Here is a 57,671-nt window from a genome sequence, read left to right on the forward strand (position 1 = left end):
CGCTCGGTGCTCAGCTTCACCGGCGACAACATCTGCACCGTGACCATGCACCGCTCGCTGGTACTTCTGCCCGAGCAACCCATGCGTCCCCGTATCTACGACCGTCGGGTGGGTTTCTTTTCGAGTACCAAAAACATCTACACGAGCGACAAGGACCGCATAGACCGCACGCAATACATCCACCGCTGGAGGCTCGAACCGAAGGACGAGGATCGCGAAGCCTACTTCAGAGGCGAGCTGGTTGAGCCCAAGCAGCCGATTGTCTTCTACGTCGACAGTGCCTTCCCCGAGAAGTGGCGCGACATCGTGAAGCAAGGTGTGGAGGACTGGAACACCGCCTTCGAGGCTGCCGGTTTCAAGAATGCCATCGTGGCCCGCGACTATCCCAAGAACGACCCCGACTTCGACCCCGACGACATGCGGTACAGCTGTGTGAAATATGCCGTCACCGATATTGCCAACGCCATGGGCCCGAGCTATGTCGACCCCCGCAGCGGCGAAATCCTCACGGCCGATGTCATCTGGTATCACAACGTCATCTCGCTGGTACACAACTGGCGGTTTGCCCAGACGGGAGCCGTAGACCCGCGGGTGAGACAGGAGACCTTCGACAACGACGTCATGCGCGAATCGCTGCGCTACGTCGCCTCGCACGAGATTGGTCACACGCTGGGCCTCATGCACAACATGGGAGCCAGCTACGCCTTCACCATCGACTCGCTGCGCAGCCCCTCGTTTACTCAAAAGTATGGTACTACGCCCAGTATCATGGACTATGCCCGCAACAACTTCGTGGCCCAGCCCGGCGACTATGAGCGCGGCGTGCGGCTCACCCCGCCCATCCTGGGAGTCTACGACATCTACGCCATCAACTGGGGTTACCGACTGATTGACGGTGCCGCCACTCCGCAAGACGAGGTGGCCACGCTCGACCGCTGGATAGCCGAGAAGAAGGCCGACCCCATGTACACCTTCGGAGCCCAGCAGTACCCCGATACCTACGACCCCACCGACCAGACCGAAGACCTGAGCAACGACCACTTCAAGGCAGGCGAGATGGCCATATCGAACCTCAAGATTATCGTGAAGAATTTCGAGAAATGGCTCTTCGACGAGGGGAAAGACTACCGTACAATACGCGACGAATACTCGGCACTCGTGCAACAGTACAACCGCCACCTGCGCCACGTGGTGCCCTACATCGGTGGTGTGCTCTATACCGAGGTGCGCCAGGGCGACGATACGCTGCCCTATGTCTACCTCGACAAGGCTACCCAGCGGAAGGCCCTGAAATGGGTGCTCAACCAGGCCCGTACCTATCGCGACTGGCTCACCCCGGCCGACCTGCTGCAGCGCATCGGAGCCAACGTCAACTACGCCAGCTCGATACACCGCACCCTCCCGGCCAGCCTCATCAAACCGGCTACCCTCTTCCGCATCCGTGAGGGTGGAGCCATCGACCCGGTGAAAAACTACACCGTCGAGAGCTATCTCAACGACGTGATTGCCGAGGTCTTCAAGGCCACCTACCAGGGTCGCAAGCTCAACGACGTGGAGCGCGACCTGCAAAGCGAGACCATCGAGCTGCTCATCCAGTACTCCGATTTGCAGGGAACTCCGGTGAAGGTGAATTTGGGGACCCTGACCGACGATGTTGACCTCGAGGGGATTCCCTTCCCCTGCAGCCACGTGTTGGCACACCAGGCCGAAGAGCAGTCGTTCACCCGCTTCACGCTGGGACCCTCGATGTCGGTAGCCGAAATGGCACCCTACATGAGCGGAGCCCTCAAAAAGGTACTCACGCTCTACAAGCAGAAACGGGCCGTCACCACCGATGCTGCCACCCGCGACTTTTACGATTACCAGATTGTCACGATTGAAAAACTGTTTAACAACTAAACAAAGACCCGGCGAAAAGCATTATGTGCATGGCAGGTCTTTGGAGCATAACGCATGAAAGAATTTATCTTAACCCAAGAAGAAACCGAACGCACCGTTCTGGTGGGGTTGATTACCAACACCCAGAACGAGGCGAAAGCTAACGAATACCTCGACGAACTGGCCTTCCTGGCCGAAACTGCCGGTGCCCAGCCCGTGAAGAAGTTTCTGCAACGGCTCGACACCCCCAACTCCCGCACATTCGTCGGTGCGGGCAAGTTGGCCGAAATCAAGAATTACATCGACGAGAACGAGATAGGCATGGTCATCTTCGACGACGACCTCTCGGCCAAGCAGGTGCAGAACATCGAGAAGGAGCTGCAAGTGAAGATTCTCGACCGCACCAGCCTCATTCTCGACATCTTTGCCAAACGGGCCCAGACGGCCAACGCCAAACGGCAGGTCGAGCTGGCGCAATACCAGTATCTGCTGCCGCGGCTTACCCGCTTGTGGACGCACCTCGAGCGGCAGCGGGGTGGTATCGGTATGCGTGGTCCCGGTGAGACCCAGATCGAGACCGACCGTCGTATCATCCTCGACAAGATTTCGCACCTGAAAGAGGAGCTGAAAAGCATCGACCGCCAGAAGAGCATCCAGCGCAAAAACCGCGGCAAACTGGTGCGCGTGGCGCTGGTGGGCTATACCAACGTGGGCAAGTCGACCCTGATGAACCTGCTGGCCAAGAGCGAGGTCTTTGCCGAGAACAAGCTCTTTGCCACCCTCGACACCACGGTGCGCAAGGTGATTGTCGACAATCTGCCTTTCCTCCTCTCCGATACCGTAGGGTTCATTCGCAAACTGCCCACCCACCTGGTCGACTCGTTCAAGTCGACCCTCGACGAGGTTCGCGAGGCCGACCTGCTGCTCCACGTCGTGGACATTTCGCACCCGGCTTTCGAGGAGCAGATCGAGGTGGTGAACAAGACCCTGCAAGAGGTGTGCGACTCGGCCGACAAGCCCATGATTCTGGTATTCAACAAAATCGATGCCTTCTCCTACGTCGAGAAGGCGGCCGACGACCTCACTCCGCGCACCCGCGAAAACATCTCGCTCGACGAGCTGAAAGAGACCTGGATGGCCAAGATGCACGACAACTGCATCTTCATCTCGGCCCGCAACAAGACCAACATCGACGAGCTGAAGTCGCTGCTCTACCAGCGTGTGAAGGAGATTCACACCACGCGTTTCCCCTACAACGACTTCCTCTTCCAGCACTACGACGAGATTGCCACCGACAACAACGACGACGAAGGCGCCTCCTGACCGGGGCGCCTCTCTGCCTGAATAATTCACCGGGCTACCTCCTCCGGCCTCTTAATCTTTGCCAGTATGACGAATTATCGTAAACTCAATGACTCAGAAATCAGCCGGCTCACAGCCCAGGGTTGCGTGGCCGACGACTGGAGCCAGGTGCTTGTAGCCGAAGGCTTCGTGCCCGAAACCGTTACTCATGTCCGTTTCTCGGGGCAGGTAAGGCTGGGGGTATTTGAAAAAAACTTCGCCTTGCCGGGCGGACTTACCCGACGTGCCGGGCTGCACCACGTCGCCCTGCACAACTGCACGGTGGGCAACAACACCTTCATCGAGGGGGTGGCCAACTACATCGCCAACTATCGCATAGGCGACGACTGCTACATCCAGAACGTGAACCTGCTGCTGACCGAGGGAGAGAGCTCCTTCGGCAACGGCACCGAGGTGTCGGTACTCAACGAGACGGGCGGCCGCGAGGTTCCCATCTACAACCGGCTCTCGGCACAGATGGCCTACCTCATGGCCATGTATCGCCACCGGCCCGACCTCATCGGGCGGCTCCGGCAGCTGGTGGCCGACTATACCGCCACCGTGACGAGCGACTGCGGCACCATAGGCCGCGGTGTGCATATCGTCAACACGGGGACGATACGCAATCTCTGCATCGGCGATGCCTGTCGCATCGACGGCGCCTCGCGTCTCGACAACGGCACCATCAACAGTTGCCCCGAGGCCCCCGTAACCATCGGGGCCAACGTCACCGCACAAGACTTCATCATCAGTTCGGGCGCCTGTGTGAGCGACGGCGCGGTGCTGTCGCGCTGCTTCGTGGGGCAAGCCTGCCACCTTTCGCACCTCTTCTCGGCCCACGACTCGCTCTTCTTCAGCAACTGCCAGGGCGAGAACGGCGAGGCCTGCGCCATCTTTGCCGGCCCCTACACGGTGACCATGCACAAGTCGAGTCTGCTCATTGCCGGCATGTTCTCGTTCCTGAACGCCGGCAGCGGGTCGAACCAGAGTAACCACATGTACAAACTGGGGCCCATCCACCAGGGTGTGGTCGAGCGCGGGTCGAAGACCACCAGCGACTCCTACATGCTGTGGCCCGCCAGGATAGGGGCCTTCTCGCTCATCATGGGGCGGCACGTCAACCACCCCGATACCTCGGGCATGCCCTTCTCCTACCTGATCGAGCACGGCAAGCACTCCTACCTCGTGCCGGGGGCTAACCTCAAGAGCGTGGGCACCATTCGCGATGCCCAGAAGTGGCCCAAGCGCGACCGCCGCACCGACCCCGACAAGCTCGACTGCATCAACTTCAACCTGCTCAGCCCCTATACCATCCAGAAGATGCTGCAAGGCATCGACACCCTGCAGGGGCTCAAGCAGACCTCGGGCGAAACCTCCGAGAGCTACTCGTTCCAGAGTACCACCATCCGGCACGGTTCGCTCGAGAAGGGGATACACCTCTACACGCTGGCCGTGCACAAGTTCATGGGCAACTCCATCATCAAGCGTCTCGAGGGGGCTCCCTTCGCCGACATCGCCGACCTGCACCGCAGGCTGCAACCTACCGACCCGCTGGGCTTGGGCGAGTGGGTGGATCTGGCGGGACTTATCCTGCCCAAACAGGCCGTCGAGGCCGAAATCGACCGCATCGTTGGTGACAACCGTTACACCCTCGAGCAGGCCGAAGCCGACTTCCGCGACCTGCACAGCCGCTACTACGACATGGAGTGGACCTGGGTGTGCTCGCAGATGAGCCGCTGGTATGGGAAGAGTGTCGACCGGTTCACCCCGCAGGACATTGTTACCATCGTGCGGCAGTGGAACGAGTCGGTGGTCGAGCTCGACCGTCTGCTTTACGACGATGCCCGCAAGGAGTTCTCTATGGTTTCGCGCATCGGCTTCGGTGTCGACGGTTCGGTCAGCCAGCGCGACGGCGACTTCGAGCAGGTGCGGGGCCAGTTCGAGAGTGACCCCTTCGTCCAGATGGTCTGCCGCCACATCGAGGAGAAAACCACCCTCGGCCACGAACTCATCGGCCGGCTTAACCGTCTGATTGATAAATTTCCCGGATGAGGGAAATAGCGCAATACTGGTATAGGATTGTATTTCGGTTCTAATACCCATCACCCGGCATAACACGGGTTACATGTTGCATCCCGTCAAGGGGCTGTATCGCCAACAGGCGATGCGGCCCCTTGTGGCATCCGTTGGGTTTTGTCGGTCGGGAAGGGGAGAGGGCGGCGATTACGGGCCGGAGAAGTCGGGGCGCGGGAAAATCACCCGGCCGATTTTCCGTTTCAACCCCCATTTTGGTCGGTTCACCGGCAAGTAGTCGGAGAAATAGGAGGGAGGCAGTAACTTTGTAACGATTATAAATTTAGTATCTATCACATATGTTTTCAAAGATCGTACACTTTTCAATCCGAAGGAAGCTGTTTGTGGCCCTGACCACCCTGTTGCTTCTGGCGGGCGGCATATACTCCATGCTGACGTTGCCCATCGATGCCGTGCCCGACATCACCAACAACCAGGTGCAGATTGTCACCGTGTCGCCCACGCTGGCCCCGCAAGAGGTGGAACAGCTCATTACTTTCCCCATCGAGATAGCCATGAGCAACGTGATGAATGTCGAGGAGATACGCTCGGTATCGCGTTTCGGGCTGTCGCTTGTGACGGTGGTTTTCAAGGAGGATGTGCCCACGCTGGATGCCCGCCAGTTGGTCAACGAACAGATTCAGATGGTATCGGGCGAAATCCCGCCGGAACTGGGAACTCCCGAGCTGATGCCTATCACCACCGGTCTGGGCGAGATATACCAGTATGTGCTCAAGGTGGCGCCGGGCTATGAAGACCGCTACGATGCCATGGAGCTGCGCACCATCCAGGACTGGATTGTGAAACGTCAGCTTTCGGGTATCCCCGGCATTGTCGAAATCAACAGCTTCGGCGGCTATCTGAAGCAGTACGAGGTGGCTGTCGACCCCGACGCTCTCTATTCGCTCAACATCACGATTGGCGAGGTGTTCGAGGCTTTGAGCCGGAACAACCAGAATACGGGCGGCAGCTATATCGAAAAGATAAACCGCGCCTACTACATACGCTCCGAGGGTATGATCAAAGACCTGCACGACGTGGAGCAGATTGTGGTGACCAACCGGGGCGGTATCCCCATACACATCGGCGATATAGGCCGTGTACAGTTCGGCGCTCCCAAACGCTTCGGTGCCATGACCAAGGATGGCGAGGGCGAGTGTGTGGGCGGTATCGCCATGATGCTCAAGGGTGCCAATGCCAACGTGGTAACCAAGGAGCTGGAGAAACGGGTGGCCAAGGTGCAGCAGATGTTGCCTGAGGGAGTGTCGGTCGAGCCCTACTTGAACCGCTCGGAGCTGGTGAACCGGAATATTTCGACCGTGATTCGCAACCTGGTCGAGGGTGCCATCATCGTATTTCTGGTGCTGATTATCTTCCTGGGCAATGTACGGGCCGGGTTGATTGTCGCATCGGTTATCCCGCTGGCCATGCTCTTTGCCTTTATCCTGATGCGCATCTTCAACGTCTCGGCCAACCTGATGAGCCTCGGTGCCATCGACTTCGGTATTGTGGTCGATGGGTCCATCGTCATTCTGGAGGGTATCCTGGCCCACCTCTACGGGCGGCAGTTGCGCGGTCGCACGCTGTCGCGTGAAGAGATGAACGACGAGGTCGAGAAGGGGGCCGGCCGTGTAGCCCGCAGTGCTACCTTTGCCGTGCTCATTATCCTGATTGTATTCTTCCCCATACTTACCTTGAGCGGCATCGAGGGCAAATACTTTACGCCGATGGCCAAGACGCTCGTCTTCTGTATTATCGGCGCCCTTATCCTGTCGCTTACCTATGTACCCATGATGGCGTCGCTCTGCCTGAAACGGACGATGACCGTGAAGCGGACCTTTGCCGACCGCTTCTTCGACTGGTTGAACCGCCTCTATCGACGCACGCTCCGCTTCAGCCAGGCCCATGTGTGGGGCACGGTGGCCGCTGCCTTCGTGGCTTTGGTGCTGTCGTTGCTGCTCTTCACCCGGTTGGGTGCCGAGTTTATCCCGACGCTCGACGAGGGCGATTTCGCCATGCAGATGACCCTCCCGGCCGGTAGCTCGCTGAGCCGGAGTATCGAGGTTTCGCTCGAGGCCGAGAAACGGCTCAAGGAGCGCTTCCCCGAAATCAAGCACGTAGTGGCCAAAATAGGTACGGCCGAGGTGCCTACCGACCCGATGGCCGTTGAGGATGCCGACGTGATGATTGTGATGAAACCTTTCAGCGAATGGACGTCGGCCTCGAGCCGGGCCGAGATGGTGGAGAAGATGAAGCAGTGCCTCGACTCGATCGACGGTGCCGAGTTCAACTTCAGCCAGCCTATTCAGCTGCGGTTCAACGAGCTGATGACCGGTGCCAAGGCCGATATTGCCATCAAGCTCTACGGCGAGGATATGGCCGAGCTGTACAGCAAGGCGCGCGAGGCGGCCCGCTATGTCGAGCAGGTGCCGGGTGCGGCCGACGTGCAGGTAGAGCAGGCCATGGGTCTGCCCCAGTTGCTCATTCACTTCGACCGGGCCAAGATTGCCCGCTACGGCATCGACATCGAAGAGCTGAATACCGTTATCCGCACCGCCTATGCGGGCGAGACGGCCGGGGTTGTCTTTGAGAACGAGCGCCGCTTCGACCTCGTGGTTCGCCTGGATAAGAACAAGGTGAGCGACCTGAACATCGACAAGCTCTTTGTCCGCACGAAAGACAACATACAGCTCCCCGTCAGCGAGGTGGCCAGCATCGAGCTGGAAAACGGCCCCCTGCAAATCAACCGCGACGCCACCAAGCGACGCGTGGTTATCGGTGTGAATGTGCGCGATGCCGATATTCAGCAGGTGGTGAACCAGATCAGAGAGTCGCTCGACAAGAACGTGAAACTCAAGCCCGGCTACTACTTCGAGTATGGCGGCCAGTTCGAGAACCTGCAAAATGCCATCAGCACCCTCACGGTGGTTATCCCCATCGCCCTGATGCTCATCTTGCTGTTGCTCTTCTTTGCCTTCCACAGCATCACCTATTCGCTGGTCGTATTCTCTACCGTGCCCCTCTCGCTCATCGGCGGTATCGTGGCCCTGTGGCTGCGCGGCCTCCCCTTCAGCATCTCGGCCGGTGTCGGGTTCATTGCCCTCTTCGGTGTGGCGGTGCTGAACGGTATCCTCATGATTAACCACTTCAACGACATACGCAAGCGTACCCGGTATCCCTTGACGACCAGCCGCATCATTGCCGAGGGCTGCCCGCACCTGTTGCGCCCGGTATTCCTTACCGGTCTGGTAGCTTCGCTGGGCTTCGTGCCGATGGCCATAGCCAAGTCGGCCGGTGCCGAGGTACAGCGCCCGTTGGCCACGGTAGTGATTGGTGGCTTGATTGTTTCGACCGCCCTGACGCTCATCATTATCCCCGCATTTTACCGTATCGTGAGCATCCTGGCCGCCAAACGGCTGCGCCGGAAGAGTCGCCGCTCTCTCCGTAAGGCTGCTTTGGGTCTGGCTTTGCTGATAGCCTTCGTGCCTGCCGCACAGGCCCAGCAGACCGTGACGATGGAGCAGGCCATCGAGATGGCCCAGAGCAACAACCCGCGGTTGAAGATGGCCGAGTCGGAAATCTCCCTGGCCCGCGTCACAAAGGGCGAGGCCTGGGACGGTGGCAGCACCTCGTTCAGCTACTCCTGGGGGCAACTGAACGGCGAGAGCAGCAAGGACAACGAACTGTCGATCGAGCAGTCGCTCGGCTCGCTGCTCACCCCCTTCTATAAAAATGCCCTGGCCAACGCGCAGATAAGCAAGGGCGAGAGCTACCGCGACATGGTGAAGAAAGAGATTACGGCCGAGGTGAAACGGGCATGGGCCTACTACCAGTATGCCTACCACGTCGACGCCCTCTATCGGGGGCAGAAGGAGCTGGCCGAGCAGTTGCGGAACAGCGGCGAGCAACGCTACCAGCAGGGCGACATCGACCTGGCCGAGCGCAACATGATTACGGCCCTGGCCACCGACCTGCACACCCGTTGGATGGAGGCTTCGGAAGAGTTGAACCTGGCCGAGCGCCGGTTTGCCTGGACCTGTTACAGCGACGAGGCCCTGTTGCCGGCCGATACCTCGCTGGCCGTGATGCAGATACAGACCGACGGCCTGTCGCTCTCGTCGCGTCATCTCGACTACTTCAGTGCCCAGGTACAGGAGAAGCGGGATATGCTGAAAATCGAGCGCAGCCGCTTCTTCCCCGAAATTTCGGTTGGTTATGTGCGCCAGAAGATAGCCCCCCTCTCGGGCCTGAACTCGTGGATGGTGGGCGTATCGTTCCCCATACTCTTCTTTCCGCAGCAAAGCCGGGCCAAGCAGGCCCGCATCAACCTGCAGATTGCCAACTGGCAGGCCGAGGACAATCGCCGCCAGCTCTCCAACCGGGTGAGCGAACTGCAGAACCAGTTGGTACGCCAGCGCGAGCGTCTGCTCTACTACCAGCAGGCTGCCGTCAAGGAGGCCGAGGCCCTGCAAAACAGTGCCGTCAAGAAATTCCAGGAGAACGAAACCGACATTAGCGAATTTATCCAGAGCTTGAATGCCGCCCGCGAAATACGCCGGGGCTACATCGAAACGGTATATGCCTACAACATCACCGTGCTCGAGCTCGAACTCTATACCGAGTGAGCCGCCGGTTCACCCCCTTTAATTACCCAACCTCAAAAACTCAAAGAACAATGAATAACAGAATGAACCTGATGAAACAACGAATGATTTACGTGGCCCTTGCCTTGCTGGCCGTATCGTGTTCAAATTCGTCGACTCCGTCGGCCGGGTCGGCTGCTCCGGCCGACACCGTGGCACAAGCCTCGGGCGACAGTGCCCAGACCCCTAAGGTCGATGGCGTGAGCGGAGCCACCAACGTCTCCAATCCGCCGTCGTTCAACGGCATTATCGTGATGCCGCCGCAAAATCACGTCACCGTCACGCTGAGCATGGGCGGTTCGGTGCAGGATATTCGGGTCTTGCCCGGCAAGTATGTGAGCAAGGGCGAGGTGATTCTTACGCTGGCCAATCCGGCCTATATCGAGCTCCAGCAATCCTATCTCGATGCCGCCGCTCAGGCCGAATATCTCAAGAAGGAGTATGAGCGTCAGCAACGTCTGGTATCGGGCGAATCGGCTTCGCTCAAGCGTCTGCAACAGAGCAAGGCCGACTACCTGTCGATGAAGAGCCGCATGGAAGCGGCCGCCGCACAACTTGCCCTGCTGGGTACCGACACGGCGTCGCTGAACCGGAAAGGCATACGCACCTATCTGGAGGTACGCTCTCCGCGCAACGGCTATGTGACCAACATGGACATCAACGCCGGCAAGTATTTTGCTGCAGGTGAGCCTGTTTGCGATGTTATCGACAAGAACAACCCCATGCTGCAGTTGACGGCCTACGAAAAAGACCTGAACAAACTGCAGCCGGGAACCCGCTTCACCTTCAAGGTCAACGGCATGCCCGATACCACCTTCTCGGCCGAGCTCGTTTCGGTAGACCAGATGGTCGACAACGTCAATCGTTCCATCAAGGTCTATGCCCGCATTTTGCAACCCTACTCCAATTTCAGACCGGGAATGTATGTGGCTGCCACGATTACGGATAAAAAATGATAACTTTGGGGCATGAAGTTGTTTCACATCCATAAGCGATTCCTCCTGATGATGAATGCCATCTCCATTCTGGTGGCATTCCTCATGCACCTGCCCGAGCTGATTGCGCTCTCCGAGCCCGAGGCGGGCAGCCGCCTCTTCCCCGATGTACATTGGGCCAACGTCAGTTATGAGATACTGTTTACCTATCTCTCTACCGTGCTGCTGTTCTTCCTGAATATCGGGATGATGAGGCTCAACAAGCCGGCGGCCGAGTTGAGCTGGCGGCGGGTGGCGGTGACCTTTGTCGTTACGCTGGTAGCCTGTAATCTGTTGGGCAAAGGTTTTGTTTATGCCCATGAACATTTCGGAGTCCCGGCCATCACGGCCATGTTGCATCACTACCTGCATCCGTTGCGCGACATACTCATTGCCTGTATCGTTACGGGCACCAGTTATTTGGACCACCAGAGTCGACGCAGCCAGCGCATGTTGCTCGAGAACGAACAGTTGCGCACCGAAAATCTCGTCAACCAGTACGAGGCCTTGAAGAGCCAGCTCAACCCGCACATGCTCTTCAACTCGCTCAACACGCTCTATTCGCTCATTCGGGAGTCGCCCGACAAGGCGCAGAACTATCTGCAGGAGCTCTCGCGGGTGATGCGCTACACGCTGCACGACAACCAGACGCACACCGTCACCCTGCGGGAGGAGATGGACTTCGTGCAGTCGTACATCTATCTGCTGCAGATGCGCTATGAGGATAACCTGCACTTCGACATCGACATCCCGCAGGCCTTGATGCAGCGGCAAGTGCCGCTGATGGCGGTGCAGATGCTGGTCGAGAATGCGGTGAAACACAACGAAATCAGCAACCGCAACCCGCTCACCATACGCATCGGTGCCGAGGGCGACGGACTGTGTGTGAGCAACCGCCTGCAACCCAAACTGACCGACAGCAGCAGTACCTGCATCGGGCTGGCCAACCTCTCCAAGCGCTACCGCTTGCTTTTCGGGCGCGACATCACCATCGAGGAGAGCGAGAAAAACTTTAAAGTAACTTTGCCGTTGATATGAAGACCTTGATTATAGAAGACGAAAAAGCGGCCCTGCGCAACCTGAAGGCGGCCATGAAAGAGGTCGATGCCGAGTTTGACATCGTAGGCGAGACCGACAGTGTGACCGGTGCGCTGGAGTGGTTTGCCGCTCATCCCATGCCCGAGCTGGTATTCATGGATATACACCTGGCCGACGGGTCGGCTTTCGGTACCTTCGAGCATATCGACATCACCTGTCCCATCATCTTTACCACCGCCTACGACGAGTATGCCTTGCAGGCTTTCCGGGTGAACAGCATCGCCTATCTGTTGAAACCCATCGGCAGCGGCGACCTGCAGAAGGCCATCGACAAACTGAAGATGCTGGGCGGCACCCCGCAACCGGCTGCCGACCTGCAGGCGGTGATGCGGGCCTTGAAGCGGGAGGAGAGTTACAAAACCCACTTCCTGGTCCCCGTCAAGGGCGACCGCTTCGTGCCCGTGAGCGTGGAGCAAATCAGCTATTTCTATATCGATGGCGGTTCGGTCAAGGCCGTGATGCAGTCGGGCGAGACGTTCGACTTTCAGCAAACTCTCGACGAGTTGGCCGAACAGCTCAACCCCCGCCACTTTTTCAGGGCCAACCGGCAATACATCATTGCCCACAAGGCCGTTACCGGCGTGAGCCTCTGGTTTGGCGGGCGCATGGTGCTGCAACTCACACCCCCTACGACCGAGAAGGTCATCATCAGCAAGGCCCGTGTGCCAGCTTTCAGAGATTGGTTTTAAGCGGGAGAGTTCTCGTTGTCATCCTCCTCTTCCTCCTCTTTGGGGGTGGGTTTCACCACCCAGGCACTGATTTCGTAGAGAGCATAGAGCGGGATGAATACGACCGAAAGGGTAAAGGGATCGCTCGAGGGGGTGATAAAGGCGGCCAGAATGAGCAGAATGACGATGGCGTGGCGGCGGTAAGTCTTGAAGAATTGCCGCGAGATGAGTCCCATGTTCGAGAGCAGCCAGCAGAGGAGCGGCAACTCGAAGACCAACCCCATGACGAAGTTGAGCGTAAGGAAGTTGTTCATGTAAGAGTCGAGCGAAATCTGGTTGGGCACCATTTCGCTCACCTGATACTCGGCCAGGAACCTCAGGGTGAGGGGGAATACCAGAAAATAGCCGACGGCAATACCGATGAAAAACATGATGTTCCCGGCCAGGAAGGCACCCCGGGCGTGACGTTTCTCGCCCGCATAGAGTCCGGGACTGATGAAAGTCCACAGTTCATAGATGATGTAAGGAAAAGCCACCAGCAGGGCAAGCCACATGGAGGTGCTCATGTGGATGAAGAACTGCGAAGCCAGTTGTATGTTGATGAGTTTGACCTCGAACTGGTCGTTGCAAAAGTCGGGCAGGATGGCCGTGTGCTGGTTGAGTGCGCAGAGCCACCGGTACAGAATGAAGTCGGAGTGGCAGGGAGCCAGAATAATGCTGTCGAAGATATAGGGCATGAGTGCAAAGAAGACGATGGCCAGCACGACGATAGCTCCGACCGAACGCAAGATAACCTTACGCAGGTCTTCGACGTGTTCCCAAAAACTCATCTCTTTCAGTTCGTTGCTCATACAAATACAACAGTTCGGCCTGCAGTGTGAGAACCGCACGGCGACAAAGTTCGATTTTTACCGATGTGCCCGACGGGTAGTAGCAAAGCCGTCGTATTTATTTGTTTCCCTCCTTGGGCAGTTCTTTGGTCTTCTCTTTGCTGTCGGGGGCGGGAGTGGAGTTTATTTCGTCTTCGATTTCGTTCATGCCCTTTTTGAAACTGCGAACGCCTTTGCCCAGACCGTGCATCAGTTCGGGTATCTTTTTACCGCCGAACAGGAGCAGAATCACAATAAAAATAATGATTACCTCGGTTGTTCCCAAGTTCCCAAAAAGTAACAGTATCGCAGAGAGTGTATTCATTTTTGTATACCAGTTTAGTGTTTACGGAACAAAATAAGAAAGAATATTTGTATAATACAACAAATCCATATCAAAATTGATTAACACATCGGCTCACGAATAGGTTCGGTTGCAGAGGTAGATTTCGTTGGTGGTACAATCTGTCTCCCGGCACATGGCTGTTGTCGGGGTTAGGCGCGACGTAATTCTTTTGCATGGAGGTGGGTAGGATGTCTGTTTACGATTATTCTCCCGGTTAAAAATGATATTGATATGTAAAAGTTTGCTCATCCTGATAAATTGATTTAACTTTGCAACGATTTTGGAATAAGGAAAAATTTCCGTAATTAAAAACAATAGAAATGAAAGCATTTGTATTTCCCGGACAAGGGGCCCAATTCGTAGGCATGGGTAAAGACCTCTACGAGAACAACCCCGTAGCCAAAGAGATGTTTGATAAGGCCAACGAGATATTGGGTTTCAATATCACCGACCTGATGTTTAACGGTACCGACGAGGACCTGCGCCAAACCAAGGTTACTCAGCCGGCCATCTTCCTGCACTCGGTCATTCTGGCCAAGACGATGGGCGATGCCTTCGACCCCGACATGGTTGCCGGTCACTCGCTGGGTGAGTTCTCGGCTCTGGTAGCTGCCGGTGCTCTCTCGTTTGAAGACGGTGTACGTCTGGTTTCGGCTCGTGCTCAGGCCATGCAGAAGGCTTGCGAAGCTCATCCCTCTACGATGGCTGCCATCATTGCCCTGCCGGATGCGAAAGTAGAAGAAATCTGCGCATCGGTAGCCGCCGAAGGCGAAGTTTGTGTAGCCGCCAACTACAACTGCCCGGGACAGATTGTGATTTCGGGTAGCATTGAAGGTATCAACAAGGCTTGCGAACTGATGAAAGCCGCCGGCGCCAAACGTGCCCTCCCGCTGAAAGTGGGCGGTGCTTTCCACTCGCCGCTGATGGAGCCCGCTCGTGCCGAATTGGCCGACGCTATCGCTCACACCAACTTCCACACGCCCAAGTGCCCCGTTTATCAAAACGTGAACGCTCAACCGCAGACCGACCCCGATGAGATCAAGAAGAACCTGATCGCTCAGTTGACCGCTCCCGTACGTTGGACGCAATCGGTTCAAAACATGATTGCTGCCGGTGCCGATACCTTCATCGAGGTAGGTCCCGGTGCCGTACTGCAAGGTTTGGTAAAGAAGATTTCGTCGGAAGTAACCACTTCGGGTGTACAGTAAAAGTAAACGACATATATCGAGGTAAACGAGAGGCGATGACCCACGGGGTTGTCGCCTCTTTTGTTTGTTTTAGGATGAGAAGCGTTTGCGAATCAGTCGGTTCAGAGGTTGCTCGATATACTGATGTGCGATATAAGCCGTGGCGATGCTCACAGCAAGGGCAATGAAAAATTCGATAGTGAGCGAGACCTCGAGATGCAGATGTCGCAGCCCGATTTTTACGCATTGTATCACCAGGTAGTGAAACAGATAGAAGGCGAAACTGATTTCTCCCAGTTTGACACATACGGGGTGGGAGAGCAGTCGCGACAAGGCTCCGCGGTGAAAGTAGAAGGAGGCAATGAGCAATCCCATGGGCAACCAGTACCACACGCTGCGGCGAAAGGATACCGGGATAAAGAAGGCCGTGCAGTAGGCCACGATAATTAGGAGCAGGGCTAGCCATTCGAGTTGGGTATAGCGACCTTGTAGCGGAAGGTACGATTCCCATCGGTGGCAGAGGTTGTAGAGTGCAATGCCCAGCACAAAGTCGAAGATGCGGAAAAGGGGATTGATGTAGAGCGTCCAATGTTCCCATAGATTGTTTCGTAACAGATAGGCCGAAAGCACGATGGCCAGCCCCAACCCTACCCACATGGTCTGGGCTTCCCTCCGTCGGTTACGGAAGGTTGAGAAAATAATTACGGGAAAAAGGGCGTAGAAGAAGGCTTCGTCGGAGAGGCTCCAACTCACCGAGTTGAACAGAAACTCTTGTCCCGGAATGAAACTTTGCAGCAGCAGAATGTTGAGTGCCAGTTCTCCAAAATCGCTTGCCGATGGGTGGGTAAAGAAGCGCAAGAGGAAGAGCGATACCAGCAGAGCCAGTAGGTGCAGCGGGTAGATGCGAGCTATCCGTGCTACATAGAACGAGCGTACGGTCACCGTGCCACTTATGAGTCGCTGTTGGTAGGTATAAGCCAGAATGAAACCGCTCAACATGAAAAAGAAACTCACTCCGGCATATCCCTCTCGGAAGATGTGCCACAAAAATCCCGGAGCCTCGTGTGGGAAGAGGTTTTTATGGCTCATGAATACCAGGAAGGCAAACACGAAACGCAGTGAGGTGAGAGGTTTAATCATGAGTTTTTTTTGAATGATACAAAAATAGTAAAAGGCGAGGGTGAGACAAATGAAAAATTGTATTTTCGTTTGCCTCTGCTCTCACCTTTTTCTATCTTTGTACAGCTAAAAAGTAAGATATGAATATCTTCGAAGATTTTCTGGCAACGATTTCAGACACAGAGGTGACAGCCACCTCGGCCGTATTCAAGCTGGCGCTGAGTCTGTTGCTGGGTGGTATCGTCGGTTTTGAGCGGAAGCGCAAGGGCCAGGTGGCCGGAGCCCGCACCTTTGCCCTGATTTCGATGGGGGCGACGCTGGCGATGATTGTGTCGATTTATATTCCACAAGTCTATTTGGGTTTGAAAAACGGCGACCCCGGCCGGGTGGCTGCGCAGGTGATTACGGGTGTGGGTTTCCTGGGTGCCGGTGCCATAATCCAGACCAAGGGTTCGGTGCGGGGATTGACTACCGCCGCGGGCATCTGGATGGTGGCCGCTCTGGGTCTGGCCGTGGGGGTAGGGCTCTACTGGGTTGCCGTCATCTCTACGGTGCTTATCCTGTTTACGCTGGTGAGCCTCGAGCAGTACGAGCGGCATGCCAAACTCGATTGGGAGGGGCGCATCATCCACCTGCGTGCCGGCGAGATTGTGGAAGATCTGGAACGCTATAAACAGTTGCTGGGGCAATACAACGTGGCCCTGCACAACGTGCTGGTCGAGTATGACTACGGGGGGCAGAAGACCGACCTGAAGTTTGTCGTGCTGGCTCGTTCGACGACCGATTTTGTCTCGCTCTTTGCCCGCATGCGTAATCTCTATCGAACCGAATATATTTCTCTTCAAAACGAAATTTGATTATGGGAGGATTGGATTCACTCATTACCGATTTGGCTCTCATCTTGATTGTCGCCGGGGTAGTGACCTTGCTGTTTAAGAAACTGAAGCAGCCCGTTGTTCTGGGTTATATTGTCGCTGGTTTTCTGGTGGGGCCCAATTTCGGTTTTTTCCCGACGATTGTCGATGAGGCCGACATTAACCTGTGGGCCGAACTGGGTATTATCGTACTCTTGTTTTCGCTGGGGTTGGAGTTTAGTTTCAAGAAGTTGTTCCAGGTGGGTTCGTCGGCCGTAATTACGGCGTTGGTCGTGGTGGCGGGCATGATGCTCGTGGGCTACGGAGCCGGGCGGTTGCTGCACTTTACCTATCTCGACAGTGTATTTCTGGGCGCCATGCTCTCCATGTCGTCCACGACGATTATCATCAAGGCTTTCACCGATTTGAACCTTCGGAAGAAAGCCTTTGCCAATTTGGTATTCGGTGTGCTCATCGTCGAGGACTTGTTTGCCGTGGTGATGATGGTGATTCTCTCGTCGATTGCGGTGAAAAACTCTTTTGAGGGTGCCGAACTGATCGAGAGCATTGCCAAGCTGGTATTCTTCCTCATCATCTGGTTTGTGGTGGGGGTTGCCGTGCTGCCGCTCTTCCTGAAGAAGGCCTGCCGGTTCCTGAACGACGAGACGCTGCTGGTTGTCTCGATGGGCCTCTGCCTGGGTATGGTGGTGCTGGCTACCTACGTGGGCTTTTCGTCGGCACTGGGTGCCTTCGTCATGGGCTCGATTCTGGCGGGGACCAACGAGGCCGAGCGCATCGGCAAGGTGGTGGGCCCGGTCAAAGACCTCTTCGGCGCCATCTTTTTCGTGTCGGTGGGCATGCTTGTGAGTCCCGATGCCTTGAGCCAATATGCCCTGCCCATCTGCCTGCTGTCGCTGGTGGTTATCGTGGGGCAGGTATTCTTCGGCACGGTGGGTATGCTGGCCTCGGGCCAGTCGCTCAAAATCGCGATGCAGTCGGGTTTCAGCTTCTCGCAAATCGGCGAGTTTGCCTTTATCATCGCCTCGCTGGGTATGTCGTTGAATGTGATTGACAAGTTTCTTTACCCCATTGTGGTAGCCGTCTCGGTCATCACCACCTTCCTCACCCCCTACTGCATACGCTTGGCCGACCCGGCCTATGGGTGGGTAGAGCGTCATCTGCCCGAAAAATGGCTTACGGCCATCGACCGGTACAGCCAGAGCCGAACCGAAATCAAGCCTCACAAGGCGGTGTGGAAAGAGGCGCTTACCCAATACCTGTGGCGGGTCGTGCTCTACTCGGCCATCATTGTGGCTATTATACTTATTTCGAAATCGTGGTTCATGCCTCTCATGCTCGATATTCTGCCCGACTGGGGACGGGCTATTGCCGCTGTGGTGACACTGGTAGCGATGTCGCCCTTCCTGTGGGCTCTCATGGTGAAAGAGGTAAACATGAGCCTTATCCGAAAACTGGGCGAGGGACGGGCCAACCGGGTACCGCTCACGCTGATGATTGTCTTCCGCATCCTGCTGGCTCTCTTCTTCGTCATCTATTACCTCTCGAGCGTACACTCGCAACGCACCGGGGTACTGTTGGGGTTGGGTATCTTTATCGTGGTGCTCATCTTGCTGTCGAAGCGTATTCAGAAGCAGTTCATGCGCATCGAGACCATCTTTATGGACAATCTCAACGAGCGCGAGTTGCGCAAGACCGGCCGCAACACCAGCTTGGTGAGCGACATGCACCTGGCCTATATGGACGTGAATGCCGATTGTCCTTTTGCCGGCCGTCGGCTCATGGACTCGAACCTGCGCAAGGAGTATGGCGTGAACGTGGTGAGTATCCAGCGCGGAACGAAACGCATCAACATACCCAAGGGCGAGACCCGCATCTTCCCCGGCGACACCATCGGGGTAATCGGTACCGACGACCAGATACAGTCGTTGCTCGCCGTAGTCGAGGGCAGTGCCTCGACCGACGACGAGAGCGAAGCCAAGGAGGTGACCTTCACCCATGTGGTGGTGCCCGACGATTCGCCCCTGATCGGGCAGACCAGTTCGTCGCTCAACATCCGCAACCAGAACAACTGCCTCATTGTGGGCATCGAGCGGGCCGACGGTACCTTCCACCAGCCCGACGGTCAAATCCGTTTCGAGGCTCACGACGTCATCTGGCTGGCCGGCGAGCCCGACAACATCAAGCAACTGACACGCGAAAAGATTATGAACAACCATATACAACACACATAAAGACCTACGATTATGCAGGAAAAGATTATTATTCTCGATTTCGGATCCCAGTACACTCAGCTTATCGCCCGCCGCTTGCGGGAGCTGAATACCTACTGCGAAATCTTGCCCTACAACAAGTTCCCCTATGGCGACGAGGGCATCAAGGGTGTGATTCTCTCGGGAAGTCCCTATTCGGTGAACGACCCTCAGGCACTCTTTGTGGATTTGAGCCGTATCCGCGGTGTCTATCCCGTGCTCGGCGTCTGCTACGGAGCGCAGTTCCTGGCCCACACCTCGGGCGGTAAGGTCGAGTCGGCCGATACCCGCGAATACGGGCGCGCCAATCTGGCCTGGCACGACGACAGCGACCCCCTCATGCACGGCATGCGCGAGAACTCTACGGTGTGGATGTCGCACGGCGACTCCATCACGGTCATCCCCCCGTCGTTCAAACTCGTGGCCAGCACCCACGAGGTGAAGACCGCCGCCTTCCACATCGAGGGCGAGCAGACCTGGGGCGTACAGTTCCACCCCGAGGTATACCACAGCGAAGACGGTACCCTGTTGCTCACCAACTTCGTGCGCGACATCTGCCACTGCAACATGGACTGGACTCCCGCCTCGTTCATCGAACACACGGTGGCCCAGTTGCAAGAGAAGCTGGGCAACGACAAGGTGGTGCTGGCCCTCTCGGGCGGTGTCGATTCGACCGTAGCCGCCGTACTGCTCAACAAGGCTATCGGCAGCCGCCTCACCTGTATCTTTGTCGATAACGGGTTGTTGCGCAAGAACGAGTTCGAGAGCGTGCTGGCCAACTACAAGGATATGGGCCTCAACGTGCTGGGCATCGATGCCAAGGAGTATTTCTACGAACAGCTCAAAGGGGTAACCGACCCCGAGAAGAAGCGCAAGATTATCGGCAAGGGCTTCATCGACATCTTTGACCGCGAGGCTCGCAAGCTCACCGACATCAAGTGGCTGGCTCAAGGTACCATCTATCCCGACGTGATCGAGTCGCTCTCGATTACCGGCATGACCATCAAGTCGCACCACAACGTGGGCGGTCTGCCCGAGAAGATGAACCTGAAGCTGGTAGAGCCCCTGCGCCTGCTCTTCAAGGACGAAGTTCGTCGCGTGGGCCGCGAGCTGGGCATCAGCAACAAGCTCATCGGGCGTCACCCCTTCCCCGGTCCCGGTCTGGGTGTGCGCATCCTGGGCGACATCACTCCCGAGAAGGTGCGCATTCTGCAAGATGCCGACCACATCTTCATCCAGGGCCTTATCGACAACGACCTCTACGACAAGGTTTGGCAGGCCGGTGTGATACTGTTGCCGGTACAGTCGGTAGGCGTGATGGGCGACGAGCGCACCTACGAGCGTGCCGTAGCCTTGCGTGCCGTGCTCTCGACCGACGGCATGACGGCCGACTGGGCCCGTCTGCCCTACGAGTTCCTGGCCAAGGTGTCGAACGACATCATCAACAAGGTGCGCGGCGTGAACCGCGTAGTCTACGACATCAGCTCCAAACCGCCTTCGACAATCGAGTGGGAGTAAGAGAGGATAGGTAAATATACAGAGAGAGGTTGCGCTTTTCCCACGGCGCAATCTCTCTTTTTAATACTTTTATAAAATCTAAGAGCTACTATGGCAATCACCTTTGGTAGTTTCTATTGTGATTCGTAGAATGAATTGATTTTTTACGATGGTAGAAATTTAATTATTGATGCAAATTAAAATTTCGTTTTAATCTATTATAAAGGAATAATACCATCCTGAGAGTTGCAAATAACATCTCTCTTCTCCACTTCCATCATCCCACCAATTTGCGAGTGATAATCTAATTAATGTACCTGCTGAAATTTTATTAACTGGCTTTTCATAGCCGACATATTTAATTCGGATGTTATTATTATAAATATAGTAATGTTTTTCCCATTGTTCACTATGAATTAGATCTTTATCTGCAATCCAAAATTGGGTGCTAAAAGATGGTACATTATCATGGCTTATAAAATTCTTCGTCCCATAGAATTTTAAACATCCTTCAAAAATTAAATTGATAGGACCTTTTACAATTCTATTTCCAGAAAGATTATTTTTAATAAAGAGAGCAATGCTCCCAAATAGTCTATTTATTTTACGGATTGGTCTTACTTGTCTGTCTTCTGTATGAGGCTTTGGACGAGCATTCCAAGCTTGTTCAACTTCCATTTCCCATCTATCACCTATTTCATAAGGGGCATCTAGTGGCAGATTGCCTCCATTTTCGTCATGAATGCGTATTAATTCATAAGAGTCTTCATCAATGCCTCCTACACAGACTCCATTTTTCATTCGTGTTTTCGATACTATTAGAATTGTAGACATAATTAATTATAAATTTATTATTTCTATACCTCCAAATTCTTTTGATAATCTTTTTGCAACTAATGAACGATGACAGGCCTTGGCTTGTTCTTCGACACAAAAAAATAGGACATTTTTTATTCCTTTTTTTTGTAATTCATTTATAAAGGTTTCCATATTAAATTTGTTTAATATCTGTTCGCAATATTCATTTATGAATACTTCGCCTAATATCGTACGTTGTTTTTTTGTCTCATTGTTAAGTTTATCAGCATCTTTTTGTTTTTGTCGAATTTCTTTTGTTGGTGCTAACTCTTTAATATAAATATAGGGAATTTTTAATTCTGATAATTTAGATTGTAGATAGTTACTATTTACATATTTATATTGTGCACCCCGAATTCCTCTGCGCTGACGAATATCGCAAAATAAACTAATATTATTTTGAACTAATTTCCCGAAAAAGCTTTGTTCTGTTGTTTGATAAACACCAATTGTATATATTTTAAATGTATCCATCTTCAATGTATTGATTTTTGTCTTTATAAGATTTGCAAGATTTAAAATATGGTGGTTCACAAATTTCGAAAAGATTGCCATTTGGTGTCCATTCTCCATTAGTTAACATTGTCATAATAGAAACCTGTGTAATATATTTATTCATGTCTATAATGTGATACATGTTTATGTTGTGGCTAAAAAATAGTTCTCTTCCTATCAATTTAGTTCGGTGACATTGAGACGGGTCTGTTTCAGTACACATAATTGCAGCACATATTTTTTTATTATTAGCTATTACAAGTCGATTTAACCCTTTTTGAAACAGAGGATCTTGTGCCATTTTTTTATAATCGAAAAAGCCATCAATGTCATAGCATAATTCATTTTGAGGTTTTCCTCCGAGAGAATCCCCCATATATATATATATGATGTCTGGCATTAACCATGTTTCAATAGTACCTTGATTAAAATGGGGAGCCCATTTAGAATAAGGATTAGTTCTTACATCAATGAGATATTTTATATTGAAACATTTTAATTCGGTAATAAATTCTTCCCGAGTTTTATGTCCATGTCCAATTGAATATAATGTAGTTTCGCCGTACATTTGAAATTAGATTTATTCTGTATTCAAATATAGTGAGACTTAACTATATAAACAAGCAATATTAAGTTTTATCTTTGAAGAATTTTATTAAGATATTTTTAAATAAAAACGGGGCCGATTCCTGGGCAGGAAGTCGGTCCCGTTTCGTATTATGAAGAAAGATTGAATTGCTCTATTTCTTCTCGGTAAGGACAAACCGGATGGTGCCGGCGTTGACCAAATCGTCGTGCGAGATGAAGCGGCCTTTGAGGCGCTTGCCGTTGACCTCGATGTGGTCGACATAGATGGCCTCGGCCGAGGGGCGCTCACACTCGATGACCAGCGTGTCGTGCTTGTAGTAGCGCGGGTCGAGGTGCAGGGTGATGCGGTCGAACGTGGGGGCCGTGAGGGTGTAGCGGGGGATGCCCGGACAGTCGGGGTAGAGGCCCATCATGCTGAATACGGCCCAGGCCGACATGGTACCGGTGTCGTCGTTGCCGGGGATACCGTCGGGCTGGTTCTTGAAGTGCTTTTTCAAGAGCACGTTCACCAGCGAGTCGGTGCGCCACTCTTGTCCCTTGACTTGTGCGAAGAGGTAGGGGTAGGTGATGTCGGGTTCGTTGGCGGGGTCATAGAGGTTTTCGTCGAAGACCTTGCGCAGCTTGTCGGCAAATTTCTTTTCGCCTCCCATGATTCGTTTCAGCCCGTCGATGTCGTGCGGAATATAGAACGTGTAGTTCCAGGCGTTACCCTCGTGGAACCCGGGTGAAGGCTCGAAGTTGATACCCTGCATGGGGTCGAAGGGGGAGTAGAACTTGCCGTCGGGCAAGATGGGACGCAGCGTGCCATATTCCTTGCAGTAGTAGCGTTTGTAGCCCAGCGAGCGGTCGGCAAAGAGCTTGGCATCCTCCTTGTGGCCCAGGTCGGCGGCAAAGCGCGATAGGGCAAAGTCGGCCAGATAGTATTCGAGGGCGTGCGATACCGAGTTGTCGAACTGTTCGCGCAGGGGCACATAGCCCAGGGCCAGGTAGTCGTCGTTGTCGGTGCGCAGGATATTCTCGCTGCTCGGGGCGGTGGCCGATTTCACCATGGCCCGGTAGGCCGTTTCGGCGTCGAATCCCTTCAGGCCGCGCAGCCAGGTATCGGCCAGCATGATGGTGGCCGGGTCGCCCGACATGGTGAGGGTCTCGTTGCCGTAGAGCTCCCAGCGGGGCAGCCAGCCGCACTCGTTGTACATGTCGATGAGGGTCTGTGCCATATCGAGCTGCATCTGCGGATAGACGAGGGTGAAGAAGGGGTGCACGTTGCGGAAGGTATCCCACAGCGAGAATACCGTGTAGCGGTTGTGCGGGGTGGTGAGTATCTGCTGGCTCTCCATGGCGGGGTATTGCCCGTTGACATCCTGCAGGATGTTGGGGTGGATGAGCATGTGATAGAGGGCGGTGTAGAAGATGGTCTTCTGTTCGTCGGTGCCCCCCTCGACCTCGACGCTCGAGAGTATGTCGTTCCACTGCCGGCGGGCGTCGTGGGCCACCTGGTCGAACCGGAATCCCTGTTGTTCCCGGTCGAGGTTCTCGCGGGCGTTGGCCGTGCTCACGAACGATACGCCTATCTGCACCTGTATCTGCTCGCCCGGCTGGGTGTTGTAGGTGAAGAATAGACCAATGTCGTCGCCCGACATCTCCTTGGTGTAGCGCGAGTAGATTTTGTATTTGCCGTTATCGGGGTCCCACTCGGCCTCTACGCCGGTCATGGGGCGCTGTTTCTTCCAGTAGCCCGACTGCAGGGGCTTCTTGTCGACCCGAATCACGAAGTAGATGGGGAATACTCCCTGGCGGTTGTAGTAGCAGAAGCCGCCCAGCAGCTTGCAGCCTTCGTACTCGGTGTCGCTCACCTTGCGCACGGTGGCGCCGCTCTCGTTGGTGAGCCCTTCGCCCAGGTTCAGGAGCACGTGGCTCTCGCCGCCGGGGTAGGTGAAGCGGGCAATCGAGCTGCGCATCGTGGCGCTCACCTCGGTGTCGATGCCGTAGCGGGTGAGGCGGTTGGCATAGTAGCCGGGGTGCGCCTCCTCCTGGGTGTATTCACTGCCGTACTGCTTGTAGTCGACACACAGCTCGCCGCTGGTGGGCATGAGCAGCAGGGAGCCCAGGTCGGGGCAGCCCACACCGCTGAGGTTCACGTGCGAGAATCCGGTGAAGAAGCGGTTGTGATACTCGTAGGGGGTAGACCACCAGCGGGCATCCTTGTCGTAGACGTTGAGGTCGGACCCCATGACGTTGAAGGGGGTGACCGACATCAGCCCGTTGGGACAGAGGGCCCCGGGGTTGGTGGTACCGAAGTTGGTGGTACCGATAAAGGGGTTTATATAAGCGACAGGCTCGCCTGCCCCTGCCGGGACGGAAGAGACTGCCGTTAAGATACCCGCAATGATGAGATTGCGTATGTTCATAATACAGAGTTGTTTTTGGTAAACTCGAGGATTTCCGAAATGTATCCGAAGGCCAGACCTACCACCGTATCGGCCGCACCGTAGTACACGGCTACGCGGTCGCCGTCGGTGAGGGCTGCGCAGGGGAATACGACGTTGGGCACATCGCCTTGCAGCTCGTAGGGAGCGGCGGGGGCGAGCAGGTAGGGACGCGTGCGGTAGAGCAGTTTCGAGGGGTCGTCCTTGTCGAGGATGGCGGCACCCATCGAGTAGCGGAATCCGTTGCAGGTGGTGATGACACCGTGGTAGAAGAGCAACCATCCCTCGTCGGTGAGGATGGGGATGGGGCCGGCACCTACCTTGGTGCATTGCCAGGCACTCTCGGGGAAGGGAGTGGGCGAGAGCACGTGACGGTGTTCGCCCCAGTATTTCATGTCGGGGCTATAGCTGATGTAGATATCGCCGAAGGGGGTGTGGCCGCTGTCGCTGGGGCGGCTCAGCAGGGCATACTTGCCGTTGATCTTCTGGGGGAAGAGCACGCCGTTGCGGTTGAAGGGCAGCAGGGCGTTTTCGCACTGGAAGAACTCCTTGAAGTCGAAGGTGTAGCCTACGCCGATGGTGGGGCCGTAGTAGCCGTTGCACCAGGTAATCCAGTAGCGGTCTTCGATCCAGGTCACGCGCGGGTCGTATTTGTATTCCGACTCAATCATATCGGTGTTGCCCGGTTTGAATTGGATGGGCTCGTGCTCGATGTCCCAGTGGATACCGTCTTTGCTGAATCCGGCGAAGATGTTCATCTGTACGGCCCGGTTGTCGCAGCGGAATACCCCGGCAAAGCCGTCGCCGAAAGGCACTACGGCACTGTTGAAAATACTGTTCGAGGTGGGGATATGGTAACGATCGATTACCGGATTTTGCGAATAACGCCACATAACCTCCGAGCATCCTGCCGGACGGTCTTCCCAAGGCATAGCCATTTTGTTGCTCATATTGACTTCTTTTTGTTTTTGATTTTGATAAATTCTTTGGTCGATAAATATCGGCATTTTATTTGACACGGCCATGAGGCGGTGCTATTTCTCTTGCTGTTTTTTCGAATCGTCGTAGGTGAAGGGGATGAAATAGGTGATCAGCAACGACGGGATGGTGGCCAGCAGGACGTAGATGAAGAACTTCTCGTAGCCCAGCCAGTCGCTGAAGAAACCACTCATCATACCCGGCAGCATCACGCCCAGATTCATGATGCCCGAGGCAAAGGCGTAGTGCGACATCTGGTGTTTGCCCGGAGCAATCTGCTGCATCATAAAGAGGGTGAGGCCCACGAAACCGAAGCCGTAGCCGAAATACTCGGTGATGATGCCGGCGCCGATCACGTAGAGGTTCTCGGGCTGGAACACCGCCAGCAGCGTGTAGGCTACAAAGGGGAAGTTGAAGACGCAGCAGAGTGTGAAGAGCGTCTTTTTCAACCCCCGGCGCGACACGTAGATACCGGCCAGCAGCGAGCCCAGCACGAAGGCGGCCGACCCGAACACTCCGTTGAGCGTACCGATTTGGGTGAGTGTAAGTCCCAGTCCGCCGATGTCGCGCGACGAGCGCAGGAAGAGCGGGGCTATCTTCATGATGAAGCCTTCGGCAAAGCGGTAGAGGATGATGAAGCAGATGTAGTAGATGATGTGTTTCTTGGTGAAGAAGTTTTTGATGACCTCCCACAGCTCGTGCAGAACCTCGGCACTCGACCGTTTTTGGGTCGATGGTACTTGTGTGCAGGGCAACATGCGCGAGTGGTAGAGGCCCAGCACCAGCAGCAGCGCCGAGATGATGATGAAGATAATCATCCACGCCTCCTTATAGGCAGGCATGTTTTCCTGTATCGAAGCCCCTTCGACAGCCCCGAAGTGCTCGGCCAGCATGCCGGCCACGGCTACCAGTCCGCCGTTGGCCACCAGCTTGGCAATGTTGTAGAAGGCACCCTGCACCCCGATGTATTTGGCCTGGTCTTCGGGCGAGAGCTCGGCCATGTACACGCCGTCGCAGGCGATGTCGTGCGTGGCACCGCTCAGGGCGATGACGGCCATCGTCGAGATGCTGATGGCAAAGAAATAATCGAACTTCAGCGAGAAGGCTATCACGCCGAAGAGGAGTCCGCTCAGCAACTGGGTGACCACGACGAAGAACTTCTTGGTGCGGTACATCTCCAGAAACGGGCTCCAAAGAAACTTCAAAGTCCACGGCAACATGATGATTGAGGTCCAGAACGCGATTTGTGTATCGGATATTCCTAAGTCTTTGAACATGAACGTCGATACGAGATTGACCGCGATGAACGGCAGTCCCATGGCGAAATAGACTGTGGGAACCCATGCGATGGGATTGGTCGATTTTCCTTTGCTTTTCTTCTCCATTTTTTCTTGTTTATAGATAGCTTTTTGCGTATAGTCGTTTATCGGATAATGATTTCGTCGGTGAAGAGCCAGCCGCCGGCAATGCCGTTCGACTGTGCCTGATACCGCACGTAACGGGCCTGGGTGTTGCCTTTCCAGCCGAAGGTCTTGAACTGGAGGGTGTCGATGTCGGGCGAGATGTCGTTGTCGACAGTTGCCAGAGGCTTATACTCCTTGCCGTCGGTCGAGGCCGAGATGGTCACCTGCTTGGGCAGCCATACATACGGGCCCTTCAGTTGCAGGAATTCGGCACTCACCTCCTGAATGGCAGTCTCGCTGCCCAGGTCGATGGTCACGTCGAGGTCGCTGTTGAGGAATCCCTGCCAACGGTCGTCGTTGTACATCCAGCCGCCCCGTACGCCATCGACGAGCGTCTGGTCGCCCTGTGCGGCATATTGCTTGCTGTACGGGGTGGCATAGGTCACGCTCTTGTGCAGGGCCAGGTGCTCTACGGGTTGCAGCGACTCGGGTTTATCGCCCACCTCCTTGTCGAGGGGGAAGGGGTTGTATCCCCGGCTGCGCAGGTGGTTCACGGCGTGGAGGGCACGGGTGTGGAAGCTGGACCAGTCTTTCAGTTCGGCCGGTGTCCAGCCCACCTCGGCCAGAGCCAGAATGCGGGGGTATATCATGTATTCGGTGTGCTCGGGGGTGGGCATGTACTCGGTCCACACGTTGCCTTGCACGCCCTTGATGAGGGCAGCCTCCTCGGTCGAGAGCGAGTCGGGGACAGGCTCGAACGAATAGGCCTTCTCGAGGGTGAGGTATCCGCCGATAGCCAGCGGTTGGGTGTTGGGGGCATCCTGATAGGCATCGAGGTAGCAATATTTGCCGGGGGTCATGATGGCGGCGTTGCCGGCCTTGACGGCATGGATGGCTCCCTCTTCGCCACGCCACGACATGACGGTAGCGGTGGGGGTGAGTCCGCCCTCGATAATCTCGTCCCAGCCGATGAGCTTACGGCCGTGGTCGTTGAGGAACCGCTCGATGCGGTGTATCATGTAGCTCTGCAGCTCCTCGACCGAAGCCAGGTGCTCGTCGGCCATCCGCTTCTTGCAGCGGGGGCAGTTGCGCCAGCCGTTTTTCGAAGCCTCGTCGCCCCCGATGTGGATATACTCCGAGGGGAAGAGGTCCATCACCTCGAGCAGCACGTTCTCGAGGAACTCGAAAGTCTTCTCGTTGCCGATGCAGTAGTCGGCATCGACATAGGGTTTGCCCGAGCAGGAGAGCTCGGGATAGGTGGCCAGCACCTCTTCGGAGTGGCCCGGCATCTCGATTTCGGGGATGACGGTGATGTGGCGCTCGGCGGCATAGGCTACCACTTCGCGGATGTCGTCTTGCGTGTAATATCCGCCCACGGCGCGCGGGTCGTCCTGGTCGCAGAAGGTGCGGCCGCCGGTCCACCAGTCGTTCAGCTTCTCAAAGGGACGCCAGGCGGCAAACGAGGTGAGGCGGGGGTATTTCTTGATTTCGATACGCCAGCCGGCACCGTCGGTGAGGTGCCAGTGGAGGCGGTTCATCTTGAAGTAGGCCATGGCATCGAGCTGCTTCTTCACAAACTCCTTGTTGTAGAAGTGGCGCGACACGTCGAGGTGCATGCCCCGGTAGGGGAATCGGGGTGAGTCGGCTATGGTCACGGCGGGGAGGCTCTTGCCGTCGCCGTTGTTCAGCAACTGGAGCAGGGTCTGTATGCCGTAGAAGATACCCGTCTCGGTACTGGCCGAGAGGTGTATCCCCTTCTTGCCGATTTCGAGGCGGTAGCCCTCGGCTTCGGGCACGGTGGCCGTGTCGCAGAGGGTCAACTCGATGCCGTCGTTACCGGTGGCCTCGTCGGCAAATGCAACTTGACCGAGAGCCGTACCCTCGAGGTAGCGGGCCAGGGCCTGTTTGCTCTCGGGCGAGAGCGACGCGTAGAACTTCGTCTCGGGCGAGAGGGTGAATGTTCCCCGGTGATACTCGACCGACCGGGGCATGGGGATGATGTCGAGCTCTTTGGGTTGTTGGCTGCAACTGCTTGCCCCCACCAGCAGGAGGAGGGCAAACAGTGCGCTATGGAATAGATTGCGTTTGGTCATGTGTGTACAGGGTGATTAGTTGATGGAAATTTCGTCGACAAAGAGCCAACCCTTTTCGCCATGGGCGCCGTGCCAGGCGGGAATCTGGCTGGTGGTCTCGACTACGACCCGTATCTTGGAGGCCGGTACCGAGGGGAATTCGCAGGTGTATTGGCGCACACCGTCGGCATCTTGTTTGGGTGCCACGGGTATGTCGAGCTTGCCTATCTCGGTCATGGGGTTATCGCCGTCGGCGGCATAGACCGTGATTTTCGTCGGGGGGAAGATATACTCGGAGTATTGTACGAGCGAACCTATCTGCACGCTGCTTACCGACTGGGTGTCGCCCAGGTCGATGGTGGCATCGAGCGGGGTGTCGATAAAGCCCAGCCAGCAGCTGTTGCTGTAGTTGAAATCGCCGCGGATACCGTCGGTCAGTACCGAAGCTCCACCAAACGTGTATTTCGGGTTGGGAGCATCTTTGAGTTCAGCCAGGTGCCCGGTCGCTTTGTTGAACGAGAAGGGGCGCACCAGGGTGCGGGTCTTCACCTGATCGCGCACGACGATAGCCTTCAAGGTGCAGGTGTCGCTGTCTGTGCTGATTTCGATCGGGCCCGTGTAGAGGGTGCTGGCCGTGGTGGGCTCGGAGCCGTCGAGGGTGTAGTAGATGGGGGCATCGCCCTGCGTGCGCAGCGTAGCCTCGATGCAGTTTTTGCTGTCGTTTACGGTGTACTCGCCCTCTACCTCGAAGAGGTGTTTGGCGTAGTTGAGTCCCATGGCGTTGTAGATTTCCAGGATGTGGCCGATGTGGTTGAGGAATCGGTCGTAGTCCTTATTCTCCAGTTGGTCCCACTGTACTTCGCTCAAGGCGGCGAGACGGGGGAGAATCATGTATTCGAGCTGTTCGTTGGTGGGCATGTATTCGGTCCAGACGTTGGCTTGTGTACCCAGAATGTGCCGGGCCTCCTCTTCGGTCAACTCCTCGGACACGGGGTTGAACTTGTAGACCAGGTCTACCGGGTTGTATCCGCCGATGGCGAGCGGCTCGCTTTGGGTGTCGCGCGACTGGTAGTAGTCGAAGTAGAGAGGGTTGGTGGGGGTCATAATCACGTCGTGTCCTTGTTTGGCAGCTTCGATGCCGTTGCTTACACCGCGCCACGACATGATGGTGGCATGGGTCGAGAGTCCGCCCTCCATAATCTCGTCCCAACCGATCATCTCACGGCCGTGGTCGCTGAGGAACTTCTCGACACGCTCGGTTACGTAGCCTTGCAGGTAGTGTTCGGCCGTGCCGTGCTCATCGTCTTTGAGACCCAGTTGCTTGATGCGGGCCTGGCAGGCGGGGCACTTCTCCCAACGCACTTTGGGGCACTCGTCACCACCGATATGAATGTATTTCGAGGGGAAAATATCCATCACCTCGAGCAGTACGTTGTCGATAAATTCGAAAGTCTTGTCCTTACCGGCGCAGAGCACATCGTCGCGGATGCCCCACTGTCCCGAAACCTCATACGGGCCACCGGTACAACCCAACTCGGGGTAGGAGGCCAGGGCGGCCATCATGTGGCCGGGCAGGTCGATTTCGGGGATGATGGTGATACCCAGGTCGGCGGCATACTTCACGATGTCGCGCAGTTCGTCTTGCGTATAGAATCCGCCATAGGGGGTGTTGTCGTAGTTGTCCCACTCTTTGGCAATCATCGTTTTGCTGCGCATGCTGCCCACTTCGGTCAGACGGGGGTACTTCTTGATTTCGATGCGCCAGCCCTGGTCGTCGGTGAGGTGCCAGTGCAACGTGTTGAGCTTGTGCACGGCCATGACGTTGAGAATGCGTTTCACCTCGTCGGTCGAGAAGAAGTGGCGGGCTACGTCTAAGTGCAGGCCGCGGTATCCGAATCGCGGTGCGTCGTCGATGGCGGCGCAGGGAACCGACCAGTTGGCACCTGTTGCCAGCGTATCGCCGTAGACAGCTGCCGGGAGCAGTTGTTTGACGGTCTGCAAGGCAAAGCGTACGCCGTTGGGGGTAGCTGCGGCAATTTCGATTTTGCTCTTACCGATGTTCAGGCGGTAAGCTTCGTCGGCCAAATCGGGGTTTGCCTTCACCACGATGGCGTTGTTGCGTTCTTCATCGGCAAACTTCAACTCCATGCCGCTGGTCTTTTGGAACTGGTCGGCAAATTGTTGCAGTACGCCGGTTACCTCGTCGCCGCATTCGGGCGAGACAAATATCTGTGTCCCTTTGTCAAAGGAGAATCGCCCCGGTATCTGTTCGATGTGGTTGGGGTAGGGAATCAGGTCGTAACTGTTTTCTTCGCTCTGGCAGGAGATCAAGGCCAGGACTGCTGCCACGAGTGCGAGATAACGATTGAATCTTTTCATACTGGATTGTGTATTATGGATGATTATTGCTTAAGGATTTATTGCTTTACCGGGGTGTTGCCCATGTCGACGACAATGCGTCCGCCCTTCATGATGTCGCTGTGCATGAAGAAGGGCGACTCGAGCAGGATGTTGTCGAGACGTATGCTTTGTATGTACTTGTTGGTACGCGAGTTGTTGTTGGCTACGATTTCGAACTTCTTGCCGTTCGACAGGTTGATGGTGACCTTGTCGAAGATGGGGCGGCCTACCGAGTAGATGGGCGAGCCGGGGCATACTTGGTAGAAGCCCATGGCGTTGAGTACGTACCAGGCCGACATCTGTCCGCAATCCTCGTTACCCGAGAGACCGTTGGGGTCGTCGAAGTATTGGTTGTAGAGGATGGTGTCGATGAGCTGTTGCGTCTTCCACGACTGGTTCACATAGTTGTAGAGGTGGGCGATGTGGTGGCTGGGTTCGTTGCCGTGGGCATACTGGCCTATGAGGCCCGAGATGTCGGACGACACGAGGTCACCCTCGAGTTTCGAGTCGGCCAGGAAGAGCGAGTCGAGCCGGTCGATGAATTGCTCCTGACCGCCCATCAGGGTTATGAGGCCGTCTATATCGTGGGGTACGAACCAGGTCCACTGCCAGGCGGTACCCTCGCAATAGTCGTCGTTGCGGTGGTCCGACGAACGGGGGTGGAAGGGCGAGTGCCATTTGCCGTCGAGGTCTTTGCCCCGCATGAATTTGGTCTGGGCATCGTAATAGTTGGCATAGGCTTGGCTGAGACCCTTGTATTTTTCGTAGGTGGTCGTGTCGCCTATGGCTTCGGCCAGTTGGGAGATGCACCAGTCGTTGTAGGCATATTCAAGACCTTTGGCTACCGATTCGTTTTCCTTATCGTAAGGGATATAACCAATTTTGTTTTTATAATATTTCGAGATGGGTACCAGGCCGTTGACCATGCGGCTGGGGGCAATGATACCGGTCGTGTCGTATACCGAGCTTCTGATGCAGGCCTCGAGCAGTTCGTGGCCGTCGATTTTGTTGAATCCTTTCATGTAGGCATCGACAATGACCGGTACGGCGTGGTAGCCGATCATGGTGGCGGTGTAGTTGCCGGCCAGCTCCCACATGGGCAGGATACCTCCCTCGTGATATTTCTCCATGAGCGACATGATCAGCTTGTCGTTCAACTCGGGTTGAGTGATAGTGAGCAGGGGGTGCAATGCTCTGAAGGTATCCCACAACGAGTATACGGTGTAGATTTCTTTCCCCGGTTTGGTCTGGTGTATCATCTGGTCGAGTCCGCGGTAGCGACCGTCGGCATCGGAGAAGAGGCTGGGGTGTATGGCCGTGTGGTAGAGGGCGGTATAGAAGATGCGCTTCTGGGTCTCGTTGTCGGTCTCGACCTCGATGGTACCCAGGTAGTCGTTCCACTTCTCTTTGGCCTGTATGGCAATGCTGTCGAAGTCCCAGTGGGGGATTTCGGTCTCGACGTTGCGACGGGCCCCGTCGATGTCGACAGCCGAGATACCTACCTTCACGAGCACCTCTTCGTCTTGGGTCGTGGCAAATTGAAGCAGGGCTTTCTTCTGCTCCAGTTTATACGGTTTGCCGTTGCGCATGATGTCGATTACCGTGTCGACAATCTGGCAGGTGAAGGGTTTCGAAAACTTCATGTAGAATCCGATCGACTGGTTGTCGGCCCACCCTTTGGTGCGTTTCCAACCCACGATTTCGGTATCGCTCAGGGTATTGAGTTTCATATCGAGATTCTGCTGCCCTTGCAGGCTGTAGTCGAGGTCTACGATAAAACCGGCCTGCTGGCTATCGGGGAAGTGATAGCGGTGCATGGCGGCCCGTTCGGTGGCCGTCAGTTCGGCTTTGACTTGGTAGCGGTCGAGCATGACCGAGTAGTAGCCCGGGGTGGCCGTTTCGCGGCTGTGCGAGAAGGGCGAGGCGTAGGCCGTTTGCTGACTCTCGGCACCCAGGTATCGGTAGTCTTGTTTGCCTACGGTCGGCATCAGCAGAATGTCGCCGTAGTCACCGCACCCGGTACCGCTCAGGTGAGTGTGGGAAAAACCGTTGATTGTGCTGTCGGAGTAGTGGTATCCCGAGCAGGCATCCCACTCGTAAATGCGGGTATCGGGACTCGGTTGTATCATTCCGTGAGGAACCACTGCACCGGGAAACGTGTGTCCGTGACCACCCGTCCCGATGAACGGATTCACAAAATCGGAATATTGTAACTGGGTTTCCGATGAATTGGTACAGCTCGAAAAGAGGAGCAATCCCAATCCCAGCCAAAGCATTGTTTGTTTCATGTTGTTTATTTATAGATGTTTATATTCTTTCTTGTTTTTCTCCTTTATATATTAACTGATTGGATTACCATATTATTTTATAAGTCGAGATGTTTTGATTGCCGTCGCTTACTCGAGCAATGAGTACCCGGGGCATGGTGGTGTCGAGCATCGTCTCGAATGTGCTTGCCTGAGGAGCGAAGCGGGCTACGATACGGCCGCTCAAGTCGTACAGCGTAAGGCTGGTGATGGTAGCATCGGACTCTACATGCAGACGGTTGTCGCGGGTATAGAGGCGTGTGCCTGCACTGGCGGGTTGCTCGATGGCGGTAGCGGTGCCGGGCTTCTCTACATAGGGGGTACCACAGGGCAGTATCTCGTACAGAGTGGGAATGTTCTCTTCGTTCCACTCGATTTTGATGGCTGTAACCAGTTCCATTTCGTGGGTGTCGATGATGGTGCAGAGCGAGCTGAGTTGCCCCGTCTCTATCCATTCGGTACCGTTGTTGACGTAGATGGTGGGGAGCTCATACCGGTTGTCGAACGTCGTGTTGTGGAAAATCTCGATTGTCTCGATGTTGAGGTTTTCGATGAAGCGGTGCTCGATGTATCCGGCTGCGGTGGGGCGATAGCTGGTCGTAAGGTCGCGGTCTGAGAGGGTGGCAATCTGCTTGCCGTCCTGGTCGGCGGTTTGGGTCTCTTTGGCGGCCATCTCGCTCTTGAACTCGGCTACTTGCAGCCAATAGCCGCCGGAGTAGCTGCGGATGACGAACCGCACATAGCGGGCCGACTCTCCGTTGGCGTTGCAGGTGAACGAATAGGTATCGTCGAGCTGCTCGGCGGTAAATTCGGCTATGGGAGTCCACTGGGTATTGTCGTCCGATATTTCGATGGCGACCGTTCCCGAGGGTTGGTCGTTGGCGGTAAAGGTGACCGTAATCTCGTATTGCGGTTGCGAGTTGGGGTAGGTGAGCATGATGTATTGCCCTTCGGCCTGGGCTTCGCTGCTCCAGAAGAAGGAGTCGGGGTTACCGTCGATAACGCGGTCGAGGTCGTAATATTCGTATTGCGGTATGTTGGTCGATACCGTGGGGGTGGTGCTTACCGGGGTGAACAGGCACGAGCCGCTCAGCCGGTCGGAGCCGACGGTCAAGCTCTCGTCGCCGGTATTCTTGAGTCGTATGTAGGCTACGGTCTGTTCGCTGACGGGCAGTTGTACTGCGCTCCACTGTTTGCCGTTGACCGATACCTCTACCTCGATGCCGGGCGTGAGCTCGGTGGCGGCCACGTCGATTTTCTCGAGGTTGCCGAAGTAGATACCGATATATTCATTCGGGTCGAGGGTGAGGGCGTCGAGTCCGCTCAACTCGAACGAGGTAGACTCGGTCGTGAGGTTCACCCCTTCCCAACTCTCGAGGTTGGAGATGATTTGAATGGTATCCTTTTCGGGCCATGTTCCCGGCACGTTGTTGCCGGCTTTCCCGACCAGGTATTCGACAAACGGCCGCAGGTAGCTGTCGCCCGGGGTCACTTCGTAGTGTACCTCGTAGGTCGATGTGCCATACCCTTCGAGTGCGCTGATGAGGTAGGTCGAGTCGTTGCTCATGCCGTTGTAGAGCTGTTGCAGCGAGAGGTATTTCTCCCAACCTTCGGCCCGCGACATGGAGCCGTCGTTTTCGAGTATGTCGAGGGCGGTGAGAGCAATCGCACTCAAGGTTTTGAGCTTGGCATTCCAGCAGCGCAGGTCTTCGTAGATCAGACGGTAGTCGCGATATTCGTTATCTTTCAGGGTCTCGATGTAGTTGCAGGCCTGGTTGAGGTTCCCCAGCTCGGTGCGCAGTTGGGCAGCTTCGGCCGGGAAGGTCGAGCCCCCGAAGTGCGATTTGAAACCGTCGTAGAGGGCAATCATCTCGTCGTCCTCGACCAGGGCGTCGGAGAAGCGGGCAAAGCATTTGAGGGCTTCGGCCGTTTGACTATCGCCCGGGCGAGCCATGCGGGCAAAGACATCTTCCCAGTTCTGGTGCACGTCGAAGGTGTTGGGGTTCCAGCTGTAATCGGCGGCGCCGAAGAGAGCTACCTTCGAGGCCTGGGCCTGGCTCATGGGGTTGAGTATAAGTCCGTTGAGGGTATTGATGGCCCCCGAGTTCTCGATGGTCCAGTGGGTAGTCATCTCGCGCATGTAGATGCGTTCGTCGTGGTCGTCGTTCACAGGGTTGTTCCACCACATCACGGGGTTGCGGCCCACGCGGCCGGCCATGTCGTTGATGGCCGAGGCCCGGATGTTGGAGAAGCAGTCGTATCCGGTAAAGGCGATGACCACCTCGCTGTCGACACTCTTCAGGTCGTTGAGGGTATAGGAGCCTCCGTAGTTGAGGGCATAGGCGGTAGGTACGAAGAAGAGGGGAGCGATTTCGTCATCGGGGTCGTCGGTGACGAAGCGTTCGCGCAACCGCTTCTGGGTCTCGTCGGCCAGGTAGGCCTGCATGCTGCCGCTGGGGGTATAGTTCATGTCGTCGATAAATACGCCGAATCCCCGTACGCCGAGGTTGTAAAGATGCTCAAATTTGGTCATCAGGGCATCGATGCCTTGGTCCATCTGGTCTTTGTAGTTGAAGTTGATGCCGTTTTGCAGGCCGGGGTGAGCCGCCCAGATGAAATTGACGTGGCAGGCTTTGGCGGCCTGGGTGATGGTGCGGAGGTCGTCCTGGGTAATCATGCCGAAAAAGCGTTGTTGCTCGGTGAGCGAGGTGGGGTAGTTGTCGCGCCAGTTGCCCAGGTGGTAGGGGTCTGATTTGGGACCGTATACAAATACGTTCAGTTTGAATCGTTTGCAGAATTCAAAGAGGCTGAGTCGGTTTTCGACCGAGTAGGGGTGTCCGTAGAAACCCTCTACGATACCGCGATATTGTGTGTGTGAATAGTCTTCGAAAGTAATTTGACGGATTGAGTTCCCGCCGGCTTGCTCGAATATCTGTTCGAGCGTGGCGAAGGCGTAGTATTCCGAACCTTCGCTATTGCCCAGAACGACGATGTCGCCATGGGGTGAGTTGCTGTTGATTTGCAACAGGTAGGGGTCGAATTTGTTGCTGCCCGCATCGAATACGGTGAGAGGCAGGCTATGTTCGGAGGCATATTGTGCGGCAGCTCCGTCGGAGCCGCTCACACCGAGGTAGAGGTTGGTTGCGGTTTGCGAGGCCTCGTCGGCGTAAGTGATGGTGTATCCTGCTTTTTCCAGAACCTCTTCCATGCGGTTTCGGCTCACATCGCCGATGCTGCTTTCGCAAATTACGTTGATGAGGCTGGAGAGTTCTATGGAGTTTTCACCTTCTACGACCTTTTGCGGGGTAGGGTATATGGTATAAGATTGTGCTTGACTGCAAAAAATGGAGCTCGAGATGAATAAGGTAAGCAGGATAAATATGTTTTTCATTGCTACAAAAGAGTAAAAGTATCGGTTTTTCTATGACGTATGATAGTTACTTGCATTGAAAGTTTCAATTGTCTTGTATTCTTGTTTCTCATGGTTTTGAGGATAGTGAAATGGAAGATTCTCAGTCCCGCGATTCCATGAAGTCCGTTCTGTTTTTGAAAAACGCCCCGCACTCGTAAGAGCCGGGTACGGGGCGCACTGCAAAGGTAAATTATTTTTTGAAACGAACAATCGTGTGATTGCCATTTATCGAAACCTTGGCCAGGTAAATACCGGCGGGCAGGTTCGAGAGATCGGTGGCCGGTTCGGCACTTTCGGCTACGGCACTACCCAGCAGGTTGTAAACTACGGCTGTTGCACCTTGGGGCATGTAGAGCACGTTGCTGTTGAAGTAGATGGTCTCGGCGGCTACCTCGTCGATGGCCGAAGCCAAAGAGAAGGTAACATCGACAGTTACATCTTCGGTTCCTACTTGAATGGGGTCGGTTACGTTGGCGAGAGCTTCACCGTTTACCGTAATCGAGTTGATTTCGTAGGTGTTTCCTTGGTTTACAGCATAGAGGTTGCTGTATGTTTTCACGGCAGCAGGCGATTGAGCCAGAGCTACGTTGTAGCGTTGCAGCTCATAAGCGGCATTCTCTTCGGCCGGGGTGTTGTAGGTTACGTTCACCGTTTCACGACCGTTGGTCATTTGGATAGCCGAAGCCATGGGGAAGCTCTTGTTCGAGAGTGTTCCGTTCTGACGATAGTAGGCATCGACATCGCCGGCCAGATTCTCGACCGTAGTGCTTGTGGCCGATTCGGGGCGATAGTAAGCTACCAGACCCTCGGGGATTTCGTTGAAGCCGTACATCGAGGCTTTGATCTCCTCGGGGGTAAGCGTGCGGTTCCAGAGCTGAACCTCTTCTACTTTCGAGGCCATCTGGTTGTATTTCGAGTCGCCAAGAGCAAAGTCGCAAGCATCGTAGAGCAGGGCCAGACCACCTTGACCTACCTCTTGCGTGAGGGCTACCTCACCGTTTTTGTAGACGGTGAATGTATTGCCGTTGTTGCTGGTTGCCAAGGTAATGAAGGCAAATTCGCCGGGATAGAGCGTAGTTGTTTCCGATACGGCAGGGGCCGTAGCACCGGCACAAGCCGTCGAGTTGCCATCCCAGATACGATACCATACGGCCAGTTTACCGTCTTGTACACCTATACCGTAAGAGCCTTCGACTTTCCAGGTAATGCTGTTTTGTACGTGACCCATGAATACACCGTTGTAGCCCATGGGCGAAACCCAGGCCGAGAAGGTGTAGTTGTGCGACCGTTGATCGCTCGATACTTGATTTTGATCGGTATTGTGAGAGCCCAGAGCCGTATCGCTGAATCGCAGTTGAGCCTCTTCGCTTCCGTAACCGGGAGCCGACATCAACATGGCGTCGCCCGTGGTGGCCAGTTGTTTGAACTCGGCGGTGAAGTTGGCAGCAGCATTGACCGTATAGGTCGAGTTGGGATAAACCTCGCCATTATTCTTTACCGATACCAGTTCATAACCGCTGTTGGGGGTAGCGGTGATGGTCAGTACGGTACCCTCGGCAACTTCAGTACCCGAAGTAAGGGCAGTTTCGCCGTTCTTGATTGAGAGCGTTCCGTTCTCGGGGGTGGTAAAGTTGATGGCATATCTCTGGATATTCGATTTTACGGTTATCTTCACGTCGTAGTAAGTACCCTCGGCGTAGGTCCCGTCATAGGTGGTGACGTTGTCGGTTCCACCGATGAACATCATACGTAGCAGATAGACGGTACCCTCTTCGGCCGAAGCAGGAACCGTGAACGAGGGAAGCGTACCCTCCGAGACTTTGGTAGCTCCATCTTCAACATATACCGTTACACCGGTAGTATGATTCTCAAATCCACCGTTTCCCGAGTTACCGCAGAGGATAAGGCGGGTCATCTCTTTCGTTTCGTTGGCATCGCAGAAGGTAACGAATTGTCCCCACCACGTGTCGATATTGATGGTGAGATCTACTTTGCTACCCGGAGCAACCAACAACTCTTGAGCAATTTTGCCGCTGGGTTCTTTAGGAATAGAGATGCTGTTCAGGTCTTCCAAGGCACCCGAAGTACTGAATGTCATGATATTTCCTACATTACCTATTCCGCCTGTATAGGTAGGAGCGTTGTACCCTTCGAGAGGGCTTTGAGCGTTTGCCAAGGCTCCGCCCAGCAGAGCCGTAAGCATCAGAATGTAAAGTTTTTTCATAAATAAAAAAGCTATTAAGAATAAGTGTATGAATGAAATTTATGTAATAAACTCCACCGTACACGACGGAGCGTGTGCGGTGGAGTTGAATTGCCAATAATTACTCGGCTACTACTTTGAGTGTTCTGATACGTTTGTTGTCTTTCGAAACAGCAACGTAGTAAACACCTTTACCGCCGTTGATCGTAAGCGTGCAGATTTCGCCGGCCATAGCCTCGTGTTTGCGGGTTGTTACCAGGCGACCCTGTGCGTCATATACGTCGATTACATAGTTGCCATCGGCTGCAAATTGCAGGTTCACGTTGTCGATGAAGGGGTTGGGATATACGGTGAGGTTGTTCACCAGGTTGTCCTCAACGCCCGATCCTTCGAGAACTACTACGATGTACTCGTCTTTGGTCATCGTAGCAGACCCCCAGCCGTTGGTCAGTGTGAGCGTTACGCTGTATTTGCCGTCTTTGCTGAAGGTGGCCGTAGCGTTGTCGCCGTTGTTCACTACCTCGGCATCGGGAATCGAGAAGGTCGAGGTGGTCGTGATGGGCATAGTACCCGACATGGCGGGGTTACCCTCTACGTTGATATTGGCGGGCATGAGGTTCTCTTCGTTTTTCGAAGTGTTTTCACCACCCGAACCTCTGATTTCAACGTAAGCAGCTTTGGCATCGGTCGAAAGTGTACCTTTGTTTTCGAAGGTCTTGTCGGCTTCGTTGTAGTCGTCACTTTCGAATGTCCAGTAACCTTTCAGGTCGCTGGGGATTTCACGACCGTCGTAACCCTTCATGGCATCAATTACTTCGTTGTCGCTCAAGGCTTTGTGCCAAACTTGTACATCGTCGATTTCTCCGATAAATCCGGCAAAGTACACACGAGAACCACCGATATAAATAGGAGCTTCTGTAACAGTTTTGGACCCATTGTTTACTTGACGATATGTTAATTTGGGCCTTTCGTTTTCGCCCGTTTTCTTACCGTTGAAGTAGATGCGTTGTTTGGCACCGTCGTAAGAAATCACGATATGAGACCATTGGTTTTCTGAGAGACTATACGATTCGGTCGTTGTTCCGGCGAAACGGCCGTCGGTACAGCAAGCCAAGTTAGGATTCTCGTGCGGGTTTGTGGCTCCGTTCACAGGATATTTAAGATCTTGGTATCCACGTCCGGCATCTCCCCACATGGAGAATGAAACCGTATTGGCCGGAAGATCCTTTTCATTGTTGGCATTTGCTATTCCGGGCCAAACATCTACCCAAATAGCCCCCCAGTTGTTATCCGGCCAACTAATATTCAGGTCTCTTTGTCCAATGAGGCCCATACCATACTTTGCGAAGGTGAATTTCTCGGGTTTGATCCACAAAGCGATGGTGTATTGGTTCTGATTCATCGGCAAGAATTCAGCGGGGATACGGAAGATATAGGGGTCGTCGATACGAAGACCGCGCGATACGGTACCTTCGCCTTTGTTACCGGTGTAACTCAGCGTGACTTCTTCGTCGGCGTTGGTTACGTTGGTCTTCGAAGCCGTGAAATCTTCGATCGATGGGATTGCACCTGTGCTCTCGGGCGAGATTTGTACATAGCCACGGTAGTTGAGCTCGCTTAAGTCGAACTTGGTCAGTTTTACATCGTAGTAACCCTCTTCGTTGAGAGAGGTTGTGAACGAACGGCCGCCGTCTTGAGTAGCTACTGCAGTTCCGCCGGTAGTGGCGTTATAGATTTCCCACGAGAAAGGCTCTTCCTGATTGGGGTCGATGAGCGAGAGGGTGAACTCTTCGCCGGCTTTGATCACCGATTTGTTGCATACGATACCATCGATCAGCGTCAAGCCAGTAGTCATGTAGTTGGTCCAGGTGATGGCGCTCTTGGTTACACCGTCGGGCGCTACGGCGCAAACACCCACGCGGTAATCGGACACTTCGGTATTGGCCGATACGGGAGCACCCACTACATAGTGTGCCCACGACGAGGTAGTACCGCAGAGGATAGGATCTTCGCCCTTGGCCTGTACATATACTTCGAAATACCAGGTATCTACATCTTCGTTATAGACGGGGATAGAGGGATCGTTGTCGTTTTTGGTCGATGCGCAGTCCCAGCTGAACTTGAAGTCAAGCGAGTTGTAGGTACGTTTTTTCAGGATATTGCTTTCGGCCGTTGTGATGGTGGGTTGTACCGGAGCAAACGTTTTGGCGGGGATGATAGACATCTCGCCGATGAGGATTTCGTAGTTGGCAGGGGTGTTTTCGAACTTGAGACCGATGAGGGCCACCTTGCCGTTCATGCCCATCTCAGAAGCTTTGGCCGAGATTTTGGTCCACTCGCCCTCTTTGGCACCCGTGATGTCGTAGTAGTGGAGTTGATCCTCGCTACCAACGAACGACCAGAAGAGTTTCATGTGTGTGTCGTTACCGCTGTTCAGTTTGATGACCATCGATACGTCGTCACTCTCCGATATGTCGAAGTTGGTCTTGAACAAGCGTACGTTCGATACCGTTGTAGCACCTGTGATTTGCATGGCAGAACCGGCAAACCAAGCGTCGTCGAAGGTGAAGCCACAGTCGATGGGATCGTTGGGTACATTCTTGTTGTCGTCGGTAATCCACCAGCGCCAGGTGGGCTGGTAGTCCTGTACACCTACGTTGAACCATTTGTGGTCGAAAGTCACCTTACCCTCATTGCGGAAGGTCTTACCATTACCCAGGCAGAAGCGGGTAACGAACGGCAACTCTTGCAGCACGCTTCGGGCCGGCAGGAACTCGGCGATACCGTGGAACAGTTTCATGCCGGCATCGCTCGAGCTGGTTACGTTGCTGTTGATAGCCGGGCGGTTGGCCGGGTTGCGGTTACCTCCCGAGAAAACTTGTTCTTGTTTTACCAGATAGGTGTTTTGTACGGCTTCGTCGCCCGAACCGTACTCCGACGAGTTCTGGTAAATCATGTTGGTGGTGTGGTTACCCCAGAAGGCAATAGATGCCTTGGCGTTCTTAATGTCCCACCAGTTACCATGGCTAAGCCATTTGCCCTGGATATCATATCCGGCATATACGGTATAGGGATCGGCTCCAAGACCTTCGGCATAATTGGCCGAGCTGGCTAATGTACCACTCCAGTTGTAGTTGAGCATGTACATATCGACAACCTGTTTGCCGTTTTTCCACAACCAGTCCGATTTGGATTTGTTGAAATCCGAGTCGAGGTTCATATAACCGTCGTTGGTGTTGGTTCCATACCAGTATACGTGGAACTGCCAGCCAATCGACTCGGCATACTCGCGGCATTGCGAGAAGAAATCTTGCAGGGCCGAAGCCTGGGGCACGGTACCCTCGGGGTTGATACCTACACCGTCAAGACCGTAGTAGCGCAGGAATTTCACGAATTTCTCAACCCATTTGAATTGGCCTCCCTCTTTTTCAACCAGCATATTTACGCTGTTGTTGGACTCGGTGTTGTCACCGCCCCACGAGTCGAAGAATACGAGACCGCCACTGTTGGCTACACCGTTGCGGTGAGTCACGTCGCTGTATGCGCCCGGTACACGTACCCAGGGGAGCGACCAGCCGCCTTGCGAGTCTACATACGACCACATGCTGAAGTTATCGCCGTCAAATACATAGCGGGGCAGTGATTGCCAGTAGGTATCGGAGATACCCATCGGGGTCCACATACAGAATTTACGATCGGTAGTCATGGTAGGATCTACCTGTGTGGCCGGGTTCTCGAAGCGTTGTTTCAGGGGAACACGCGAGATGTAGAAGTTCTCGTCTTCCGAGAGGGGAGCCCCGGGTTCCCACTCTCTGAAGTATTCAGAGAACGGTTTGGATTTTCCATCATCGAAAGGCATCACGTAAGAGTCGTGTGTCGGCACGTTTTGGGCATAGCTACCCACTGCGGCGGCACAAGCCAGTACGGACAGAAGTAGTTTCGGTGCTTTCATGTTTTTTGTTTTGTTTTTTAGTGAATAATAAGATCTCAAAAAATTCTTGATGTATGATAAGAGGGAGGAAGAGGGCTGCTCCATTTGTGTGGAGCAGCCTCTTCTGTTATACGGGATTACTGACCGGCAGCTTCGGTTTCCCAACGGCGGTTGTCGCCCAATCCGGCAGGATCTACAACATCCCACCACAGGGTAGTACGCATCAAGTTGCTACCTCCCAGAGCCTCGATACCCGAGGTGTTTACATCCTGGGCTGCTGCGGCGTCGGTCATGTTCCAAGGTATACGGCGAACCATACGGCCTTTCCCCAGCGAACCATCACCGATATCTTTAACCGGGAAGATACGGGGATAACCTGTACGGCGCAGGTCGTTCCAAGCCTCGAGGCCCATGGGGAACTGTGCCAGCCACTTCTGGGTGATAATCTTCTCGAGTTTCGTCTTGTTATCATCGCTGTTGTTGATTTTTACACCCACGGTGAGCAGACCTTTTTTGTTGTTACGCTCGTTATGCGGATCGACATAATCGATTGTGGTGTCGGCCGATTCTTGGTTCCAATATGCAATAAACTCGGGATCGGTTTGGGCAATGCTGTATTCGTCGAACATGGCAGCTATACCTCTCAGATAGTTGGTATTGATAGAACCTCCGATGCCCCAACGCAAGGCGGCTTCGGCTTGGAGGAAGTAACGCTCCGAGAGTTTGAAGATGGCCAGCGGGAAGTTGGCAAATGCACTCGATACTCCCGAGTATTTAGTGTATTGGTTGTTGTCGTCGCGCGGGGTAAGCTGGACTCCGGCGGGGACACCCACGATGGCCGAATTGGCAGTCATTGTGACTTCTCCGTCTTCGTTGCGGATATCACCGCTGTTCTTGTCGAATAGCTTGTCCATAAAGGGAACTTTAAGCCGCTTCATGATGTTCTCGAGCGAGGCGTTCATGCGGGTATCGTCCCACAGAATCGAGATGAAGGCCAGCGGGTGGTTGGTACCGTGGTTGACCATAGTGTTGTACTCGATGCTCTTTTCGATGAGGCCGTCGTTGATGGCAGCTTCAGCTTCTGTTTTGGCCCGGTCGGGATTGACGTTGCTCATGCGCATGGCCATACGCAGACGAATCGAGTTGGAGAACTGGCGCCAGGTATCTACGCTACCGCAGATTTTGTCGTATTGAGCCAGAATGTCGTTGATGGTATCCTGGTGAGCTTTAGGCGTGTTGTTGAAGTTTTTCAAGATTTCGCCGGCATCTTTGAGGTTGACAAAGAGCGAGTCGTAGATCTGGTCCATAGGCTCGTAGGTAACGGGCGGTTCCTGAACGTCGTTCTTGTAGTCGGTCCAGGGGAAGGGGCCATACACGTCGGACAACTCGAGGGCCGAGAAGCAGTACATGATGTTACACATGGCGCCGAGCTCTTTCAGGTTGAGCTGGTTAGCCGACCGCATCACGGGCAGGGCGGCCTGTGCTACCAGAAAGAAACTGGCTTTGGGGCCGTCGCAGTATTGGGCGAAGTAGCGATAGGTCGAGGGTAGGTTACCACTGAAGTTCTGAGTTCCGGCTAAATAACCTGAATAATTATCGATGTGGATATTGAACTGCACTTGGTAGATGTGTGCTCCGTTCTGGGCTCCTATGTCGTGCATCTTTTGTTGTGCTGTCAGGAACATACCGGCAGCTTGTTCGTAAGTCTCGGCTATGGAGAGGTCGCCTGACCCGACTTCGATGTTGGAGTTCAGGTCGTCAAGCAGGGGGTCGCCGCAGCCTACCAGAGTCACAGCAGCGGCCAATGCAAATACGGAAGAATATATTGTCTTTTTCATAATGCTACTTTTCGTTAGAATGATGCTTTAAGAGAGATACCGAATGAACGGGTCGTGGGCATGCTGAAGATATCGACATTACCCAGAGCGTTTTGCGTACTCAACGATGTATCGGGATCGATGGGAGCGTTGATGTAGAGGAAGAAGAGGTTACGGGCGTTAGCCGAAACCGTGAGGTTCTTGCTTGGGCCGAAGAGATTGCGGAAGGTATAGGCCAACGAAATCTCGCGCAGACGGAAGTTGGTGGCATCGTATACATAATTACGACCTACTGGCGAACCACCTCCGATGGTTTGGTAATATTGGTCGACCGGTACCAAGGTGTTGGTACCCGGGATATACATAGCGGGTTTGGTTATGGTCCCATCTTCCGAGGTCCAGTAGAGGTTGTTGGCTATGGCAAGGTCGCGGGCTTCGGCTGTGCGTTGCGAGGTACCGAATTGGTCGAGATAAGCCTCGGTGAAAGAGATGACTTTACCCCCTACTTTACCGTCGATGAGGAAGTAGAATGATAAATCTTTGTAATTGAACGTATTGGACCATCCCAAAGTGTGCTTGGCATTCATGTTCCCCAGATATTCATTGGCTTGACCATTGAGTTTGAAGGGTGCTCCTGTATCTGGATCAACTACGATTTCACCTGTGATTTCGTCTCGCATGAAGTCCACAGCATAGAGATCGCCATATGAGCCTCCTTCTTCGAATTTGATTTTCAGACCGCTGAGGTTACCCATGTCAACTTCGTGGATATATTTCTGACCGTTTTGCTTGCGGGCTACGGTGAGGATCTTGTTGTCGTTGTAGGCGTAGTTGAAAGTGGTAATCCAACTGAAGTCGTTGTTGGGAGCAAAGATATACGATGCGGTCAACTCGACACCTTGGTTGCGCACTTTACCACCGTTAATATAGATCTCTTTACCGGCGGCACCTTCGTATTTCATGAACTGGTTTTTCATGATGGCGTTGTAGTAGGTAGCTTGCAACGAGATGGAGCGGTCGAGCAGGCTTACATCGAAACCGGCCTCGAACGATTGAGTCGTTTCGGGTTTGGGATCCTTGAAGTTGATGATGGCGCTACTGATGTAGGCACCGGTAGCCGGGTTGCGCGAGGCCGAAGCCAGGAACAAGTTGTTGGGAATCGAGTTACCTACCTCAGAGTAAGAGGCGCGGAGCTTCAGTTCGTTGATTTGGTCGGGCAAAGAGAGCAGTTTGTTCATCTGGGCCGAAGCTCCTGCCGAATAGTAGGCGAAGTGGGGGTCCATGTCTTTGAACTGCGTGAAGGCGCGGTACCAGTCGTCGCGGTAGCTACCCTCGACGGTTACCTTGTCTTGCCAGGTTACCTGAGCAGTAGCGAAGATGGCGCGTTCCCAGTTTTTGGTCGTAAGACCTCCGTAGTTGTCGCTGCTGTTGATGTAGATGTCGGAGAGCACGAACTGGTTACACGAGTGGTCCTCGGTATAGGGAGCACCCGATTTGGCGATAGGGGTAATCATCCATTGGTCGTACGACGAGTTCATCATACTACCGCCGGCGTTTACACCGATCGTGAAGTCTTGAATCTGCTTGTTGTAGCTCAACATGAAGTCGCCGTAGAAGTCGCTCGATTTGGTGTGGTCGAGGATGAGGCGGCCGCGGTCGATCATTTCGGCATTACCCCAAGTCGAGGCATATTGGCGAGATTCGTCGTTGCGCTCGTTGTAGTCGTATTTGATACGAGCCTGCAGGTTGAGGTCGGGGATAATCTGCCAGTTGGCCGTGATGCTGCCGAAGGTACGGTTGATTACCTCTTCGCTGGTCATGCGGTTGAGCAACCACCAGGGGTTGTTCAGGTTGATGGCGTCGGTAAACCATACTTGTTTGCCGTAATTCGAGTCGGAGAGTGTAACGGTTCTACCATTTTCTATTACAGATATGGGCATTCCATTGCTACCTACTTGCGATACAATATAGCTGTATGGGTTGGATTCCCAAGTCGCGTTGGTGTCGTAGTAGTTCTTGCGATACCAATTCATGTCGAGGTTACGCGGCGAGGTGTAAAGTTGATAGATGGGGTTGAAAAAGGTACCACCGGTGGGGCGGTTTTTGGTCTTCTGGTTGATGTAGTTGGCCGAGATGTCAATCTTGAGTTTGTCCTTGAAGAAGGAGAAGCTCTGACGCAGGGCGATGTTGTGACGCTCGAACTTGTTGGTCTCGACGATACCGTTGGCCGTCGTATTTCCGTAAGAGAAATAGGTCTGGGCCACTTTCGTACCACCGCTCAACGAGATGGAGTTGTTGAAGTTGGTACCCGTGCGGTAGAAGTCGCTGATATCGTATGAGTTGCGGGTAAGGTGATAGGGCGAGTTGGCTGTGTCGTAATATTCGTTGCCGAGGGAGTTCATGCGTTGGCCCCAACTGTATGATCCCATCGAAAATCCGTTTTCTACCGAACCCGACATCTGTGCACCGTATACGCTTTGTATCTGGGGCAACTTGAGCGGAGTCTCGAAGGTGGTGCTGCTCGATACATCGATACGCAACTGACCCTCTTTTCCTTTCTTGGTAGTAATCATCAGTACACCGTTCGAAGCGGCGCTACCGTACAGGGCGGCCGAGTTGGCACCCTTCAGCACGGTGATTGACTCGATGTCGTCGGGGTTGAGTTGCGAAAGGGCGTCGCTGCTCTCTTTCGAACCGTCGGCCATCATCGTGGCACCGCCGCCGTCCATGTCCATCTGACCGTTTACGCTGTTCTGCATGGGCACACCGTCGATAACGATAAGGGGTGAGTTGTTACCCAGCATCGAGGCGTTACCACGCAACAGGATTTTCGAGGCACCACCGGCACCACCCGAGTTGGGCGTGATGACCAGACCGGCGCTCTTGCCTTGCAGCGAGTTGATGAGGTTGGCCTCTTTGGCGCGGGTCAGCTCGTCGCCGCCTACGGTTTGGGTCGAGTAGGAAAGTGTCTCTTCCTTACGGGCGATACCCATGGCGGTAACCACTACCTCGTCGAGCAGCTTGGTGTTGTCGCGCATGACGATGTCGATTTTATCTTTCCCGTTGATGGGCTGTTTCACGGTTTGGTAACCGATGTAGGAGAACTCCAGTTCGTTGCTCCCGGCCGGAACCTTGATCGAGTAGTTGCCGTCGATGTCGGTGGCGGTGGCTACGCTGGTACCGGCTACTTTTACGGTGAGGCCGATGAGGGTTTCGCCCGAGGCGTCGGTCACGTTACCGGTTACGATTCTCGAGCCGTTGGTGGCTTGAGCGGCAGTGGCAGCACCCTTGTTGCCTTTGCCCTGCTCTTGAGCGACAGCTCTTTTCGAAAGCATGATGTTGGGGTTTTGTATCGAATAGGATACGTCGGTCCCTTTGAACATGATGTCGAGAACTTCGCTGACGGTTTTATTCTTGACGTTTAGGTTTACTTTACGCTGGGTATCCACTTGTGTATTGAAGACAAACAGACACTTCGCTTCTTTTTCGATCTTTTTCAGAACGTCTTCTACCGGAGTATTCACTTCGGATAGGGAGATGCGAGAATACGCATCGGCGCTGGCTTCGAATGCGTAAGCCAGAGCAAAAGCCATGATAAGTGCTTTTAAACTTTTTCTATACATATGTGTGTTTATGGGTATTCAACAAGGATTGTGAATAAAAAATGTTTTGGGTGTTTCAGGGTAATAGGTGTGTTATATGTTCATAGGCATGGAGATGTTATTTGTGTTTTGCAGTTATGTAAATGGTATTATGTTCGTTGTTCCATTTGAAATCGAAATCGAAGTCGTGTTGCAGGGCGTGTAAGGCATGTTGTACACCGTTGTAGCGATAGAATTTACCGGTATAGCGCTCGTTGCTCTGTATCTCTCGGTCGATACTGATTTTTACGCCGAAGCACTTTTCAAAACCATCCATGAGCTCGGCGAACGATTGGTTTTTGAAATAGTAGATACCGTCTTTCCACAGTTCCGACTCGAGCGAGCGGATGACCGACTGTTTGAATTCACCATCCTTGAATTGGGCGCGGTAGCCCGGTTTGAGGGTTGCGCTCTTGTCGCCCGACGAGATTTTTACCGAGCCTTCGATGAGCGATACCATGAAGTCTTTCTCTTCGGTGGTTGAAGTGACGTAGAATTTGGTACCCAGCACCTTTATCTTTCCGTTGGGGGTGTTGACGATAAAGGGTCTCCATCGGTTGTGGGCAACTTCGAGGTAGGCTTCGCCCTCGATTTCGATGTTGCGTTGCAGCCCCATGAACGACGAGGGGTATTTGATGGTCGATTCGGCATTGAGCCATACTTTGGTACCGTCGGGCAAGAGCAGGGTGTTGCTGTTACCGGCGGGAACCGTGAGTGAGTAGAGGGGAACGATACGGTCGCTCAGCGTGAAGTAGAAGGCTCCGAAGGCTACCGAAAGCAGCAGAATGACTACTGCGGCAATGCGCAGAAGCTGTATGCGGTAGTGGCGGCGGAAGTCGTACTGGGTGTGCTGTATGGCGTCGGTCGATAATAAAACGGCATTGTATATGTTGCGTTCCCGGCAAAATTCCTTCAGGTTTTCGGGCGAGGCCTGTGCCCATGTCACGACCTCATTGCGCTCTTCTTCGGTGGCGCAATTCCCAAAATATCTATATAATGTTTCTTTTTTCATACATTATATAAACCTTATAAATCTTTGTATCCCTAGTTATAAAATAAGATTTTTTTATAAGGGGGGAGTTAAGGCGGGTCGTGGATGTCTGGGGTGAGGCTCTGCTTCTCTTTCGTTGGAAATACGGAGGCTGTTGTCGGTTACAGATAGTCTTTCAGGTTTTTGCGCAGCATGTTCAGACTTTTTGAGATGTGAAATTCCACACCTTTGACCGATATGCCGAAGTTCTCGGCGATGGTTTTGTAGGGTTTCTGTTCGAGGTACCGTTCGTAGAAGATTTCGCGGGTACGGTTGGGCAGGGTTTTGATGGTGTCGTTTACAATCTCTTCGATTTCGCTGGTGAAGAGCTCGGAGGGGTCGCACCCTTTGAGCGAGGAGATGTTGATTTCGATTTCGCCGATGAGATGGCGGTGCAGTTCGTCGTTCTTTTGCAGCAGGTTTTTGCGCTCTTCGAGTACGTCGATACACCGGTTGCGGATGATGGTAAAGATATATCCTTTTATGTTGGTCGACTTGAAGGTCTCTTTGTCTTTGTTTTCCCAGTATTGAATGTATGACTCCATGACTACATCTTCGGCATCTTGCATATTCCCGAGATAGGAGTATGCAAATTGAATGAACCCATTTTTAGAGCTTCTAAAAATGTGGTTGAAATCGTTTTCTTCTTGAGTAATCGGTGTCATTAACTTTGAATTATATCAAAATCTATACCTCTCTTGAAAAGCATATCAAAGGTTTGCAATTCGTCTATTTTGTGTTTTTTTTCAATGATACTTAGATTTTTAAGGTCATAAATCGTGCATTCCATAAGGAAAATCGGCGTGCTAATATAATATTTATAGAATAAAAACGGAAATAGGCAACCTAATTTTTTTAAAAAAAAGTTGTTGCACAAAGAAATGTGAAGAAGATAAAGGAGGGGTGATTGATTGTCTGTCTGGAGCAGGACCGATTCAGACGGAGAGAGAAGGGGGTGGGGCCGATACTCAAAGGGGGAGTCCCTGTTGGCAGGAATCCCCCTTTGTATCAGTTATTCACGAATCCGCCCAATGAGGTCGGAAGTTGCGGCTCGAACGAGTAGGCTCTGGCAAATTGCCTGATAAAGTCGATTGTCGAGGCCGACGGCTGTTGTTGCGTCTTTGAGCTTCTCACTGTCAGGGTGTCTTTGGGAGTAGAGGTTTTTTTCATAGGCCGAAGTGTTGATGTTTGTATATGGTAAACGTCGTCGGCCTGTGATTTATTATCTGTGAGGTGCTCTTTTTTATTACAGAGTGAGAACAATGTTGTTCTCTTCGGCCATTTTCCGCAGGTTGAGTATGGCATAACGCATCCGCCCCAGTGCGGTGTTGATGCTTACCTGGGTGAGGTCGGCAATCTCTTTGAAGCTCATGTTTTTGTAGTAGCGCATGATGAGAACCTCGCGCTGCGAGTGGGGCAGAGCTTTGATGAGTTTGCGTATGTCGGCCTCGATTTGGTTGTGTACGATGGCGTCTTCGACCGTACCCTCGCTCAGCTCCTTGCGGTTGAAGATGTCCATGGTTTCGTTGTCCGATACGACGTAGTTGTCGGCCTTCTCCTGGCGGAAGAAGTCGATGATGAGATTGTGGGCGATACGCGAAATCCAGGCCGGGAACTTGCCGTTCTCGGTGTAGCGTCCCTGCTTGATGGTCATAATGGCCTTGACAAAGGTCTCCTGAAAGATGTCGTTGGCCAACTCTTTGTCTTTGACAATGTAGAAAATATAGTTGAAAGTACGGGCCTGATGACGCTTGAGCAATACATCAAAAGCTCCATTATTACCTTCGGCATACAGCGCAACCAATTCTTCGTCGGTGCGGTCGAATAAATCGTTCATTACTACCTCTCTTTTTTTTATTCCAGCGTAATGTTTTGTCGATAGGCAATCTTATTTTAGAGTGATTCAATAATTATTATTCGTTGCAAATAAAGATGTTTTTTTTGAAAACGGAAAGCAAAAATAGAATTTTTTTGTGCTATCGTTTCATTTTTAACATAGTTGCCGTGAACAAAATCGGTTTGTTAGCATTGTGTTTCTTCTGTTTTCGAGCCGATTAACGAGACCTTCCTCAGAGCCGGAGGTGAAAAGTCGGGAGCGCATGGGTGCATTATCATAAAAAATAATTACATTTGCAACTCATGGAAAACTAAAAAACAAGAAACTGTTATGAAACCAACTCTTTTTGTATTGGCCGCCGGTATGGGTAGCCGGTATGGGGGCTTGAAGCAACTCGACGGACTGGGCCCCAATGGTGAAACGATTATGGATTATTCGATATTCGACGCTTTGCGTGGGGGATTCGGTAAAGTAGTTTTCGTCATCCGTAAAGATTTCGAACAAGATTTCAGAGAGAAGATTCTTTCCAAATACGAAGGACATATCCCGTGCGAACTGGTGTTCCAGTCGATCAACGACCTGCCCGAGGGCTTTACCTGCCCCGAAGGCCGCACCAAACCGTGGGGTACCAACCACGCCGTGCTCATGGGCAAGGATGTGATTAAAGAGCCGTTTGCCGTCATCAATGCCGACGACTTCTACGGCCGCGAGAGCTTTGCCATCCTGGCCGACTATCTGAAGAATCAGGAGGGTAAGCAAAACGACTATTGCATGGTGGGTTACCGGGTAGGCAACACCTTGTCGGAGAGCGGTACCGTGGCTCGCGGTATCTGCGAGACCAATGCCGCCAAACACTTGACTTCGGTGGTTGAGCGTACGCAAATCGAGCGTCGCGACGGCCGGGTCATGTACAAGGAGGACGACGACAGCTGGACGGCTATCGATGACAATACGCCTGTGTCGATGAACATGTGGGGCTTCACGCCCGACTATTTCAAATACTCCGAAGAGTATTTCGTTAAATTCCTCCAGGAGAATGCCGGCAATATCAAGGCCGAGTTCTTTATCCCGCTGGTAGTCAACGACCTCATCCAATCGGGTAAGGCTACGGTTACGGTACTCGACACGCCGTCGAAGTGGTTTGGTGTGACTTATGCCGCCGACCGTCAGTCGGTTGTCGACAAGATTCAGGCACTGGTCGATGCCGGTGAATATCCTGCCAAGCTCTTCTAATCGAGAGGCTTGACATAAAAGTTTATCAGAAGAGAGAGGTTGTCTCGCGTGAGTGCAACCCCTCTCTCTTTGTCTCTCGGTGGGGTGGGGCAGGATGCCGCTCTTCTCGAGACGCCGCATGGATAGCAGGACAGGATGTGGCTCGGCATAAAAATCAAGCGAGCTTGTTTTTCTGCTTTCGACTTTTACTATCTTTAGATAAGACAGGATGCGGCTCGGCCAAGCAAATCATGCAAGCATCTTTGCTTGTCGCTCGCCTTTCACTATCTTTATAGAAGATAGGATACGGTTCGGGATAAAAAATATCTGAAACGATGTTTCGATATTTTATTCTCCTCTCACCTTTCACTATCTTTGTTACACGAAGACAGGATGCGGCTCGGCCAAGCAAATCATGCAAGCATCTTTGCTTGTCGCTCACCTTTCACTATCTTTATAGAAGATAGGATACGGTTCGGGATAAAAAATATCTGAAACGATGTTTCGATATTTTATTCTCCTCTCACCTTTCACTATCTTTGCACGCTGTTTTTGAAATGGTATTTATGAATGCGATTCCACTATTGCCTTATAAGCAACAGGTCGTTTCGTTGCTGAAACTGGGACTCCCCATTGTCGTGGGGCAGTTGGGTATGATTATATTGGGACTGGCCGATACGGTGATGATCGGGCACCACAGTACCGAGGAGCTTGCGGCTGCTGCCTTTGTCAACAATGTATTTAATCTGGCTATTATTTTTGCGACGGGTTTTTCATACGGACTTACCCCTCTGATCGGGATGTTGCAGGGGACCGGCAACGTGCAGGGCATCGGGCGGGTTTTCCGCAATGCCCTCGTGGCTCACACGGCAGTGGCGGTGCTGCTCACGGTTATCATGTATGTGGTCTACTGTTTTGTTGATCGGCTGGGACAGCCGGTGGAGTTGTTGCCTTACATACGGCCCTATTTTGTCTTGCAGCTCATCTCGCTCATTTTCGTGATGCTCTTCAACAGCTTCCGGCAGTTCTCCGAGGGGCTCACCGATACACGCACGCCCATGTGGATTTTGCTGGGGGGCAATGCTCTCAATATCATAGGGAACTATCTGCTCATCTACGGTAGCTTCGGTTGCCCCGAATGGGGGCTGTTCGGTGCCGGCGTGAGTACGCTGGTGTCGCGGGTAGTCATGCTGCTGGTCTTTGTGGGGATGGTGTGGTGGATGCCTCGCTACCGGGCCTATCGGGAGGCGATGCGCCATTCGCGCTTCAACCGCAACGACTTCGTGCAACTCAATGCCCTGGGGTGGCCGCTGGCCTTGCAGATGGGTATGGAGACGGCTGCCTTCTCGCTGAGCGCCATCATGGTGGGTTGGCTGGGCAGTGTGCCATTGGCGGCTCACCAGATTATGATTTCGGTCAGTACGCTGGGCTTTATGATTTATTATGGTATGGGTGCTGCCCTGGCGGTGCGGGTGAGCCACTTTATGGGACAGCGCGATTTCCCCAACCTGCGCCGGGCCGTACATGCCGGGCTGGGCATCATTCTGGTGCTGGCCGTGGCAGCCAGTCTCTTCTTCTACCTGGCTCGGGTGCCTATCGTATACAGTTTCACCGAAGACCCCGCGGTGATGGCTCTTGTGGTGGTGCTCATCTATTCGCTCATCGTCTACCAGTTTGGCGATGCCTTGCAGATTACCTTTGCCAACGCCCTGCGGGGTACGGCCGACGTGAAGCCCATGATGTGGATTGCCTTCGTGGCCTATTTCGTGATAGCCTTGCCGGTAGGATACCTGTGTGGTTTCACGCTCGACGGTGGAGTCGTGGGGGTGTGGGTCGCCTTTCCGGCAGGATTGTTCTCGGCCGGCTTCCTCTTTTGGCTGCGGTTCCGCTACCGCCTGCGTAGATTGATGAAGGAGGGGCAGATATGAAGCCGGTATCCGACAAAGTCTATCTGCAACAGCTCATCGACGAGGGAGAGCACCAGCAGCAGGATTTCAAGTTCGAAATCTCCGATGCCCGCAAGATAGCCCGCTCGCTGTCGGCCTTTGCCAATACCGACGGCGGCCGGTTGCTCATCGGGGTGAAGGACAACGGCCGCATTGCCGGGGTGCGCTCCGAAGAGGAGATTTACATGATCGAGGCGGCGGCCCGGCTCTACTGCCAGCCGCAGGTCGATATTGTCATGCACACCTATACGGTCGACGGCAAGACGGTGCTCATTGCCGAGATACCCAAGGCTCCGGAGAAACCGATACAGGCCCAGGTGGCTCCCGGCAAATACATGGCCTATGTGCGCATTGCCGACGAGAACATACTGGCTACGGCCGTGCACCTGGCGGTGTGGCGGCAGAAGAACAGCAAGCGCGGGTCGCTTGTGGAGTATACCGAGCGCGAGCAGATGTTGCTCGACTATCTGGCCGAGCATGGCGAGATAACGGTGAGCAAATACAGCCGGTTGGCCCGGCTTTCGTATCGGTCGGCCGTGGAGCATATAGCTCGCTTTGTCCGCTTCGGGTTGCTCGAGGTCTGCTTCGAGCATCACAAGTTTTATTATCGGTTGCGGCAAAGCGAAGAGTGAGGTTGAATAAGCTCGAATGATAACATAAAACGGGGGAGAGTGGTCGCACACCGCTCTCCCCCGCTGTTATAATAACCTTATCTTATTTTACCCTGAATTTCAAACTTTGAGTCTGGCCGTTGGCCCGAATTGTCACGAGGTATATCCCGGGCGTGAGGAAGCGGTCGGGCAGGGGGTAGGTGTAGGTGCCCGGCAGTTCGCGGGTGGTGGTGTAGGCGGTGAGTTGCCGTCCGTCGAGGGTCCACAGCGCGATGTCGGCCGCACCGGTGCGCGACAGGCGGTAGTGCAGCACGGGCGAGCCCTCGGTCGAGATCCAGGCAAAGCGGCTCTCGGCAACGGGGGTCGTTACGGCCGAGTTCTCCTTCACGGGGTAGTAGGCCCGCAGGTCTCGCAGGGGTATGGCTACCTCGGACCGGCTGCCGGCGTTGAGCACCAGGCGGATGGCCTGTAGCGTGAGGGGGAAGTCCTCGATGGGATATTCGCCACCCTCTTGGGCAAAGGCCCACGTGATAGTCTGGTCGCCGGTGTGAGAGGGCACATACTCGGGTTGCCAGTAGTTTTTACCCCCTTGGTGGGTGAAGTCGAAACGGATGTGTTTGATGGCGGCCAGCGCCTCGTCCGAGAGGTTGATTTGCAGCGAAATGGAGTCGGGCAGACTGTACAGCCGGTAGCTCTTGCCCAGTTCGACATAGGGGTTGCGCCCCGCCTTCTGGTCGAACCGCAGCACGGCTCCGTCGCTCCATCCGGCCGGCAGCCCCTCGTGCGTGAGGGTGAGGGTGTTGGCTACGGTCGAGGCGAGGGGGTAGTCGGTGAGGTCGGCAAAGTCTTCGTGTACGAGTGTAGCCGGGGTCACCTCTACCGTTACGTGCAGATTTACCGTGAGGTCACCGAGGGTGCCGGTGAGGGTAGTCTCACCGTTGGCCAAGCCTTTGATTACCCCCTCGTCGATGCGGCAGCACGAGGGGTTGGTCGAGCTCCAGGTGAAAGCTGCCGGGTCGAGCGTATATACCTGGCCGTTGATGCTCCCCTCGAGGTTGATGCGGTAGGGGCGCACACTGTCGATGAGCACTTCGTCGACAGCGATATGAATGCCTTCGACCGGTCGGGTCGATACCGGCAGCTCGGCCGAGATACCGTCCTTTTCGGCAATGATTTTACCCGCCATCACCGTTTCGCCGGCATGGAATACGGCCTCGTCGTCGACCCAACCCAGCTCGGCCGGTTCGCAGCGGAAGGTGAAACCTTCGACGTTACGCTCGACAATATCCTTGTATTGGTTCTGAGCCATGAGGGTGAGCGGTGCCAGCGAGATAATGGGTACGTTCAACTGACTTTTCGAGAAGGTGTAGTGGGCCACCACGCTGTCTTCGGGGGCATTCGATACCACCAGCACGCCGTCCATGACCGGACGCAGCGAGCCGCGCCCCGGCAGGTTGAGCATGGTGTGGTTCACCACGATGGCCGTGGAGCCTCCGCTGTCGAAGTTGACCACGTTCCAGGCGCCGTGGGCCAGCATCCAGTTGGCTATGTCGATGCAGTTGATACCCACGCTGTTCTCCGAGAGTTCGGTGGCTACGAAGTAGACCGTCTTCCCGTCTTGCGACATGCCGGCCATGGTGCGGCACGAGAGCTCGTATTCGCGGCCGTTTTCAAAATCGTTGTATTCG

At 54.1% G+C, this 57,671-nt stretch carries 36 protein-coding genes (2 of these 36 running past the window's edge); 14 read left to right on the forward strand and 22 right to left on the reverse strand.

Annotation, left to right across the window (positions count from 1 at the left end):
* The 7 genes from B5F38_RS05675 to B5F38_RS05705 all read left to right on the forward strand — a co-directional run.
* Positions 1-1,899, forward strand: partial view of a zinc-dependent metalloprotease gene (locus B5F38_RS05675; protein ID WP_087408337.1) — the 3' portion only. Its footprint begins 639 nt before the window's first position; only the last 1,899 of its 2,538 coding nucleotides appear in the window; the start codon falls outside the window, past its left edge; its stop codon occupies positions 1,897-1,899.
* Positions 1,900-1,953: 54 nt separating this feature from the next.
* Positions 1,954-3,201: a GTPase HflX gene (gene hflX / locus B5F38_RS05680; protein WP_087408338.1), complete on the forward strand. Its 1,248-nt coding sequence runs from the start codon at positions 1,954-1,956 to the stop codon at positions 3,199-3,201.
* Between the two features lie 66 nt (positions 3,202-3,267).
* Positions 3,268-5,271, forward strand: a complete 2,004-nt coding sequence (locus B5F38_RS05685; RefSeq protein ID WP_087408339.1) for a DUF4954 family protein — start codon at positions 3,268-3,270, stop codon at positions 5,269-5,271.
* Positions 5,272-5,591: 320 nt separating this feature from the next.
* Positions 5,592-9,917, forward strand: coding sequence for a CusA/CzcA family heavy metal efflux RND transporter (locus B5F38_RS05690; protein WP_087408340.1), 4,326 nt, complete (start codon positions 5,592-5,594; stop codon positions 9,915-9,917).
* A 50-nt stretch (positions 9,918-9,967) separates the two neighbouring features.
* Entirely contained in the window at positions 9,968-10,891 is a 924-nt protein-coding gene (locus B5F38_RS05695; RefSeq protein ID WP_241147813.1) for an efflux RND transporter periplasmic adaptor subunit, read from the forward strand.
* Positions 10,892-10,903: 12 nt separating this feature from the next.
* Entirely contained in the window at positions 10,904-11,947 is a 1,044-nt protein-coding gene (locus tag B5F38_RS05700) for a histidine kinase (RefSeq protein ID WP_087408341.1), read from the forward strand.
* Positions 11,944-12,696 (forward strand): LytTR family DNA-binding domain-containing protein, encoded by a 753-nt coding sequence (locus B5F38_RS05705; RefSeq protein WP_087408342.1) that lies wholly within the window; start codon positions 11,944-11,946, stop codon positions 12,694-12,696. The genes B5F38_RS05700 and B5F38_RS05705 overlap by 4 nt, the downstream gene beginning before the upstream one ends.
* Here the strand turns inward: B5F38_RS05705 and tatC are convergent.
* Together tatC and tatA are read right to left on the reverse strand one after the other, a co-directional pair.
* Positions 12,693-13,526 (reverse strand): twin-arginine translocase subunit TatC, encoded by an 834-nt coding sequence (tatC, locus tag B5F38_RS05710; RefSeq protein ID WP_087408343.1) that lies wholly within the window; start codon positions 13,524-13,526, stop codon positions 12,693-12,695. The genes B5F38_RS05705 and tatC overlap by 4 nt on opposite strands.
* A 97-nt stretch (positions 13,527-13,623) precedes the next feature.
* Positions 13,624-13,869, reverse strand: coding sequence for a twin-arginine translocase TatA/TatE family subunit (tatA, locus tag B5F38_RS05715; RefSeq protein WP_087408344.1), 246 nt, complete (start codon positions 13,867-13,869; stop codon positions 13,624-13,626).
* A 341-nt stretch (positions 13,870-14,210) separates the two neighbouring features.
* Between tatA and fabD the strand changes: the two genes are divergently transcribed.
* Positions 14,211-15,098: an ACP S-malonyltransferase gene (gene fabD / locus B5F38_RS05720; protein ID WP_087408345.1), complete on the forward strand. Its 888-nt coding sequence runs from the start codon at positions 14,211-14,213 to the stop codon at positions 15,096-15,098.
* Positions 15,099-15,167: 69 nt separating this feature from the next.
* Here the strand turns inward: fabD and B5F38_RS05725 are convergent, their stop codons facing one another.
* Positions 15,168-16,217: an acyltransferase gene (locus tag B5F38_RS05725; RefSeq protein WP_087408346.1), complete on the reverse strand. Its 1,050-nt coding sequence runs from the start codon at positions 16,215-16,217 to the stop codon at positions 15,168-15,170.
* Between the two features lie 119 nt (positions 16,218-16,336).
* On the opposite strand from B5F38_RS05725, the gene B5F38_RS05730 reads away from it, so the two are divergent.
* From B5F38_RS05730 to guaA, 3 genes are read left to right on the forward strand one after another with little or no spacing between them, the layout of a single operon-like run.
* A complete protein-coding gene (locus B5F38_RS05730) occupies positions 16,337-17,053 on the forward strand; it encodes an MgtC/SapB family protein (protein WP_087408347.1) in 717 nt (238 codons plus the stop codon).
* Positions 17,054-17,055: 2 nt separating this feature from the next.
* A complete protein-coding gene (locus B5F38_RS05735) occupies positions 17,056-19,302 on the forward strand; it encodes a cation:proton antiporter (protein WP_087408348.1) in 2,247 nt (748 codons plus the stop codon).
* Between the two features lie 12 nt (positions 19,303-19,314).
* Positions 19,315-20,838: a glutamine-hydrolyzing GMP synthase gene (guaA, locus tag B5F38_RS05740; RefSeq protein WP_087408349.1), complete on the forward strand. Its 1,524-nt coding sequence runs from the start codon at positions 19,315-19,317 to the stop codon at positions 20,836-20,838.
* A gap of 189 nt (positions 20,839-21,027) precedes the next feature.
* Here the strand turns inward: guaA and B5F38_RS05745 are convergent, their stop codons facing one another.
* The 18 genes from B5F38_RS05745 to B5F38_RS05830 form a co-directional block, all read right to left on the reverse strand.
* A complete protein-coding gene (locus B5F38_RS05745; RefSeq protein ID WP_087408350.1) occupies positions 21,028-21,618 on the reverse strand; it encodes a hypothetical protein in 591 nt (196 codons plus the stop codon).
* 39 nt (positions 21,619-21,657) lie between these two features.
* Positions 21,658-22,149: a DUF488 domain-containing protein gene (locus B5F38_RS05750; protein ID WP_158096846.1), complete on the reverse strand. Its 492-nt coding sequence runs from the start codon at positions 22,147-22,149 to the stop codon at positions 21,658-21,660.
* Positions 22,136-22,738: a DUF488 domain-containing protein gene (locus B5F38_RS05755; RefSeq protein WP_087408352.1), complete on the reverse strand. Its 603-nt coding sequence runs from the start codon at positions 22,736-22,738 to the stop codon at positions 22,136-22,138. The genes B5F38_RS05750 and B5F38_RS05755 overlap by 14 nt, the downstream gene beginning before the upstream one ends.
* Positions 22,739-22,910: 172 nt before the next feature.
* Entirely contained in the window at positions 22,911-25,166 is a 2,256-nt protein-coding gene (locus B5F38_RS05760; protein ID WP_087408353.1) for a GH92 family glycosyl hydrolase, read from the reverse strand.
* Complete coding sequence (locus tag B5F38_RS05765) at positions 25,163-26,134, reverse strand: glycoside hydrolase family 130 protein (RefSeq protein ID WP_087408485.1); 972 nt, start codon at positions 26,132-26,134, stop codon at positions 25,163-25,165. The genes B5F38_RS05760 and B5F38_RS05765 overlap by 4 nt, the downstream gene beginning before the upstream one ends.
* 84 nt (positions 26,135-26,218) lie before the next feature.
* Positions 26,219-27,547, reverse strand: a complete 1,329-nt coding sequence (locus B5F38_RS05770) for an MFS transporter (protein WP_087408354.1) — start codon at positions 27,545-27,547, stop codon at positions 26,219-26,221.
* A 38-nt stretch (positions 27,548-27,585) separates the two neighbouring features.
* Entirely contained in the window at positions 27,586-29,658 is a 2,073-nt protein-coding gene (locus B5F38_RS05775; protein WP_087408355.1) for a family 20 glycosylhydrolase, read from the reverse strand.
* A gap of 15 nt (positions 29,659-29,673) precedes the next feature.
* On the reverse strand, positions 29,674-32,016 hold the full coding sequence (locus B5F38_RS05780) for a family 20 glycosylhydrolase (RefSeq protein WP_087408356.1): 2,343 nt from the start codon (positions 32,014-32,016) through the stop codon (positions 29,674-29,676).
* A 38-nt stretch (positions 32,017-32,054) separates the two neighbouring features.
* A complete protein-coding gene (locus tag B5F38_RS05785) occupies positions 32,055-34,325 on the reverse strand; it encodes a GH92 family glycosyl hydrolase (protein ID WP_087408357.1) in 2,271 nt (756 codons plus the stop codon).
* A 64-nt stretch (positions 34,326-34,389) separates the two neighbouring features.
* Positions 34,390-37,734, reverse strand: coding sequence for a beta-N-acetylglucosaminidase domain-containing protein (locus B5F38_RS05790; RefSeq protein WP_087408358.1), 3,345 nt, complete (start codon positions 37,732-37,734; stop codon positions 34,390-34,392).
* Positions 37,735-37,945: 211 nt separating this feature from the next.
* Positions 37,946-39,979: a LamG-like jellyroll fold domain-containing protein gene (locus B5F38_RS05795; protein ID WP_087408359.1), complete on the reverse strand. Its 2,034-nt coding sequence runs from the start codon at positions 39,977-39,979 to the stop codon at positions 37,946-37,948.
* A gap of 100 nt (positions 39,980-40,079) precedes the next feature.
* Complete coding sequence (locus B5F38_RS05800) at positions 40,080-43,910, reverse strand: LamG-like jellyroll fold domain-containing protein (protein WP_087408360.1); 3,831 nt, start codon at positions 43,908-43,910, stop codon at positions 40,080-40,082.
* 116 nt (positions 43,911-44,026) lie between these two features.
* On the reverse strand, positions 44,027-45,727 hold the full coding sequence (locus tag B5F38_RS05805) for a SusD/RagB family nutrient-binding outer membrane lipoprotein (RefSeq protein ID WP_087408361.1): 1,701 nt from the start codon (positions 45,725-45,727) through the stop codon (positions 44,027-44,029).
* Positions 45,728-45,741: 14 nt separating this feature from the next.
* Complete coding sequence (locus B5F38_RS05810) at positions 45,742-49,299, reverse strand: SusC/RagA family TonB-linked outer membrane protein (protein ID WP_241147814.1); 3,558 nt, start codon at positions 49,297-49,299, stop codon at positions 45,742-45,744.
* Between the two features lie 127 nt (positions 49,300-49,426).
* A complete protein-coding gene (locus B5F38_RS05815) occupies positions 49,427-50,359 on the reverse strand; it encodes a FecR family protein (RefSeq protein ID WP_087408363.1) in 933 nt (310 codons plus the stop codon).
* Positions 50,360-50,499: 140 nt separating this feature from the next.
* Positions 50,500-51,042, reverse strand: coding sequence for an RNA polymerase sigma-70 factor (locus tag B5F38_RS05820; protein ID WP_087408364.1), 543 nt, complete (start codon positions 51,040-51,042; stop codon positions 50,500-50,502).
* Positions 51,043-51,385: 343 nt separating this feature from the next.
* Positions 51,386-51,547, reverse strand: a complete 162-nt coding sequence (locus tag B5F38_RS14390; protein WP_164470573.1) for a hypothetical protein — start codon at positions 51,545-51,547, stop codon at positions 51,386-51,388.
* A gap of 76 nt (positions 51,548-51,623) precedes the next feature.
* Complete coding sequence (locus B5F38_RS05830) at positions 51,624-52,214, reverse strand: sigma-70 family RNA polymerase sigma factor (RefSeq protein ID WP_087408366.1); 591 nt, start codon at positions 52,212-52,214, stop codon at positions 51,624-51,626.
* A 330-nt stretch (positions 52,215-52,544) separates the two neighbouring features.
* Between B5F38_RS05830 and B5F38_RS05835 the strand changes: the two genes are divergently transcribed.
* The 3 genes from B5F38_RS05835 (at position 52,545) to B5F38_RS05845 (ending at position 56,004) form a co-directional block, all read left to right on the forward strand.
* A complete protein-coding gene (locus tag B5F38_RS05835) occupies positions 52,545-53,447 on the forward strand; it encodes a nucleotidyltransferase (RefSeq protein WP_087408367.1) in 903 nt (300 codons plus the stop codon).
* 545 nt (positions 53,448-53,992) lie between these two features.
* Entirely contained in the window at positions 53,993-55,354 is a 1,362-nt protein-coding gene (locus B5F38_RS05840) for an MATE family efflux transporter (RefSeq protein WP_087408368.1), read from the forward strand.
* Complete coding sequence (locus B5F38_RS05845) at positions 55,351-56,004, forward strand: ATP-binding protein (RefSeq protein WP_087408369.1); 654 nt, start codon at positions 55,351-55,353, stop codon at positions 56,002-56,004. The genes B5F38_RS05840 and B5F38_RS05845 overlap by 4 nt, the downstream gene beginning before the upstream one ends.
* Positions 56,005-56,086: 82 nt before the next feature.
* On the opposite strand, the gene B5F38_RS05850 is transcribed toward B5F38_RS05845, so the two are convergent.
* Positions 56,087-57,671, reverse strand: partial view of a phosphodiester glycosidase family protein gene (locus B5F38_RS05850; protein WP_087408370.1) — the 3' portion only. Its footprint extends 866 nt past the window's final position; only the last 1,585 of its 2,451 coding nucleotides appear in the window; its start codon lies off the right edge, out of view — the gene reads right to left on this strand; its stop codon occupies positions 56,087-56,089.

This window comes from Barnesiella sp. An22 (assembly GCF_002159975.1).
Lineage (GTDB): Bacteria > Bacteroidota > Bacteroidia > Bacteroidales > Barnesiellaceae > Barnesiella > Barnesiella merdigallinarum.

What these genes read in the sequence shown, in the direction of transcription:
- hflX (WP_087408338.1), top strand. Translation starts at nt 1,954, where the DNA reads ATGAAAGAATTTATCTTAACCCAAGAAGAAACCGAACGCACCGTTCTG.
- B5F38_RS05685 (WP_087408339.1), top strand. Translation starts at nt 3,268, where the DNA reads ATGACGAATTATCGTAAACTCAATGACTCAGAAATCAGCCGGCTCACA.
- B5F38_RS05690 (WP_087408340.1), top strand. Translation starts at nt 5,592, where the DNA reads ATGTTTTCAAAGATCGTACACTTTTCAATCCGAAGGAAGCTGTTTGTG.
- B5F38_RS05695 (WP_241147813.1), top strand. Translation starts at nt 9,968, where the DNA reads ATGAATAACAGAATGAACCTGATGAAACAACGAATGATTTACGTGGCC.
- B5F38_RS05700 (WP_087408341.1), top strand. Translation starts at nt 10,904, where the DNA reads ATGAAGTTGTTTCACATCCATAAGCGATTCCTCCTGATGATGAATGCC.
- B5F38_RS05705 (WP_087408342.1), top strand. Translation starts at nt 11,944, where the DNA reads ATGAAGACCTTGATTATAGAAGACGAAAAAGCGGCCCTGCGCAACCTG.
- tatC (WP_087408343.1), bottom strand. Translation starts at nt 13,526, where the DNA reads ATGAGCAACGAACTGAAAGAGATGAGTTTTTGGGAACACGTCGAAGAC.
- tatA (WP_087408344.1), bottom strand. Translation starts at nt 13,869, where the DNA reads ATGAATACACTCTCTGCGATACTGTTACTTTTTGGGAACTTGGGAACA.
- fabD (WP_087408345.1), top strand. Translation starts at nt 14,211, where the DNA reads ATGAAAGCATTTGTATTTCCCGGACAAGGGGCCCAATTCGTAGGCATG.
- B5F38_RS05725 (WP_087408346.1), bottom strand. Translation starts at nt 16,217, where the DNA reads ATGATTAAACCTCTCACCTCACTGCGTTTCGTGTTTGCCTTCCTGGTA.
- B5F38_RS05730 (WP_087408347.1), top strand. Translation starts at nt 16,337, where the DNA reads ATGAATATCTTCGAAGATTTTCTGGCAACGATTTCAGACACAGAGGTG.
- B5F38_RS05735 (WP_087408348.1), top strand. Translation starts at nt 17,056, where the DNA reads ATGGGAGGATTGGATTCACTCATTACCGATTTGGCTCTCATCTTGATT.
- guaA (WP_087408349.1), top strand. Translation starts at nt 19,315, where the DNA reads ATGCAGGAAAAGATTATTATTCTCGATTTCGGATCCCAGTACACTCAG.
- B5F38_RS05745 (WP_087408350.1), bottom strand. Translation starts at nt 21,618, where the DNA reads ATGAAAAATGGAGTCTGTGTAGGAGGCATTGATGAAGACTCTTATGAA.
- B5F38_RS05750 (WP_158096846.1), bottom strand. Translation starts at nt 22,149, where the DNA reads ATGGATACATTTAAAATATATACAATTGGTGTTTATCAAACAACAGAA.
- B5F38_RS05755 (WP_087408352.1), bottom strand. Translation starts at nt 22,738, where the DNA reads ATGTACGGCGAAACTACATTATATTCAATTGGACATGGACATAAAACT.
- B5F38_RS05760 (WP_087408353.1), bottom strand. Translation starts at nt 25,166, where the DNA reads ATGAACATACGCAATCTCATCATTGCGGGTATCTTAACGGCAGTCTCT.
- B5F38_RS05765 (WP_087408485.1), bottom strand. Translation starts at nt 26,134, where the DNA reads ATGAGCAACAAAATGGCTATGCCTTGGGAAGACCGTCCGGCAGGATGC.
- B5F38_RS05770 (WP_087408354.1), bottom strand. Translation starts at nt 27,547, where the DNA reads ATGGAGAAGAAAAGCAAAGGAAAATCGACCAATCCCATCGCATGGGTT.
- B5F38_RS05775 (WP_087408355.1), bottom strand. Translation starts at nt 29,658, where the DNA reads ATGACCAAACGCAATCTATTCCATAGCGCACTGTTTGCCCTCCTCCTG.
- B5F38_RS05780 (WP_087408356.1), bottom strand. Translation starts at nt 32,016, where the DNA reads ATGAAAAGATTCAATCGTTATCTCGCACTCGTGGCAGCAGTCCTGGCC.
- B5F38_RS05785 (WP_087408357.1), bottom strand. Translation starts at nt 34,325, where the DNA reads ATGAAACAAACAATGCTTTGGCTGGGATTGGGATTGCTCCTCTTTTCG.
- B5F38_RS05790 (WP_087408358.1), bottom strand. Translation starts at nt 37,734, where the DNA reads ATGAAAAACATATTTATCCTGCTTACCTTATTCATCTCGAGCTCCATT.
- B5F38_RS05795 (WP_087408359.1), bottom strand. Translation starts at nt 39,979, where the DNA reads ATGAAAAAACTTTACATTCTGATGCTTACGGCTCTGCTGGGCGGAGCC.
- B5F38_RS05800 (WP_087408360.1), bottom strand. Translation starts at nt 43,910, where the DNA reads ATGAAAGCACCGAAACTACTTCTGTCCGTACTGGCTTGTGCCGCCGCA.
- B5F38_RS05805 (WP_087408361.1), bottom strand. Translation starts at nt 45,727, where the DNA reads ATGAAAAAGACAATATATTCTTCCGTATTTGCATTGGCCGCTGCTGTG.
- B5F38_RS05810 (WP_241147814.1), bottom strand. Translation starts at nt 49,299, where the DNA reads ATGGCTTTTGCTCTGGCTTACGCATTCGAAGCCAGCGCCGATGCGTAT.
- B5F38_RS05815 (WP_087408363.1), bottom strand. Translation starts at nt 50,359, where the DNA reads ATGAAAAAAGAAACATTATATAGATATTTTGGGAATTGCGCCACCGAA.
- B5F38_RS05820 (WP_087408364.1), bottom strand. Translation starts at nt 51,042, where the DNA reads ATGACACCGATTACTCAAGAAGAAAACGATTTCAACCACATTTTTAGA.
- B5F38_RS14390 (WP_164470573.1), bottom strand. Translation starts at nt 51,547, where the DNA reads ATGAAAAAAACCTCTACTCCCAAAGACACCCTGACAGTGAGAAGCTCA.
- B5F38_RS05830 (WP_087408366.1), bottom strand. Translation starts at nt 52,214, where the DNA reads ATGAACGATTTATTCGACCGCACCGACGAAGAATTGGTTGCGCTGTAT.
- B5F38_RS05835 (WP_087408367.1), top strand. Translation starts at nt 52,545, where the DNA reads ATGAAACCAACTCTTTTTGTATTGGCCGCCGGTATGGGTAGCCGGTAT.
- B5F38_RS05840 (WP_087408368.1), top strand. Translation starts at nt 53,993, where the DNA reads ATGAATGCGATTCCACTATTGCCTTATAAGCAACAGGTCGTTTCGTTG.
- B5F38_RS05845 (WP_087408369.1), top strand. Translation starts at nt 55,351, where the DNA reads ATGAAGCCGGTATCCGACAAAGTCTATCTGCAACAGCTCATCGACGAG.